The sequence below is a fragment of the Chlamydia gallinacea 08-1274/3 genome (genome assembly GCF_000471025.2).
Classification (GTDB): domain Bacteria; phylum Chlamydiota; class Chlamydiia; order Chlamydiales; family Chlamydiaceae; genus Chlamydia; species Chlamydia gallinacea.
Genome location: NZ_CP015840.1, coordinates 173,014 through 230,684, shown reverse-complemented (window position 1 = coordinate 230,684; position 57,671 = coordinate 173,014). Strand labels below are relative to the sequence as shown.

Genomic DNA, 57,671 nt, shown 5'->3' with positions numbered 1-57,671 from the left:
TGTAGGATAGTGTTGACCTAAATAGCGATGAGCAATTTGCTTCAAAATAGAACGTATAGAGGGATCTGAATTTTCCATGCAGATATGAAAATAGAAAAGATATTTATGATTCACTATAGATGTAGATAGTTTATTCATCTAGGCTCTTTCTTTTTGGACCTAGAATTTGTGCTTTTAGAAGCTCAGAGCCGTCCATCCAGTAATGAAGAGAAATATTTAAGGGGATTTTATGAAACGAATACTACAAGGAAGTTTAATTGTACTTTGCTTGTCATTTACTCTACCATGTTTAGGGGCAAAAAAACGTTCCCAAACATTAGTACAAAACCATTTAGTAAAAGCTGTAAGTCTTAAATGGGAAACATATCAAGAAGCTATGGAACAATCTAAAAAAGATAAAAAGATAATAGCATTGTTTTTTACCGGCTCTGATTGGTGTATTTGGTGTAAAAAAATGGACGAACAAATTTTGCGGTCTCCTGAATTTATTCAGTTTGCTCATCAGAATTTACATATGGTAGAGTTAGATTTCCCACAATCAGGTGGTCAATCAGAGACTACGAAACAAGAAAATCAATTTTTAAAAAATAAATATCAAGTTAGTGGATTCCCCACACTAATATGTATTGATAGTCAAGGGAAAGAGCAACTCCGCATGGGATTCGAATATGGAGGTGGTGAGAACTTCGTCAATAAAATGAAGATGAAATTAAATAAAAAGTCGTCATAGTTTTCTTGATAATTTTTAGAGAGGAAAAATTCCTCTCTAAAATGTATTTTCTTGTAATTAAACATTCATCTTTTTTGTTCTTTCTGAGAAAATCTTACTTCATTGCCATGGAATGAATTTTTTGTGAAAATACTCCCTGCCTTAGAAATAGAATTTTTAAGTCATTTAGAGTGCTTAAAATTGAAATATGCATAAGCAAAAAGGATAAATACAAAATATGTCAGATGTTGAATACCTACGAAATGAAGATTTTCTTTATAGACGGAATAAACTCCAGGAAATAATAGCTTTAGGTATTCCACCCTATCCTTATGAATTTCCAGGAACGACAAGTGTTAAGGAAATTAAAGAGCAATTTGTTTCCCAGCCTCTAGGTAATAGTGAGGATGCAACAAATAAACAAACTCCTAGAGTGACAATTTCAGGAAGGATGGTACTTTTTCGTTCCATGGGAAAAAATGCTTTTGCTCAAATTTTGGATAATGATCAAAAAATTCAAGTGATGTTTAATCGGGACTTTTCTTCTGTTGTTGGGCTCCCCGAGAACGCAGAGATTTCTCATATTAAGTTTATCGAAAAGAAATTAGATTTGGGTGATATTTTGGGTATTTCCGGCTATTTGTTTTTCACCCACTCAGGAGAATTGACTATTCTTGTAGAAACCGTGACTCTATTATGTAAGTCATTACTCTCTCTTCCGGATAAACATTCAGGATTAAGTGATAAGGAAATACGCTATAGAAAACGGTGGTTAGATTTAATTTCTTCAGAAGAGGTACGCCAAACCTTTTTAAAGAGAAGTCGAATCCTTAAATTAATCCGTGAGTATATGGATGCTCAGGATTTTATAGAAGTTGAGACCCCGATATTGCAAAACATTTATGGCGGAGCTGAAGCTACGCCATTTACCACAGAGCTTAAAGCATTGCACTCAAAAGTGTTTTTACGAATTTCTTTAGAAATTGCTTTAAAGAAGATTCTTGTAGGAGGCACCCCGCGAATATATGAAATAGGTAAGGTATTTAGAAACGAAGGCATTGATAGGACACATAATCCTGAATTTACGATGCTTGAAGCCTATGCTATGAATATTGATTATCATAGCGTCATGGTATTTGTAGAAAATCTCGTTGAATATCTAGTGAAAAAAGTCAATCACGGTAGTACAGTTCTTACTTATTCTCATTTAAAACAAGGACCTCAAACTGTAGATTTTAAAGTTCCATGGATTCGCATGACAATGAAAGATAGCTTAAAGATATATGGAAATCTAGATGTGGATCTTCATGGAGATCATGAATTACGTGCAATATTAAAAGAACGGACATCATTACCCGAATCCTCCTATGCTACGGCTCCACGAGGCTTGTTAATATCTGCTTTGTTTGATGAATTAGTCTGTGATCAATTAATTGCGCCTCATCACATTATGGATCACCCTGTAGAAACGACACCTTTATGTAAGTATCTACGCTCTGGTGATACAGGGTATGTAGAACGTTTTGAGAGCTTTTGTTTAGGGAAAGAACTATGCAATGCATATTCTGAGTTAAATGATCCTTTCCTTCAACGTAAGCTGCTAGAGGAGCAAATGGAGAAAAAGGCTTTAAATCCTGATAGTGAGTATCATCCTATTGATGAAGAGTTTTTAGAGGCTTTATGTCAGGGAGTAGGGCCTGTAGGAGGATTTGGAATCGGTATTGATCGTTTGGTTATGATTTTGACTGACTCAGCTTCTATTCGGGATGTACTCTATTTTCCTGTTATGCGTCGTTTAGAAGTAGATCGCGGGGAGTAGCGGATAAGAGACTAGAGTTTTTTTAGTTGAGGTCCCGATTTTGCGTCCTCAATCGAGTAACCAAGAGCGGCTATTTGCTGACGTAGGTTATCAGCTTTTTCCCAATTTTTCTTTTGTCTAGCGCTCTCTCTCTCTTTCACAAGATGTAGAATATGCTCGGGAACGTCTAGATGAGTAGAACTGGGAAGGATTCCTAGAACATGGTTAATTTTATTTATAATATCCAGGATGTAGTGAGCATCCGTTTTTGTAAAATTTCCTGCATCAATTAACGAATTAATTTGATGAACAAAATCAAAAAGTGCTGCTAGTGCGGACGCAATATTTAAATCATTAGCTAAGCTTTCTGTAAACGCATGTACAAATTCTTCTCCACAGTTTGTTGCCTTAGGTGAGACAAAGTCTCCTAGAGGGTAGGGGTATTCTAAACGAGAAATAAAATCTCGCAGACGTTTTAAGGACTGACGACAAGCGAATAAACCGTCTTTAGTAAAGTTAAATTGTGTTCGATAATGGCTTTGTAAAAGCATATAACGCAATTCATAGCCAGAAAATCCCTGGTCTAATAATTGGCGTAATGTAAAAAAATTTCCTAAACTTTTGGACATTTTTTTTCCATCAATGAGAAGATGTTCTGAATGTAGCCAATACCGAGAAAAAGGTTGGTTAGATAAAGATTCTGATTGAGCAATTTCATTTTCATGATGAGGGAAAATATTATCGACACCCCCTGCATGAATATCCAAGGAATCGCCAAGGAGCTCCATAGCCATTACTGAACATTCTAAATGCCATCCAGGTCGTCCTTTGCCAAAAGGGCTTTCCCAATACACATCACCATCACGATGGGTATTATATGCCTTCCATAGGACGAAGTCTGAGAGATTTTCTTTGTCATATTCATCATCTGCGATGCGGGAACAGCAATGCAAATCCTGTAATGTTAATCGTGATAATTTCCCGTAGGTGGAGAACTTCTGTATAGAAAAATAAATAGAATTATCCTGACCCACATAAGCAATATGAATATCTAGGAGTCGTTGGATTGCGTGGATCATTTGAGGGATGTATTGTGTAGCGCGGGGATAGATATCCGCAGGAAGAATATTTAATGTTTTAAGGTCTTCAAAGAATGCTTGGATATAAGGAGCCGTGTATTCATCAAGAGAAATTTGTTTTTTCTTTGCTCCGGTTAGAGTTTTATCATCAACATCAGTAATGTTCATTACGTGTTTGACCGAGTAACCAAAAAACAGTAAAGTTCGTTTTAATATATCCTCAAACACATAAGTACGAAAGTTCCCGATGTGGGCATAGTCATATACTGTAGGTCCACATGTGTACAATCTAACGGGATCATGAAGAGGGGAAAAGATTTCTTTGGTACGCGATGCTGTATTGTACAAATACAATGTGCTTGATTTTTCAAGTACGTGTTTCATAGGGCGAAGTCTCGTATTACATATACTAGAAAGCTTACAGGCACACGAAATTGCAATAAATTTTTCATAGTGGGCGTGTGATCTCAATTCTATCGAGAATGTTAGCATAAGATTGTTTCATGATCTAGTTTTTCTCATTCGTGAGTTTTAGCCATTTTTTAGTTGTTGTTAGGAATACCATGAATAGGAAATCCACTTTTTTGCCTAGGGAATTCCATTGATACCGAGAGCATTTTACTGCAGCTAAAGATGTAAATTTTAAGTAATGTTTTTATTTTGTTTTAATAAAAAAAATACTATACAACAAGAAGCGAATAGCAGAATGCTCCCAGAGGCGTTTGTCATGCCTAAATAAACGATTTGCATTCTGAGAAAAAGAGAGGGAACCATGATCGTATCGCAGATTGTGAAGAAATGTTCTTTAAAACAACTGAAGATATGTACAACGCTTCTGCTCGGAATAAGTTCTTTGCATTTGCAAAGTGCAGCGCATGATCAAACTTCTCCTGCTCAGCTAGTTTGGCACGTAGATTATAAGGAAGCTGTGAAAAAAAGTCGTGATTCTGAGCTTCCCCTGCTAATCTTTTTCTCAGGTTCTGATTGGAATGGTTCTTGCATGAAAATACGGAAGGAAGTTCTCACTTCCTTAGAATTTGCACAAAAAATTCTTGGGAAGTTCATTTGTTTGGAAGTAGATTTTCCCAGGCATTTTGAGCAAAGTAAAGCGCTACGTTTACAGAATAATGAACTGAAGGTTAAATATAAGGTAGACGAGTTTCCTTCTCTTTTGGTTATTTCTCATGATGGGCGAGAAATTTATAGAATGGGATCTTTTGGCAATGAGACAGGAAGAAATTTAGGGGAAAGTCTTTGCCATGTGGTAGATAGTGACTTTTTTATTAATAGTGTTAGTCCTAAGATCCATACATTATCTATGGAAGATCTACAAAAATATTATCGCCTTGCAGAAGAAATTGCACGTAGGGATTTCATGGAAAAGGCATTGGAATTAGGTGTGCACAATGATGATTACTTTTTCTTATCAGAAAAGTACCGTCTCCTTGTTGAAAGTGGTCGAATGGAATCCGAAGATTGTCAGAAGATTAAACATAAATTGTTAAGTAAAGATCCTGAAAACAAGCAACATACGCATTTTACTGTAGCTTTGATTGAGTTTCAGGAATTAGCTAAGAGGTCAAAAGCAGGTGTTCGTCAAGATACTCACCAAGTTATTGCTCCTTTAGAAGCTTATCTCGCTACGTTTGGTCAACAGGATAAGGATAACGTTTGGAGAATTGAGATGATGATAGCTCAATTCTATTTAGATTTCGATCAATGGAACAATGCTTTACAACATGCAGAGATTGCTTTTGAAACTGCTCCTAAAGAGGTACAATCCCACATTTCTCGTTCTTTGGACTACATTCGTTACCAGTCATAGACTCTTTCTTTTCTAGCTTGTTTTTCAGGGCCTCGGGAATGGAATGAATTAAATCTTGGAGTAGGCCGTGAAACTTGGGAGTGTATTTCTTTTTTGGCATTATAACAACTTGACATATAGGTAATTGATGTCGTTGTTGCCGAAAAGCTTCGCGTACAATTCGCTTAAAATAATTTCTTTCGTGAGCCTTACCGAACTTCTTTGATACAGTAATCCCTAACTTACAGCATCGAGAATTTCTAGATGGAGACACTAAAAAATCCACTTGCCTTCCAGGAAAAAATGACCCAAACCGTGAAACATAAAGGAACTGTTTTCTCTTTAAGATGCGGGCGCTTTTAGGTAAAGTTGAACGACACACAAGATAAAGTTATACTATAAATCGACTAAATTATGTCTACCGTGACGTCGGCGACGGTTCAATAAATTTCTTCCACTCTTTGTAGCCATACGAGCTCGGAAACCTACAGAATTTCTACGTTTTCTCTTGCTAGGTTGATAAGTACGCTTCACGACACTTCCTTAATTACTATTAAATAAAGTTAAGTTTTTTCGATTGAAGGTAAATCAAGAAATTGAATTAGAAAAACCTAGAACCAGTGTATAAAATTAGATGAATAAGTTCAAGATAACTCAAGATTTCCTTGTTTTTGGGTTAGTACTTTTTTAAAAAGTCTATTGTTGTCAAAAAGTATCAAACAGATTAAATTAGTGCCTTAATCGGCATTCCGTCAGTTTTTAGGAATCTCTCTAATCCAAAATTTAGGGAGCTCATCAAGGTAGTTTTTCATGAAAGTAAGTTCATCTATCAAAGCAGATCCATCTAAGGGAGATAAGCTTGTCCGACGCAAGGGTCGTCTTTATGTTATTAATAAAAAGGATCCAAACCGTAAGCAGCGCCAAGCAGGACCTGCTCGTAAAAAATAATTTTAAATTTAGGTAAGAACGCATGGCGAAGAAGTCAGCAATAGCAAGAGAAAATAAGCGTCGTCTCTTAGTAGCAAGGAATTATAAGAAACGAGAAGAGCTTCGCAAAATTGCCAAAGACTTAACTGTAAGTGAAGAAGAACGAGAAAGAGCGCGTGAAGCATTAAATAAAATGAAAAGAGATACTTCTCCTTCACGTCTGCATAATCGCTGTTTATTGACGGGGCGTCCTCGGGGATATTTAAGAAAATTTGCTATTTCTAGAATTTGCTTTAGACAAATGGCCTCTATGGGAGAAATTCCTGGAGTTATTAAAGCAAGTTGGTAAAAATTCATTTCTTCATTTTGATTCTGAAAGCTTTTTATCTGACTTTTAGTTGAAAGCTTTCAGAGCATTATTGATTTCTGGCACATTCTTTACTTTTTCCCAATTCTGCATTCCCTTTTTCCATACCCAAATATTTTGGGGTGTCACATCTTCTTCTGTCCGTTCTGCTTTAGCATGTAGAAAAAGAAGCAAATCTTCAAAAGATAATGGGCCAACGGCTTGTTTATCTTTATTAAGATAAAACCACTTTTCTGTACTGATCTCTACTCTATCTATAGAAGATGAGGCTTCTGTTGGGGATGTATTCTCTAGAAAAGAATTTAAGGCGTTATTAGAGAGATTGTTTTCATCCGGTAGGTTGAGATGTGTATCTTTGTGAGATAGAGGGGGAAGAGTAAGGAGGATAATGATTCCAAAAACTCCAAAGAACATCCCTGCAAAAAACCACCCAATAGGATTACGGTTTTTCTTGCTAGCCATATAGGCTGTTAAGAACCCAAGAAGAATATAGATTAAGAAAAAGGTAGTAGGCTGCATAGAGGTTAAAATATTAAACATTATTGACTTCATTCTCGTGATAAGGGGCGAACTTTATAAATATATTATAACACACTGTATGCTGGAGTGACGGAAGAATAAGGAGGACACTGATTCCAAAAACTCCAAAGAACATCCCTGCTAAAAACTATCTAATAGGATTACGTTTTTTCTTTCTAGCTATGTGAGCCATTAGGATACCGAAAGATAATATCGATTAAAAGAGAGATTATCAATTCCATAGAAGTTAAAATATTTAATTTTATTGATTTCATTCTCATAATGAGAGTCTAGCTTTGTATACTTATAGGGAATAGGGAAAACAATGAACCCAAGAGGTTGCTCCAGAGGAAAACTATCTAAAAAGACCACGATTTTTTCTATCTATCGCAGATAGTTAGGAGTCCAAAAAAAAGCTAAAGGATTGCATTGAGTGTGGTATATTAACTGCAGGATCACTAGACTAATCATCTAGAGCTTATTACTTCTATATATTATTTCTATAGAGGACATTTCTTGTTAGTAAAATAGGCAGATAGGAGGGATATGGATAAGCAGAACTTAAAGCTTGATGTTAAAGAAATCGAATTTCCTGAAACTATATTTAGTCGGGATATAGAGACACGTGTTATTCAAGTAATTATTTTACATTGTTTAGCTAAGATTCACGGAGTTTCTCTCTTAGGAGGAAATTTAATTGATACCCTATTTGGTAGAGATATCGAAAGAATGAAGGGAATCTATGTAGAACAAGACTCCAAAAACCATTTAGTTAAAGTTCGAGTTGAGGTCAATGTAGATTATGGAGTCTCGATTCCAGAAAAAACAGAAGAAATTCAGGGGTGCATTGTTTCAGAAATCTCTGAATACACAGGGTTACATGTAGCTGCTGTTCACGTGATTGTTAAAGGATTAACGCAACCTAAAGATCGTACTGAATCTGAAGAGGAAATTGAAGAATTCTGTGCCGCAGATCTACCCTCCACGGAAGATTTTCTTGAAGAAATAAAAGAAATAGATAATTAGAGTACCCTACTTATCACCCTGAGTTTTATTTTGCGTTTGTTTATTTAGTAGTTGTTGAATATCTTTTTTTGTTAGTCCAGGGATAGTTTCTAACTCTCCCTGGGAAGCTTCCATGACTCTTTTCCAGCTCTTAAATTTTTGTAGAAGTCGTTTTCTTTTGATTTCTCCAATACCGGGAATTTTTTCTTGAGGAAGTAGAGCACTCTTATCGCGTTTCTTAATATGCTTGCTGATGGCAAAGCGATGCGCTTCGTCGCGTAATCTTTGAAAAAATTGGAGTAATTTTGAGGTAGGGGGTAGGTGAACTCCCTGAGGAAAGTTATCACAAAAGATTTTTTCTCTTCGCATAGATTTACTGTGGTTACCCGCTTCTTTAGCAATAGAGACGACTTGAATGCCTGTGATGTTGAGTTCTTTTAGTGTTGTTTTTGCTTGGAGATATTGTGCTTTTCCTCCATCGATAACGATGAGATCAGGAAGCATAGAAAGAGAAGAGAAGCGACGCGAAAGTACTTCATGAAAAGAGGCGAGATCATTTTTGGAAGAAGCAAGTGAGAATACACGGTATTGCTTAGGATCTAGGGCATCATTTTCATAAACGATGCAAACGCCAATATTATAAGAACCTTGTAAGTGAGCGTTATCATAACACTCTATACGGCAGGGATAATCCGGAGATTGTAGAACAGTTTTCATTTCTTCATAGGGAAGAGATGCAGATAGTGGTGTTATTTGCATCTGCAATTCAGCATTGTGTTGAGCTAGATGTAGTAATTCTTTGCCATATCCTGTTTTGGGAGAACGTATTTGAGGAGCGGTATCTTTATTTAATAATTGCGAAAAGTGCGGAATCTTGATAGGAATAGGGACCAAAATTTCTTTGGGAAGATAAGGTTGATTAGAATAATATTGCAAAATAAATGAAGAGAGAACGTCAGGATCTTCTTGAGCATTTTCAGAAAAGAGAAAATGACGAGCTCCCAAGAGTTTTCCAGATCGTACTGTGAGAACAGTAATAACAATTTCTTGGTGTTCCCTATACAGACCAATAGCATCGATATTTTGAAAGTGAAAGTTTTCCACGTTCTGTTTGGTCATTGCTTGTTGAATAAGTTTCAGGGTACGATAATACATACCTGCTTGTTCGAATTGTTGCTTTTCAGAAGCCTTTTGAATAGAGATTTCTAAATCTTGAATGATAGTAGTGATTTTCCCTTTCAAAAATAGTACAGCCTTTTGTAAAGTCTCCTCATATTCTTCATGAGAGCATAAGTTCAGGCAGGGAGCTAGGCAACGTTTCATTTCATAAAGAATACAAGGACGTTTTCTAGAAGAAAATTCACGATTAGAACACGTGCGGATAGGAAACCATTGGCTAATAACTTCGAGGAGTGTTCGGCACGCTTCTGCACTTACATAGGGACCGAAAATTAACTGCTTTTTAGAGGAAACTACTGCTTTAGTTCGAATAGCGTCAATTTTTGGCCAAGGATGAGCAAGAGATATTGACAGACAGAAGAAAGTTTTATCATCTTTTAAAAGAACATTGTATTTGGGATGATATTTTTTTATTAAATTATTTTCTAAAAGCAAAGCTTCAGTTTCATTAGAAACAACAATGGTTTCGATGTCTGTTGTTTTCTTCATTAGAAAAGGAATTCTTTCTCGGGAATCTCCTTGTTTTTGAAAATATGTAATAATCCGATTACGTAGATTTTTTGCTTTGCCAATATACAGGACTTCTCCAGAGGCATCTTTCATAAGATATACACCTGGATCTGTAGGAATGCGCTTAGGAGAAAAGTTCTTAACCTGCATGGTTAAAATAACATTAATTGCTGCATTTTTTCTTGTTCTTGCTGCGTAGAAGTTGCTTCAGGCCCTTCTAGCTGACGCAGGATGTGTTGAGCTCTTGATACTACACAAAGAGGGAAACCCGCAAGTTTCGCAACATGTATACCAAAACTTTTCTGAGAATGTCCTTTGAGAATTTCATATAAGAAAATAGGTTGGCCTCCGTTTTCTTTTACACCCGCATGGTAGTTTTCGACATGAGGGCAATGGCTCTCTAATTCTGTCAATTCTTTGTAATGAGTAGCAAATAATGTTTTTGCTTGCTTCCCTTGTGTGAATAAAAGGTATTCAATAACAGCTTGAGCAATAGCCAAGCCATCATACGTACTTGTTCCTCGTCCTACTTCATCGAGAATGACTAGAGAGTGATTGGTAACATTATGTAGGATATTTGCTGTTTCGGCCATTTCTACCATGAATGTAGACATCCCTTTAGAAAGGTTATCTCCTGCACCAATGCGTGTAAAAATTTTATCGATCATGCCAATGTGTGCAGATTTTGCAGGGATAAAGGAACCCATTTGGGCCATAATGACAAGTAAGGCAATTTGACGAATGTAGGTAGATTTCCCTGCCATATTAGGGCCTGTAATTAAAAGTATTCGTGTTGAGGCATTGTCCATAGAAATATCATTGGGAATAAATGTTCCCTTACTTAGTAGAGTTTGAACAACAGGATGTAATCCCTGAACTATAGATAGGGTAGAGCTAGAATCTACTACAGGACGGCAGTAGTTATATTCTTGAGCTAGATCTGCAAGAGCAGCAATATAGTCAAGGTCAGCAATGACTTGAGATAAATAAAGAATACTTTCTCGTTGTTGAAGGATTTGTACACATAAATCTTTGAATAATGTAGTTTCTAGGTTTTGTAATTTTTCAGAGACATTGAGCATGTCATCTTGAAATTGTTGTAATTCTTCTGTAGTAAACCTTTCTGCATGAAGACGTGATTGTCTACGAATAAATTCTTTGGGTAGTAGAGGAGAGGACTTACTATCGACTTCTATGTAGTACCCCAAAATTTGTGAGTAACATACTTTAAGCTTTTTTACTCCAGTTTGTTGACGAATAGTTTCTTGGTATTGCCACAGCCATTCCTTGGAATTTTCCTTCATATGGCGTAAACGTTTTAAATCGGAATGATAGTTATCTGAAAAAATGTTTCCATCTGAAATTCTTAGTGGAAGGTCTTCTAATAAAGCATTAGAGAGCAATTGAATCAAAGAAGTTATTTCTATAGGTAAACTACATCTTCCTGTAAAGAATTTGGGTAAATGTTCTAGGGACAGGAGTTTGGAGATTTCTTCAATAGCCACTAGAGAGTCCCGAAGCATACCTAGGTCTTTAGGACCAGCAAGTGTAGTAGTAATTTTTGTCATTAAACGCTCTAAATCTCGTACTAGCATCAATAAAGTACAGAGATTTTTTCTTAATTTTTGTTTATTAAGAAGAAACTCGACAGCATCTTGACGTACAAGGATTTCCTGTAGATCATAAAAAGGATTCACTAAAATATGGCGAAGCAACCTACCTCCCATAGGGGTATGCGTACGGTCCATAACGTGTAGAAGAGAACTTTTCCCTTGAGGATCGTTTAGGGGGGATAAAAGTTCAAGATTGGTTTGTGAAGACGAATCTATCAGTAAGTGTTTGTGTTTCCCATAGGTTTTAGGAATCGAAATATGTTCTATAGGAAGTAAAAGCTTATCTTGTAAATAAGAAAGCAAAGCTCCTGCTGCATTAATTGCAGGGACGAAACCTTTTAGACCAAAGCCATCTAAAGAAGATACTTTAAAATGGGAGGAAAGCTTTTGTGTAGCAAACTGGTGTTCAAAAGCCCAATCTATGTAGGTAGATATTGATATTTTTAGGTGTTGTTGGATTTGTTGTAAGATATCGCTATGCTTTTTGTAGAATTTGTCATAGCTAACAATTTCTTTGGGAGATAGACGACAAATTTCATCAATAAGAAACTTAGCATTATCACATTCGTGCAGAACAAAAGCTCCTGTAGAAAAATCTAAGCAAGCAAAGCCAAAAAGTGTACCAATACGTGTTAAAGATAGAATATAGTTATTTGTTTTTTCTAAGAGTAAAGACGACGAAAGTAATGTTCCTGGGGTAACAATTCTGTGAAGTTCTCTGGGTAAGGGTTCCGTTTTTCCCTTGCCAGGCTCAGACTCTTCAAATTGTTCTGCGACTGCAACTTTTAATCCCTTGCTTATCAAACGATCAATGTAGTTATTAATCGTAGCTACGGGAACACCGCTCATGGGAATGCCTTGCCTTTGCGTTAGGGTAAGGTCAAGATGCTGAGAGATAAGAACTGCATCATCATAAAATGCTTCATAAAAGTCTCCCATGCGGAAGAAAAGAAGAGAGTCTCCTGCTTGCTCTTTACATTGATGCCATTGTTTCATCATTGGAGTTATTTTTTTTGATGTCATGATGTTTCTGTGCAAATACGGTGGTGTTCTAGAAGTTAAATCAATCAGAATATCTTTGTATTGTCGTAGATCAATAACTTATTAGGTTAGCAAACTTTAGCAAAAGACCCTAGAATTTTTACTGAATTTTCCTGAGGTAGATGGGTGGGTGCCCTTAAGGATTTTTTTGGAATTTTCTTGTGTAATTGAGTCGGCTTTTTTTTTACTAGAAAGTATGGCATAACCAAAAGCAGTATATAGTTGTTCAGTAATGTATACAGAAGAAAGTTTAGATCATCTTAGGCATAGTATTGATATTGTTGAAGTGCTTTCCGAACATCTCTCTTTAAGGAGAAGTGGGTCGACTTATAAGGCATGCTGTCCTTTCCATGTGGAGAAAACACCTTCGTTTATTGTCAATGTTCCAGGCGCATATTATCATTGTTTTGGATGTGGAGAACACGGGGATGCTATTCGTTTTCTGATGCAGTACTTAGGCTATTCCTTTACTGAAGCTGTACTGACCTTATCAAAAAAGTTTCATGTGGATTTGGTCATTAAACCTAGAGACACACATTCTGCAGTTTCTATAAGTGCTAAAGAGGAGTTAAGGCAAATCAATAGTGAAGCTGAGAAATTCTTTCGCTTTTGCCTATATTTTCTAGCTGAGGGTAGAGAGGCAATGCAGTATTTGTATCGTCGAGGATTTTCTCCGGATACTATAGAACGTTTTCATTTAGGTTATGCACCGGAACAATCTTTGTTTATTCAATCTATGCAGGAAAAGAATATCTCAGAAAAACAACTGGAAAATGCAGGTTTTATTGGAAATAAGTGGTTTTTATTTTCACGTAGAATCACATTTCCGATTCATGATGCTTTAGGGCATACCATAGGATTTTCCTCAAGGAAGATGGTAGAAACTACACGAGGAAGTAAGTATGTCAATACTCCGGAAACATTAGTGTTTAAAAAATCACGAGCTTTGTTTGGTTTACACTTATCACGAAGAAGAATTGCTAAAGAAAAACGAGTGATTTTAGTTGAAGGACAAGTGGATTGTCTGCAAATGATTGATGCGGGATTTAATTGCACTCTAGCAGCTCAAGGAACGGCATTCACTGAAGATCACGTGAAGGAATTGACTAAATTAGGCGTGATAAAAGTTTATGTACTTTTTGATGGTGATACTGCTGGTATTCAGGCTGCAATACGTGTAGGAGATATTTGTCAGAAAGCGGGAATCGCTGTATTTATTTGTCGTTTGCCTAAAGGTCAGGATCCTGATATTTTCTTATTACATAAGGGAGCAAGATGCTTAGGAGAACTTCTTGATCAAAGTGAGGATTATCTTACTTTTCTTATTGGTGAAAAAGTACGTGCGTATCCAAATTTTTCTCCTAGAGAAAAAGCCAGTGTTATCGAAGAGTTAATTACACAAATTAAACGGTGGGGGAATCCTATTGTTGTTCATGAGAATTTAAAACAATTAGCATCTGTAATGATGATTCCTGAAAGCATGGTATTTTCGTTAGCAAAATTAGAAACAGGAGGCTCTCCTCTAAGAATGTCCACAACTCAAAGAAAGGTAGAGAAAATCCCTTCTGATGTCATTATTGAAACGGATATTTTGCGCTGCATGTTATTTTGTAAGCCGAATAACTTAAGTATTCCTTATACTGCAAAAAGTTATTTTACCCCCGATGATTTTAAGCATCCTGAGTGTCGGAAGCTCTTTTCTTCACTTATTCAGCACTATGAGCAGCACAAGATCAATCTCCCCCTAGACGAAGCATTGGCTCTGCTTAATGACCAGATGATTGTTGATTTATTAATTAAACGTCTTGTAAATACGAATTCCTTAGAGCAGGTGTTTGTACAATCTTTACAAAAGCTAGCAGATCGTCAGTGGAGAGAGAAGCGCCGCTCGCTTTCCTCATTCGTAAAACAGGAGGATCGATCTAATACCTCTTTGTTACAAGACTATCTTCGCTTGCGCAATGGCAGGCTAATCATCTCTCTTCTTGATCCTCAAGATTGTTAATTATTTTTAATTAAATTTCTCCCATTTATTAATTAAAATTATTGAGATTTAATGATTTTTAATATAAAATGTTTTCTTAATTTTTAAATTAAAATTTAGTTCTTATGAAACTCTATAAATTGTTTCTACCAGTACTTGCTTGGGTTTTATGTTGTAGCCACATGATGACTATGGCATCTACCAATCGTTCTAGGGGGATTGTTGCTGCTGAGGCTGCGGGATTATCCTTCATAGGTTCAGCTTCTTCAATTGCGAGTGTTAGTGATGTTGTAAAGGCCGCTGGCATTGGTTATGGAGCCACTTGGGTGCTTAATGAATTGCAAAACCAGCGGGTTGGGGAATTAGACTCTTTACTATCTCGCTGTGATTCCGTATGATTCTTTTAATTGAATTCTTATTGTGGATTCTTAGGGCATGAACTATATGCTTACCGCTTCTCTCTAATATAGACCTAGGAATGCTTTGAGTGTGATTGTCTTTGTATAAGATGTTTTTCCGGTATTGGGTAGTTTTTTTACGAGTATCTATTGTTGCTTTTGGCAAGGAGAAAGTTGTGCTTCTCTAGAGAGGGTTGTACGAACAAAACCTCCGCAATATTGTGTTTTGGACAACGGCATTAAGGTATATTATTCTTATTTTGCAGCATTAGAGGATGCAATAGATCATCATAAGCTTGGGATTTGTGTTTTTTTTAATCCTTCTTACAGCAGCGACTGGGAAGAACTTGTGAAGAGAGATCTTTGTTTGACCAGAAATGTATCTTTTGTATGTAATTTTGTCATTCTACAGCCCGGCTTAATTAATTCCATGGAATTTTATCCCAAGATGGACCCCATGATTCATTATATGGCAGAATTTCTGGAACACTTCCCCGATAGAAATATGAATGAGCCCTGTATCATCTTTATTGCTATTGATTCTAAAGGACAAGATTATATTCTGTATGTCCTTCCTCAAAAATTCTTTGTTTAGGACACAGTTTTTGTTTCCCTAAAAAGAGCAACCACGAATTCTTGTTTATTTTGAGAGGATATCCGTACTCAAGTTGCAAATGCGAGTTTATTTAATTAGGTATATTTTAAATTCATGACTCTGTTAAAGTTTCGGTCTATTTTTTAGATATGATTAATTGAGCTCACCTTATGCGTATATTACTCGTAATACTTTCTTTATTATTTATTTTGCCTGTAGGAACAAAGTTGCCTCGTTGCATAGCAAATGAAGAGAATCAAAACCAGGATTGTATTTTTTATCGTTATTTAGATTGTATTGAGGCTACGAGACAAAGTGGAAAAAGTACGGTTCTCGTTTTATATAGCGATCCGCATACTTCAGAGTTTAAAGATCTACAGGATATAGCCCATTCTATGGGGGAGTCCGTATTGTGTAAATATGCAAATTTTCTTGTTCTTAGTCCTCAAGGGGTTAATATTTTAATTTACCCGCCCATGCCTGATCCGATGCTCAAGGAAATCGCTATATTTCAACAGTATTTTCCTGAGGTTACGCCACTACAAGGTACCTTCCTTATCACACTTTCTGTTTCTCAAGATACTGTAGAGCTTGTAGATATTGCACCTATTGATTTTCCCAGCTAATGCGGGTTGGGTGCATTTCATTATTATCTAGAGATTTTCTGTAGTAATCCAAGTGTTTTCTTAAGAATGTAAAAATCATAATATCTTTTTTTTGAGTATTGTGCTAGGCTAGCTTGCATTTTAATTCTTAAGAGTAATTTTTAATGCGAATTCTATTAACTTTATTTTTATGTTTATTACTACCATGTCAATCTATTTTCGGTAAAGATGCCTCAATTTCTACTGCTATAGCTGTAGAAAACACTGACAATATTTTTGAGAGTTTCGAAGAAGCTTTAGCCCACGTAAAAGATTGTGACATACCTATACTCATGGTATTACTAAGTCTTTCTCCCTCCCCTGTATTGGATGAAGTTGTAAAAAATGGTTTCATTGAGGAGGATCCGCTTTTTTTTCAATCCTTAAAAGATTTTGCAGCATTTGCTGTGCTGCGTCCTACGGAAACAGGCGATGCATGTGTTACGAGTTTCTTACAAACTTTTCCTGGAGTTTGTGATGAACAAGGAGGAATTTATCTTATAACGTTTTTATGTAGTGAAGATGAAGTTTGTATATTAAACGCCTCCCCAATTTCAGATCTTTCAAATCTTTATTAAAGATAAAGAAACAATTGTATAAAGAATATGGCCCTAGATAGCCCATCTAGGAGCCTATTTTCCAGTGTATTATATTTTTAATTCTTCCCATTCATAGAAAGAAAATTTCTCCATAGCAGTTACTAATAAATGTATGCGTATATTTTTTAATTCTTCATTTCCACTAGTGATATGAACTTCATTTAAAAATGTATTAATACTATCCGTAAGTTCACCTAGAGCAAAGAAATACTCTTTTTTTAATGTGCGTGTATTTGTGTTGTTTTCAAAATTACTTAGAGCCATTTGTAAATGTGCTTCTTGGGTATTTGGCTGTATTTCTTGAGGCGTAGTAATAGAAAATTTCAAGGAAGCTAGCATTTTTTTAAGACGATTATATGTTGTAGTGATTTTCCTCAGGACAGCACTTTGAGTATTTTTCATTTCGTGAAGAAGGTTTGCCGATCGGATGATTTCTACAGGATTTTTCGGTGCAATACTCGAAAGAACTGTAGAAATAATGTCTTTGCTGAAATTTAAAGAAAATAAAAATGTTTTTAATCGTCCCCAAATAAATACAAGGATTTCGTAAACTACCTCAGACTTATCCCAAGAATGTTGTTGAATTGTGTTGGGAAAATGTTGTGCGAGTTGATTTAGTAGAGTTTCCAAATTCAAAGAAGCATTCGCAGCATGTAATAAATTAAGAATTTCTAGAGATTGTCGGCGTAAAGCATAGGGATCATGAGAAGATGTTGGCCGAAGATTTAAAATAAAGCAGGAAAGTAAGTTATCCAAACGATCAATTAAACTTAAAAGAATCCCTGTAGTTGATATAGTTTGGCCATCAGTAATGTGACTTAAGTGTTCTCTAATAGCTACTGCCACTGCTGTAGATAATCCAGCATGTTTTGCATAGTAGGATCCCATGATTCCTTGGAGCTCAGCAAATTCATTAACAACAGAAGAAACTAAATCTGCTTTGCAATATGTAATAGCTGTAGTGATGTCTTCTTGGGAAGATAGAGGTAAAAGAGGGTAGAGGACTTCCTTATGAGCTTGTAATCTTTCGATTTTATCGTAAAGAGAACCAAGAGCATCAAAATATGTTACTGTTTTTAATTTATCAACAAAACTTGCTAAAGGTGTTTTTAGGTCTTGAGAAAATAAAAAATCACCATCTGTAAGGCGAGGAGTGAGGGCTTTTTCATTACCTTGAATAATCGTGTCATTGGGACTATTATCACATACCAAAATAAATTTATTTGTGATCTCTCCATAGGCATTTTGTGTGGGAAAGTATTTTTGATGATTGACCATTTCAGCAATTAGTAGTTCTTTGGGTAAAGCACAGAACTTAGGCTGAAATTCGGCACAAGTAATAAATGGATGCTCTGTTAAAAAAACAGTTTCTTCAAGTAAACGAGGATTAGCAATGGGGAAAATATTTTCTGAGCTATGAAGTTGCAGTCCCTGGGAAATAATTTCTTTACGTTCTTGATGAGAAACAATTACGCAAGCATTACGTAGGGTATCTCTATAGTATTGACAAGAAGGAATAGGAATTTCTCTAGGATCTAATTGTCGATGGCCGTAAGAGATATTAGAGGCTGTGACTTTGCCAAAAGTAAAGGGTAGAATTTGTGTTCCGTATAAAGAAACTAGCCAACGAATAGGGCGAGCATACTCTACACCACTATTATCATAGACCATTTTCTTAGGGAATTTCATAGAATGAATTAATTTAGGTAACTCATTTTGTAGAATAGTTGCCGTATCTTGATGTTCCTCTGCATATGATATGAATAGGTAGGGGACAGAGTTCACTTGACGAACAGTAAATTGTGAATATTGGGAAAGTTCATTATAGTGATTTATCTGTATATTGTGAGACGCAAAGAATTGTTGTCCCTGTGGTGTTATATCTTCTTCTGTAAATAATGAAGATAAGGGAGGGCCTTTCTTTTCTATAGCTGGCTGGATTACTATAGGCTCAAGTTTGTAAATGCATAAAGCCAAGCGCCGTGGAGAACCAAATACTTCTAAGCGTTCGTAATGTATGTTATGATCTGCTAGAAGTTTTTTAGATAAAGATTCTAGCTGTTGTATGCCAATGGGAACAAAAGCAGCAGGTAATTCTTCCGAGCCTATTTCTAAAAGAAAATCTTCGGGAGTATCGATTTTAGGAAGACAACTAGAAGGAGTTTCTACTTCTAGAGAATCTGTAGGTACGTTAGGCATTAAAGGATAGTTTAGAGAAGCACGCCAATGAATATACCCATCAGCAACAGCACGAGCTAATTGACGGATTTTTGCAATATAACGTGTACGTTCTGTAACAGAAATCACGCCTCGTGCATCTAAAATATTAAAAGCATGGGATGCTTTAATAACAAAATCATAGGCTGGGACAGGTAATCCTTGTTCTAATGCAGATTCAACTTCTTGAGCAAAATCTTCAAAATGTTTTAACCACATATGTGTGTTTGCAACATCAAAATTGTATTCGCTCCACACTTTTTCAGAGGGCTGAATAATATCTCCATAGGTTAATTCGTCATTCCAAAGAACACGAAAGATCGAGTTTTGGCCTTGTAGATACATCGCGATTCTTTCAATGCCGTAAGTAATTTCTCCACTAATAATATCAAGAGGCTTGCTTCCTATAGCCTGAAAATAGGTTAATTGGGTAATTTCCATGCCATTTAACCAAACTTCCCAACCTAAGCCCCAGGCACCAATAGTGGGGTTTTCCCAATCATCATGAACAAAACGAATGTCGTGATTTTTTAAATTTAAACCAATAATTTGTAACGATTGCTCATACAACGAGAGGAAATTTTCAGGAACAGGCTTAAGAAGAACTTGCAATTGATGGTAGTTTTGTAGGCGATTGGGATGCATACCATAACGGCCATCTTGAGGACGACGAGAAGGCTCAACGTAAGCAGTTTTATAGGGTTCTGGACCCAAGGCACGCAGGAATGTCGCAGGATTAAATGTTCCTGCTCCCACCTCTAAATCATACCCTTGATGGATCACACATCCTTGTTCACTCCAAAATTGTAGAATTTTAGCAATCATTGCTTGTAAAGTGAGCGGATGTGACATTGTAAGGACTCCATTCTAATTTAGGCATTCTAATGTTTCAATGCAATAACATGCCACTTGAGAAACAAAGGAAAGATTACCATTACAAATAAAAACAGACAATACGAAGAGAGAAAATTAAAGAAACTCCTTCAAAAAAATGGTTTTTTGATTACAATCTCCTGAAACTTGAACTAATTTTCACCTACTTATTTTTATTTGTTTTTGAAGTATAGGGTTGAATTTCTAGTTTACGTTGGTTTTTATTCTGAGTGTATCATGGGGCTACCTAACTATTTAACTTTTTCCCGGCTATTTATAACGCCAATTTTTATGCTACTTTATTTGAAGGGGAAGTGGCTAGGTATTACTCCCGTGGTTCTTCCATGTATATTGTTAGCTTTACTCGGCCTTTCTGAACTAACGGATGCTATTGACGGTTATATAGCTAGAAAGTTTTCTCAAGTTACTGATTTAGGGAAATTGCTTGATCCCATGGCAGATAGTATTTATAGGATTTCCATTTATCTTACATTTACTCAACCACCAGTAAATTTTCCTCTGATTCTTGTGTTTGTTTTTCTCGCTAGAGATTCTGTGATTAGCACTTTGCGTACTGTATGTGCGTTTCGTGGTGTTGTTGTTGCTGCCCGAGTTAGTGGGAAAATCAAAGCGATTTTGCAAGGAATTAGCTTTTCCTTGATTCTCTTAGCCATGATCCCTCATTCATTGGGAATGCTTTCTGATAGAGGTTTGGAGGTTTTTGCTTCCATCATTGGCTGCATAGTTGCTATTTACTCAGTATATTCTGGAGTAGAATACTTTTGGGTAAATAAAAATTATTTATTGCAAAGAAGTAAGGGAAAACCGGACGACAATTTATAATAAAGACAAATAAATTTTTTCATACTGAGATGCCATGGTGTTTAAACCAGAGGATCGTTGCATACCTTCTTCAATCATATGAAACCAAGTATCGGGTTCATGGCGATATATAGAGACGGCTAGAGAGAGCATGCGATAAAAATCACGGAAGTTTTCTGTCTGGGAAAAGGTTAGGCCATGAATATGGGGAAGCACTGTATCGGCAAGTCCACCCGTTGATCGTACTAAGGGCACTGTTCCATAACGCATGCTAATCAGTTGTGTAAGTCCGCAAGGCTCAAAATGTGAAGGGATACAAATCATATCAGCTGCGCCATAAACGAGTCGAGCTAAAGAATCATTGTAGTCTAGGATAATGCGTATATTAGGAGAATAAGTTAAAGAATCTTGTAAATGAGTAAATTGTCTTTGTAATTCTTGATTATAGCATTGACCAATGATGACCAGAGAATAGGCATTCTCCATAGCATGGAGAATAGCTGCTTTCATAAATTCAGGACCTTTCTGTTCCACAATCCGAGAAATAATGCACATTAATGGGGTATACTCATGGGACAAGCCTAATTTTTCATATAAAACAGATTTATTTTCTTCCTTTTTTGTGAAAAAGACATCAGGTTCTTCTAATAATTTTACATTATAATTTGCAGCTAAGCAGGGATCGGTTTCTGGATTCCATAGGTTCTCATCAATTCCATTTAAGATTCCGCAAAAAACGTCACTCCGTGCAACAAGGGCATCATACATTTCATGGTCAGAATAATCTTGCAGAATGTCTCGGGCATAAGTAGGAGAAACTGTGGTCACATAATCGGAACAGTATAAGGCGCCTTTAAGGAGAGCGGAAGTGTGAGGGTCACGAAATAATTGATAATTACTTAGGCCAAAATTACTAATTCTTGAGGTGGCTAGTACTTGTGAACTGCAATAACCTCGGTAATTGAAATTATGGATAGTAAAGATTCTTTTTGGATAGTATTTGTGGCCGGGATCTTTTAATAATCCTGCTAAAAGCCCTAAATGCCAGTCATGCATATGAACAATGTCTACTTTATCAGAAATGTGCAAATAAGCAGAAACAGCGGAAGAAAATGCCATAAAGCGTAAGGCATCGGTTTCCGTGTCTGTGTAGATTGTTGACGTAGAGAATAGATCTAATTGAGAATCTAATCGAAGAAGTGTAAGAAGCATATTTTCATAAGAATAGGAGAGCGCTGTTGCTGTTTGTCTTCCTAAGAATTCATAAGAGAAGGTCTGTTCATTGTTGCGTGGAGTAGAGGGAAGAGAACAGAGCTGGGGATACAGAGGGAGAACAACTTCAACATGATGATTTTCAGCCAATGCTTTGGATAGGCCGTACACTGCATCTCCTAAGCCACCTGACTTGATAAGGGGGGCAAATTCTACTGCAGTCTGTAAGATTCTCATGATTTTCTTGCCTCATGAATGAATTATTTGCGTCATAGCAGGCCAAGAATAAAAATCACAAGGTGAAAAGTACTATTTTAAATGGTTTGGTATGAAAATTATAGCAGAATTAAATTTTCCTATTTGTAAAAACAGGAGTTTAGCTAAACTATAGCTTTAGGTTTTAGTGCTGGGGTGTGGCCAAGCGGTAAGGCAGCGGTTTTTGGTACCGTGTATCGGAGGTTCGAATCCTTTCACCCCAAGTTTTCTGTTATTTCTTTTTTTATTTCACTATAGCATCATCTTTTTAGTTTGGTTACTAGAAGTAGTATTGTTTGGGAAAAGATTGACTTTTTCCTAGGTAGAGTTATAATTTTGCCTCGAAAACTGTTTGGATGCATGTCTAGACATGGCAGTCAGCGGTCCCTAGAAAAAACAACTTCCCGAGTAGGTTTGCCGAGGGTTCTTTAGCTCAAGATTAGGGAGAAAGCACATTATGGAGCTTGTAGTTACAAGTCGTGAGACTGATAAAAAATCTTTTCTTAAAAAAATTCGTCAACAGGGCGGTATTCCTGCTGTTATTTATTCTGGAGGAAAAAGTTTAGCCAATATTGTTGTTGATGCGCATGTGTTTAAGAAATTTTTATCTAGTTTAGAGAGTGGTTCGTTATCTTCTACCATTTTTTCTTTATCTTATGAGGGTCGTATAATTAAGGCTCTAGTTAAAGATATTCAATATCAAGTGACTACGTATGATGTTATTCATTTAGATTTTGAAGAACTTGTAGAAGAACGCGATGTAAAATTAAATATTCCAATTCGCTGCATTAATACGGTGGATTGTATTGGCGTGAAATTAGGGGGATCTTTAAGGCAAGTTATCCGTTATTTACGTGTTGTATGTAAGCCCAAGGATATTGTTCCATTTTTAGAATTAGATGTTCGTTCTTTAGGATTAGCACAGACTAAGAAATTGTCTGATATCGTGATTCCTCAGGGAATTCGTCCTATTACTTCTCTTAAGGAAGTTGTAGTAACAGTATCTAGAAGATAGTTTATGACGCGACTCGTTGTTGGCATAGGGAATCCTGGACGTCAGTATGCTTGGACCCGGCATAATCTGGGTTTTCTTTGTGTAGACAAATTAGTTCAGGAGTTTTCTGGTAGTCAATTTAGAGAAGCCCCAAATGTTTTTTCTGATGTTGCTCAAGTAGAATCTTCTTATGGGTCTATAATATTTATTAAACCCAGGACTTATGTAAATTTAAGTGGTCGAGCGGTTCGAGCAACTAAAGAATATTATAATATTGAAATGGACCACATTATTGTCCTAGCCGATGATGTAAACCTACCTTTTGGTGGCATTCGTTTACGACGAGATGCGGGTAGTGGAGGACATAATGGGATTAAAAGCATCACCCAAAACCTTGGATCAAATCATTATTGGCAATTACGTTTGGGGGTGGGACGTCCTAAAGAAGGAAATATGCTGTCAGACTTTGTACTCGGGCAGTTTTCTATGGAGGAGCAATTAGGAGTGCAATCTCTCTTAACTGAGATCACTACGCTATTTGTTCAATGGTGTTCTGGGGAAGAGGATCCCCAGAAAAGTAAACTACTCTAGCTATGTTTAGGAGTTTTTAATGAAAGAAAAAGCAACCCGACTTTACGAAGGGGCCTATGTATTCAGCGTTACTCTTAGTGAAGAAGCTAGGCGCAAGGCTCTAGAGAAAGTAACTTCCGGTATTATTAATTATGGTGGAGAAATTCTAAAAATTCACGATCAAGGGCGCAAGAAATTGGCGTATACTATTCGTGGAGCTCGTGAGGGTTATTATTATTTTATTTATTTTTCTGTGATTCCCGAAGCAATTGCAGAATTATGGAAGGAATATCATTTAAATGAAGATCTGTTAAGATTTATGACTCTGAAAGCAGATTCTGTGCAAGAAGTTTTGGAATTCGCATCATTACCAGAATAAGTTATTAAGGAGAAAATATGAGTAAGCCTGTTCATAATAATGAACACAGAAGGAAACGCTTTAATAAAAAATGTCCTTTTGTTTCCGCAGGTTGGAAAACCATTGATTACAAAGATACAGAAACTTTAAAAAAGTTTATTACAGAAAGAGGTAAGATTTTACCACGAAGAATTACAGGTGTCTCTTCCCGCTTCCAAGGTATGCTTACTCTAGCAATAAAAAGAGCGCGTCATATGGGGTTACTACCTTTCGTAGGAGAAGATTAATTTAGAGGAAGAAGAGCAAAATGAAACAACAACTACTTTTATTAGAGGATGTTGATGGTTTAGGCCGTAGTGGTGATATTGTCACAGCACGTCCAGGATATTTCCGCAACTATCTGATACCACAAAAAAAAGCCATTATTGCAGGAGCAGGAACTTTGCGCCTACAAGCAAAGTTAAAAGAAGAACGTATGCGCCGCGCTGCTGCAGATAGGGAAGAATCGGAAAAATTAGCAGAGACTTTAAAAAGTATTGTTCTTGAGTTCCAAGTTCGAGTAGATCCAGATAACAATATGTACGGCTCTGTTACTATTGCTGATATGATTCAAGCTGCGGCGGAAAAAGGTATTATTCTTACGCGTAAAAACTTTCCGCACTCCCACTATGCGATTAAAAATCTTGGGAAAAAAAATGTGGCTTTAAAATTAAAAGAAGATGTCTCTGCAACTTTAGTTGTTGAGGTAACTTCGGAAAGCTTTTATGCTTCTGTTCTTGATGATCAGCACCCCTCTTCAGAAGAACAAACCACAGAAGATACTCCCAGATAGATGAGGAGCAGCTTTAGAGAGGGAAATGATTTTCCCTCATCCTTTTAGTTTCGTATGCATTATTTTTCTCCTGCTAAGCTAAATCTTTTTTTAAAACTTCATGGTAAGTATAAGAATGGCTTGCATGAAATGACTTCTCGATATCAAACAATTGATTTTGGGGATGAGATTTTCTTGGAAGAGGGAGAAAAGGATGTTCTTATTTGCAATATTCCAGAGTTAAGCACACCTGAGAATATTCTTTGGAAAAGCCTTCGACTATTTCGTGAGCACACTAAGATTTCCCTTCCAGTTGTTTGGAATCTATATAAGCGCATACCCATAGGATCTGGTTTAGGAGGAGGAAGTAGCAATGCAGCTACAGCCTTATATGCGTTAAATGAGTATTTCCAAACCCAGCTTCCCCTTTCTACCTTACAGGAAATGGCAAAGACTTTAGGCATGGATGTGCCCTTGTTTTTCTCCTCAGGATCTTCCATAGGCTTAGGTTGTGGTGAAGAGATTATCCACTGGGAAGAGGAAGGGAGTTCTCCCCAACGATATGTTCTTTATTTCTCAGAACGAGGTATCTTAACAAAAGAAGCTTTTTCTTACGTGGATCCCAAAGATTTTGTAACAAGAAAACCACAAATCACAGATTATAAACATTGTAAAGATAATGATTTAGAAAAAGCAGTATTTCGCTTTCGTGTAGATTTATTGGAGAAAAAACACATGCTAGAAAGGATATGGAGTCCTTTTCCGAATCATGTGCGTATGTCTGGATCTGGAGCTACTCTATTTGTAAGCTACCCTAAAGAAATAGAAACAAATCCTCAAGTAGCCGCTGCTATCCATAAATTAATTCATGAGAGTCAGGGTATTCGTGCTGATTCCATTTATAAAACTCATGGATGGTATTTAAAGAAAGCATGATTATTTGTAAGAGCAAGAAAATAAAGTATATTCCGCAATAGAAGCAATTTTATTTGCCTCTACGGAGAGAGTGCTTTCTGCTTGAAAAACTTCATAGGGTTTTTTATTTTTTGCTTCGCACTTGCTTTTCAATACTTCTGAAGAAGCTAGAGTAATCTTTTGAAGTTTTTCTTGTACTTTTTCCGTATCGTGTTCTTTAGGTAGTGTAATTGTGTGTGGCATGACGTAACTCCCATCTTCTTCTCTTACTTAATAGAAATAAAATTTTTTTTACAATTTCTTTTCTAAATACAGAATGTGGAAATCTTGTCTTACCTAGTGCTTTGGGACAGATTTTTGTATCTTTCTTTTTACTCGATCTTTATTGCTAGGTATACATATGGGATTCATTTAGGTTATAGCATGCTTTTGCCTCAGTATTCTTCATCATTACGAACTGGAGCTACCGTACTTTTTTTCTTTTCAATAGTGCACACGTTTCTCACGCCTTGGTTTTATCAATGTTTTCGGGTGTGTAAGCATAAAAAAATGATATTTCCTGAGAAGTGGAAGAAATATTTGTGGTTGAGTGAATGTTATCGTTTGCTTAGTCGGGTGGAGACTGTCTTCATTTTATGGGCAGTCCCTCTATTTTTATGGTTTCTCTATACTGAGGGTTACAAAATGACCATCAGTTATTTTAATAGTAGGAATTACATATTTTCTTTGTTTATTATTATTATGCTGCTTCTCTTAGAGTCGCAGCCTATAGTGTATTTATCAGAATGCATTTTTTCGAGTATCGCAAAAATAGGGAAACAATCACCCCGATGTTGGTGGTGGACGCTTATGATAGCTGCTCCCCTATCTTCTGTTCTTCTTAAAGAAACGGGGGCAATGATTATAGCAACTGCATTACTTTCTAGAAGTTTTTATAGATTTGCACCTTCCACACGCTTTGCTTACGCGACTATGGGATTACTATTTTCAAATATTTCTCTCGGAGGATTAACAACAGGACTGTCTTCTCGGGCCTTGTTTATTATTCTCCCTTCAGTCAAATGGGGCAATAGCTTTATTTTAAAATACTTTTGTTGGAAAGCACTTATTGCCATGTTGATTTCTACAACTGTGTATTATTTAATTTTTAGAAAAGAATTCGCGAGATTTCCTAAAGTAGTTAACGTTCTTTCTAATGTGAAGGAGTGCATACCTAAATGGATTATTTGTATACACATTCTTCTTATAGGCGCAGTTATACTCGCGCGTTTTGTCCCCTTACTCATGGTGGCTATTCTCATATTTTATTTGGGATTTCAAAGATTTACTATTTTTTATCAACGTCCCGTGCGTATCGGGAAAGCCTGTTTCGTCGGGTTATTTTATGCAGGATTAGTGATTTTTGGTGAGCTACAAGAATGGTGGGTGCTAGAGCTCATGCATAGAATGCCAGATTTCGGTTATATGATGACTTCCTATGTTTTATCCATATTTTTAGATAATGCCTTAGTCAATTACCTTGTTCATAACCTACCCGTGGCCACAGATTGTTTTCTTTATCTTGTGATTGCGGGATGTATGTCGGCTGGAGGGCTGACACTTATTTCAAATATTCCTAATGTTGTCGGATATCTAGCTCTCCAATCATTTTTTTCCTCCTCAACATTTTCTTTAGGATGGTTATTTTTATTTGCCCTAGGCCCTTCAATCATTGCTTTAATGACATTCTGGATCCTCAAGGATGTGCCTACTTTTGTCTATTGCTTCTTTAGATGAACGTGGGGATGTAGAAGGTGTTCCGTAAACATGTACGAGAATTTGTTTGCCTAATTTTTTGTGCAAAAATTCTTGGCAATATGTTTTAAACGTCTCGTAACCCATAGTTTGTGCAGCAGAGATTTTCTCATTGTTATGAGAGAGTTGTACAGAAGGTCTTTCAAAAGCTAAGGAGAATAACATGGAACTAAGTGTTTCTAAAGACTCTGAAGGATGTGTAAGACTTTTGATATATGTAGAACGTAGATCAGAAAAATATTCGGGAGACATGCCAAATGTTTCTGGAGAATCTGCTACCTGCTGTAGAAATGCTTGGGTTTTTTCTATAAGTTCTTCTGGAGAATAGGCATCAGAACGAATATAGAATATTCCTGCAGGGCATAATAACGCTTCATGAGAACAAGCTCCTACAATATAGCCAAGTTGTTGTTCCGTACGCAAGTGAGTAAAGACTATATGGTGTAACCAAGAAAACATCATTTCGATCATTGCACGATGTTCCATGGAGGAGGAAAGTTCATCTTGAAATGCTAGTAGTACGGCATTTCCTGCTAGGGGATAGTGCATTTGAATATTTTCATAGTTCTTTTTTCTTTGGTGGTAAAAAGGCGGTGCTTCATAGGAAGAGTGAGAAGAAATAAAATCTTTAAGAGAGTCTGTAAGTTTTTGTTTATATTTTTCTACGGAAGAACCAAGAATCATGCCTTCAATGGACACTTGGTTGAACAGATTTTCTGCAAAGTCTTGAACTTCTTCAAAGTTTATTGTTTGTAGGATAGCTATCTTTTCATCATAAGCATAAACATCTTGAAGTACCTGTGTCATTAGGGTATGGATACCCGCCCGTACAGGACAGCTAGTAATTTTTTTTTGGTAGTTTTCTAACAGTTGCTGCTTATAAATCAGGAATTGTTCTTGGTTTAGCGTGGGTTGTAAAGAAGAAAGAATGGAGTTTAATAGAGCGGATATAGTTACGTTGTAACCAGAAATGCTGAGACCCAACCCCTCACCACGTAAAAATGTAGAAAAAGACAGGCCGGCTTGTGTGGCTAAATAATATTTATGCGTTAAATTTTCATTGATTGCTAGGGAATATATATCCGTCATGACTAATGAGCGGAGGTTTTTTTGGGAAATCTCCGGGGAGCGAATGCAGAGATTAATAGCAAGTTTAGGAAGAGTATAAAATTGATCTTCGCAATAATATAAGGTCATCCCAGGTTCTGTATAGGCTGGTTGAGGGGAGAAAGGAAATTGTTGGTGTGTAGGTTTTGCTGATTTCACAATCTCAACGTTTTTAGGGATATAGATATTTTCTTGAGGTAGAGATAGAGAAGAGGGGGGCGCTTGTTTATAGGCTTCTAGATGGGGAAGAAACTGCTCGTAGTATGTCATATCAAAAATCGTGTCGTAATGTTGAAGGGCTGAGGGAAAAAGTTCGAGATGTTTTGTTGATAAGATATAGCGCGCACGATAGGGGTCAGAGAGAGTATCTACGATTGTTTTCTCTTCCTCAGGAGAATATTGCGGATATACTAATGTCCGATAGGGGTAGGTCGTCAGGTCCTCATATATGAGACCAGTAATTTGGTCATATAGAGTTTTGAAGAGTTCTGTTTTGGAGCTAAAACTGTAATCTAAAGCATTTATAGCTGAGATATCCTGAAGACAATAGCTGGGTATGCCTTGCTTTTGAATTTGGTGTAGATAAGCAAAAGTTTTCTTTAGGACCTCGGAGTAATTTTTTTCACCATCGTCTGTAAGTTGGTACTCAATAATAAACTCTCCTGTTTCCCTTGAGGTTTGATAAAAATAAGATTCTGCTTTGGTAATGAGCTTTTCTTTTTTTAATAAGGAAACTAGGCTGTTAGGGCCTTCATAATTAAGAATATATGCTAGAGAGGAAAAACATCCTAAGAAGGATGGCTGGGTAGTATGAAAAGTCCAGTACATATGTAGATTTGCTGCAGGTTCTACGGCAGAATTAATATAGAGTTTCCCTGTAGAATGATTGTCCTCGATTCTACTTAGAAGAGAGGAGAGGGGGAGGGTATGTTTTTGCGAAGGAATCTGCGTAAAGAGCTTTGAGAGGAATTTTATCGCTTGGTTCAAGGGGTCTGCTGTATGAACAATAGCAATCATATTTTCTGCATAGTAGTGTCTTTGAAACCAGGCTTGCATATCTTTGGAAGAGACTTTTTCTAATGTTGTTGCGTTACCACAACCAAAGCGATTTATAGGATTTCCTTGAGGGGCAATAAGCTGTTGGATACGAAAGATGCGACGGCTATCTTTAGTTGGGTGCATAGCAAATTCTTGGTGTACAGCATGTTTTTCCTTGTCTAAAGATTCTTGAAGAAACAGAGGATGAATAAACATATGCACAAATTGGTCCATAGCTTCATGAAATGCAGAGTTGTCTATAGAAAAAAGATAGCTCGTGCTGTGGGAATTTGTAAAAGCGTTGTGCATTCCATTATTATTACTTAAAAAATGTGAAAAGCTATTGGGGGAGGGATATTTTTTATTGCCTAAGAATACGCAGTGTTCTGTTAGGTGCGCAAGTCCAGGAAATTCCTTGGGGTCAGAAGAATTACCTGTTTTTACTGCTAAAGCAGCGCCAGAAGTAGGGGATGTGGGATCAGAGATAATAAGTAATTGTAATCCATTGGGGCAGAGAATTTTAGCTATTTTTTGGTTTTCTAAGGAAGGAGAGAGAATTTTTAAAGGACATTGATCAGGAATTGTCTTTATTTTTGAATAGCAAGAAGATAGGCATAAGGAAAGCATTAGGATGCCTGTAGACCATGTTTTCCATTTCATGTCTGTAATTCCTCATATAATTGAGATAAAATTGCGAATGCTTTGTTAGATCTCAGTACGCGTTGGCTGTGCTTATCATAATTTTTTAGCTCTTCTTCAGAACATAATTCATCTAAGAAAATTTCTTCCCCAAATTTAAAACGTATGGGTGCATAGAAAATTGCTCGGTATTCTCCAATAGTATTTTCTATGGTTGGGGGAGGGGGAAGAATATCGTATGTTTTTAGAGCCAGGGGGTAGAAATGCACAGGTCTCTCAGAAGCTTTAGTTAAAATACGGAACATTTCTACGCTTTCTGGTTGAAACTCTGCAGGATATAGTAGGTCTTTTGTTGTTTTCCTATCTCTTCCTCCTGCCGGGGCCACATAAATGAACTTCCCCCCTTCATGGAGTAGGGATTTAAGAATTTTCATGCTTTTTTGATTATGATGTAGCTTTTCTTCTTTTTGTTCGGGAGGAGTATGAATATGACGTTTTGAATAGATGCACAATAAATCACATCCCATACTAAATGGCCGCGCTAGGGGATCCGAAGTTACGCGATCACCGGCAACAAAAATCATATTTTCTAGTAATTCAGGATGCGTTTTTCCTAGGGCATAGTACATTAATTGAGGATCGCACTCTGTTTGATGATTTGCTAGGAGAATGACATTGTCTTTGCGTAGGATTGCTTTTTCAATATGATCGAGTTGTTGAAGATTTTCTACTCGAGAATTCTCATCATCGATCAAAACAGAGAAAAATTCTTTTCCAAATGTAAATAAATCGATCGGATGACGAATTTTTTTGTGGTATGGAGGGAAGATAAAAGGATTTTTTAAGTCTTCAATGACGATCTTAAGCCATTGTAAGCAGAGAGCTTCTGCTTTTTCTAGAGAACATTTTTTGGTGGCTGCTTCAACATAGTTTTGATGATAAATCTGAAATTTTTGATACAAAGGCTCTGGTAATGATTGATTCCCAAAAGCCTGGGTCAAGTATGTAGAAAAATGCATAGTTATGCCTTTATAGTTCTACGCTCTCTCCCGTAACTAGCGAGAAGAATTGGTAATGGTTGAGATGAAGAGAGTCTGAAGTATTAATTTGTAATTTAGCTTTTAATTGTTTAGCTAAATTGATAAGTTCATCATCATTTTTTTCTTGTTTCATATAGCTAGCAATTTCCGGATGAACAACGAGACAGAGATGTTTGTGTTCCTTATGGTTGATAACTTTTTTCATAGCTCTTTCAATTTCAATAACTACGCTTTCTGGAGTTTTGATAATTGCATTGCCGCTGCAATAGGGGCAGGTGGTGAATAGTGTTTGCATTAAAGATTCTCGGTTTCTTTGGCGTGTCATTTCTACCAGACCAAATTCGCTCATACTTAAAATTGTGCAGCGTGCGGCATCGTATTTCATATGTTCTTTTAGACGTTCTAAAACACGACGTTGATTTTTTCGTGATTTCATATCAATGAAATCAATGATCACTAGCCCACCAATATTACGTAGACGCAACTGTCGAGCAATTTCTTCTGCAGCTTCTAGATTAATTTGTACAAGAGTTTCCTCAACACCGCTCTCTAATTGCGTGCTTCTTCCTGAGTTCACATCAATTGTGTGCATGGCTTCGGTTTTATCGAAAAAAAGATATCCACCACTAGAAAGCCAGATTTTACGTTTTGTAGCTTTATCAATCTCTTTTTCAATATTAAAGCGTTCAAACATGGGGATGGAATCGCGATAATATTCTATTTTTACCGAAGAGTCGGGGGAATATTTTTTTACCATGCGCTTACATTTTTGGTAGGTAGTATAATCATCCACTAACAGACGTTTATAGTTCTTATCAATGCAGGTAATTACCGCTTTTTTTAAAATATCCGTCTCTTCATAGAGTAAACAGGGCTGATCCGTTGCGTAGAATTTTTCTAGGATGCCTTTCCAGGTAGAAAGTAGATCATGAGCTTCATTAATTAGGGCTTCCGTGGAAGCCAAAACGCTTGCTGTGCGACAAATAAGTCCCATATCTTGAGGCATTTCAAAAGAGCGGATCAACTGTTTTAGTTGGTCTCTCATATGGGGATCTTCAATTTTTCTTGATACACCTCGATGAGGGGAGTTGGGCAATAAAACGAGATAGCGGCCGGGAATCGAGATATTGGAAGTTAATCGTGCTCCTTTTGTTCCTATGGGTTCTTTGACAACTTGCACTAGCACAGGGCTATCTAATTTAAGTAATTCTTCTATAGGGGCTTCTGCTTGCTCTTCGGAGGCTTTTGGGAGGACATCAAAGTCCATATCAAACATTTGTTCAAATTTTTTAGAATTTTCTAAAACATCAGAAATGTGGATAAAACCATTTTCTCTTTCATCAATATTGATGAAGGCAGACTGAATATTTCGCAGAATGTTTGTTACGCGTCCACGGTAAATATTTCCCTTGAGTTGCCTGACTTTTTTTCTTTCAATAATGAGGTCAAAAAGTTGGCCGTTTTTCAAATGTGCATAGCGAATTTCTTTAGATTCTATGTTTAATAAGATATCGTTTTCCATGATTATCCTTGTGCCCGTGGATTCGGCTATTGCTTGTCCAGATAGATTTTATTCAACGAGGCCTAGTCCTTATTATTAGATATTTACCGATGGGCTGCGAGGCAAATTATAGGAAAAATAGGTAAAAAATTCTACAGAAATGGCTTTTTGATGTTTTTAAATTAAAAATGATAATTTTGTTATTGTCACATAGTAGATTTAAACTATCTCTTTGTTTTCTATAATTATCTTGTTTGGTAAACTCTTGTTTTCAAATCGATAAAAGAGCAGGAGTTTGAGAATTTTTCTTATGGGATGCAAAGATGATTTAAAATTATATATTTATCGGCTAAAACTTCCTGGAGAAAAAGAAGAAATTCGCTACTCTTTAAGTCCGGACATGATTTGTGAACCTGGAGAAGAAGAACTTTTCCCTAAGGACATTCTAGTGTCGGGTAGCTTAGAAAGAATCGATCATGAACAATGGTTCCTTTTTTTAGGTGTGTCAACACAGTTAAGCTTACGTTGTTGTGTTTGCGAAAAAAAATTTTTACATCCAATCCAGTCTATAGAGATTTCTCACTTAATTTATTTTAATGATGCTAAGTCGGGAATTTTCGATTGTAAAGATTTAATTAGACAAGAGCTTCTGTTGGAAAGCGATAATTTTCAAGAGTGTGATAAAAATGGCTGTCCAGAAAGAGGGAATATCATACAGTTTTTAAAGGATAGACAGAAAGACAAAGGGAATAGTCCTTTTGATCAGTTATAATATAAAAGGTTGAAGATATGGCAGTACCACGTAATCGACATAGTAATGCACGTAAGAATATTCGCAGAAGTCATCATGCAAAAAAAGCTCAGTACACAGCTGCTTGTACTAATTGTGGACAAGCATTTCTTCCCCACACTGTGTGCGCTGCTTGTGGCTTTTATAACGGTAAAGCTGTTATGACCATAGAAAAGAAATAATAAGTACATTTGTGTTGTATGAAAGTATGCATTGGCATAGATCTCATGGGAGGAGACCGGTCTCCTCTCGTTATTTGGGAAGAGCTAATTAACGTACTACAGGCAAGAGATGCCGAACAAATTGCTTTCACAGCTTTTGCTACAAAGGAAGTGAAGGAACACATTCTTTCTTGTGGCACAAGGGAAGGTTGTCCAGAAATAGTTGAATCACAGGATTTTATTACTATGGAGGATTCCCCTTTAACTGCGATTCGTAAAAAGTCTTCTTCTATGGCTCTAGGCCTGGATTACCTGAAAGAAGGGAAAGTAGATGGGTTTATTTCTACAGGAAATACAGCAGCATTAGTTACTTTGTCTCGAAGGAAAATTCCTGTATTTCCTAAAGTACGTCGTCCAGCCTTACTTGTTCGTGTCCCTACAATGCGAGGGTGTGCAATTATATTAGATGTTGGAGCCAATGTTTCTGTGAAACCAGAGGAGATGGTGGGTTTTGCTCGTATGGGTTTAGCCTACAGACAATGTTTGGGACAGGTGAAGGAGCTACCTACTATAGGTTTATTAAACATTGGTTCTGAAGAGGGTAAGGGTACAGAAGCTCATAGACAAACATTTCGTATTCTTAGAGAAACCTTTGGAGAAGCCTTTCTTGGGAATATTGAAAGTGGTGATGTTTTTAGTGGTCGTATTGATATTGTTGTTGCCGATGGTTTTACGGGGAATATTTTCTTAAAAACTGCAGAGGGGGTTTTTGATTTTCTACGCCAAATCTTAGGAGATAAGTTGGAAACTGATGTGAAACAGCAGTTAGACCACACAATTTATCCCGGCTCCCTAGTGTGTGGATTGTCTAAATTAGTCATTAAATGCCATGGAAAAGCTTCCGGGCAATCTTTATTTAATGGAATTGCTGGATCTATAGATTTAGCTCAGGCACGCGTGTGTCAGCGTATTTTATCCAGTCTATCTTAATCCTGGAGTTACCTAGGACTATCTTTCTTTGTTGACGGTATCCTGTTGATAGTGATAAATCTGTTGAAAAGTGAATACTGCAACATCTCTGAATTAGGTTTATGATGGTCGCAAACAAGGTATCAAGATTTCAATCAGCATTTTCGCATTCTATCGTAGTTACTCTACTGGCTTCTACACATGGGCTATATGGTCATGAATTAGATTCGCAACACATAATATCTGAATTGTGTTCTTGGAGGCAAACACAATTAGAATCTGCTTCTGCAGGTATTGTAAAGAAAGATAAGCCCTCTGATTCTAAACAGGAGAGTCATGTATTTGAAGAGAAGTCTGTGTTGGAGAACTTATCTTCATGTGCTGTTCATAATTTATCTTTTTCTGAGGTGTCTCAAGGGCAATATTGGACGAAACAAAGCACATGTTTCCGTGTAGGGGAACTTTTCTCATGGACGAATATTCATGCGACTTTGCCTTCCTCTTCGACTGTTGTTGTCCCATTACAGCAAGATGAGGGGGAGAAATCAGCTCACAATTATGCGTTCAAGGATGCGAGTCATGGGTTAGCTTTTTGTTATACATACTCCTCCCAAGAAACTGAGCAAGAAATAGGAAAGTTAGGGTGTATAGGCCTTGCGTTTTTAGGAGATGGAGAGAAATCGGGTTTCTCTTTTTCTTTACTAAAATCCTATAGCGGGGGAGCAGCGATTTATTCTGATAAAGATGTTGTTTTTGAAAATTTTAAAGAAAAGCTTGTTTTTGATGGATGTGAGTCTCAAATGAGTGGGGGAGGTGTTGCAGCACAAAGTGTCGTTGTCAATAATTGCTGTGATGTATCTTTGGTCCATTGTAAGTCGCAAGTCGATCTGCTTTCTTCTGGTCAAGAAACAGATTTATCACAAGGTGGTGGGGCTTATTGTGCAGGTTATTCTCAAAAAGCGTCCCCGAAGTCTTGTTTTCCGAGTGGTTCTCTTATTTTTGTAGGTAATTATGGAGCTCTTTTAGTCGAGGGCAACCAGGCAGATAAAGCAAATGGAGGAGCTTTAGCTTGTAGTCATTTTACTTACTCGGAGAATCTTGGAAATACTCTTTATACAAAAAATCAAGCTCTTTCTGGGGGGGCTATCGCATCATCTCAGGCCATTCATGTCTATGGAAATACAGGGGCCCTAGAGTTTATAGAGAATGCAGCGTTAATTTCTACATCAAGTGCTTCTATATTAGGTGGGGGCGCTTTAGCCTCAGGAGAAGAGATCCATTTCTTTAATAACAATCGGGTATATTGTTACAAAAATTCTTCTCAATCTCATGGAGGGGGCTTTGTTTCTAAACATATCAAGCTCACAGAGAATGTGGGGGATTCAATATTCAAGTTAAATTCTGCGAATCTATCAGGAGGAGCTATTAGTTCCAGAAATACTGTAGAGATAAAGAACAATTTTGGGTCCCTAATTTTTGAACAAAACAAGGCACGCTATGGTGGAGGAGCCATTCACTGTTATTCTTCAGAAGAATCACAGGCATATGGTGAGATTAAAATTCTAGATAATTCTGGAGATATATGTTTTGTGTCGAATATAAATACGTTAGATTCTGATTCTATACACAATTCTATAGGTGGGGGCGCTCTTTACGGAAATAGTGTCATTCTTTCTGGTAATCAGGGGGCGGTTTCTTTTTCTAAGAATTCTATTACTCAGTGTACATCCCCGAGTACCTATCTTGGTGGAGGGGCCATTTTTGCACATCACGATGTCGTGATTTCCAATAATTCTGGTTCCGTAGGATTTTTTTATAATCAGGGCAAAACCCAAACTCCTTCCCAATCACCTGCATCTGAGGTTGCAGAAGCGTCTCCAATTCAAATGGATGCAAAAATTTCAGGTGTTTCTTTAGTTTCAGCTTATGCAGGTCCTTTAGAATGTGCAAGAGTTATGGATGCTAAGAAGGGAGAACCTTCTGAATCAAGTAAGGAAGCTTTGCAACCCCTAGATTTGGTGGTTCGAGGTGGTGGAGCCATTTTTGCAAAGAAAATCGTTATCCAAAATAACTCTAAAGAAGTTACGTTTTCTGACAACAGTATGTACGTTCAAGACAACGACATACAAAAATTCCGTACTTTAGGTGGAGGAGCTTTATTCGGTATGGATGAAGTTCACATTGGGAATAATGTGAATCTCATCTTTTCCAATAATTATGTATGTGGAGAAACAGGAAGTGGTGGAGCCATTTTATCTCAATCTGTAGATCTCTCTAAAAACCAGGGAATAGAATTTCTACGTAATACTTCTCTGGATTTAGGTGGAGCTGTGTGTGCCTTACACGGTGCATTAAATGTAAGTGATAATGCACGCGATGTGTCCTTTATTTCTAACAAAACCAAGGTTGCTGGAGGAGCTCTTGCCAGTGCTGGGGGACATGTTTTTCTACGTAAGAATCATGGGATTATAGAATTTAAAAATAATGGGATGTTACGACCTTCTGAAAATACAGAAAACTACAGTGGTGGTGGAGCCATTTTTGCTAAACAGGGAGTAGATATTCGAGAAAATATCCAGTCTATTTCTTTTTCAGGAAATAGTGCAGGAAATTTTGGAGGGGCGATTTTAACTGGATGGATGGAAGCACATCAAGAAGAGCAAGGACAGGTTGTTACAGTTTCAGGGAATAATTCCAAAGTAGTCATTGAAGAAAATTTAGGTGATGTTATTTTTTCTGGAAATAGCATTTTGGACCAGAATGATTCTGTTTCTAGGTATGGTGGAGGTGCTATTTGCACGCAAGATTTAATTATTCAGAAGAACTCAGGTTTAGTTGCTTTTTATAGTAACTGTGCCCCCACAGGTGGTGCTGTTCGAATTTGTGAAAAGGGGAAGGTAACTTTAGAAGCCTATGGAGGGGATATTCTTTTCCAAGGCAATATCAATTCAATAGGTCTTTCCGATGGTTTATATTTTGAAGGAAAAGAATCTTCTTTGTTAGAAATATCTGCCTCTAAGGATCGTTGTATAGAGTTTTCTGATGCGATTATTTTTGAAGATCTCACTTTGAGAAGGGCCCATGTAGACTATACGGATTTCTTAAAAGATCCTACCTTGAGATTCAATAAGAAAACACCCGAAGGTTCTACAGAGCACACAGGAATTGTACGTTTTTCGTCTTCTACATCGAAAATTCCTCAAGTAGCTGTATTAGAGTCGGGTACGTTAGCTTTGTCAAATCAAGCCCAATTATGGCTATGTGGATTAAAGCAAGAGGGAGGAAGTAAAATTTTGCTAGCTTCAGGTACTGTATTAGGGGTTTTCCATCCTTATGGGAAAAGCGAAAATTTACATGAAGAGAGGAAGGTCAATTCCTCAATACAATCTTGCTATTCTATGGATATTGCTGATGAAAACACCCCACTTCCTAAAGAAAAGCTATTGCTGGATGTCCGTTCTTTTGATGTTGACCTCGCCTCTTTTGCTTCAGAACCTGGCATCACGCCCATACCTCCACAAATTGTTATTCCTGAGGGAACGACACTAGACTCTAATGTTTTAGACCTAACTCTTATAGATACAGAAGGCAAAGGTTATGAGAACCATGCATTACTCAATAGAGAAACAAATATTGCTTTAATTACTTTTAAGACATCTTTAGAAGACTCTAAAGATGCGAATCACATTTTAGATTCTTTAAAAATTCATGTTTCTGTTCCTGTGATTACGGAATCTACGTATGGGCATACAGGACACTGGTCAGATCCTCAAGTAGTCGATGGGAAGTTAATGATCAATTGGAAACCTACAGGATATAAATTAAATCCAGAGAAAGGGGGAGCTATTGTTTTAAACACCTTATGGGGGCAGTATGAGATTTTACGTGCTTTGAAACAACAGCAAATCTCGCATAACATTACTTTACAAAGAATGGAGATGGACTACTCAACGAATATATGGGGAGCTGCCTTGGGAACCTTCTTGAACTGTGCAACAATAGCGCAAATTGATGGTTTTAACCATTGCTCGGGTGGTTATGCGTTAGGGTTGGATACGCAACTCATCGAAGATTTCTTAATTGGAGGAAGTTTTGCTCAATTTTTTGGTTATACGGATAGTCAGTCTTATGTATCTCGGAGTGAGCAAAGCGGTTATTTAGGGTCTGCTTATATGAGTATTTTTGCGGGTTCTTGGTTGTTTAAGGGAATGTTTGTTTATAGCAATATGCATAATCATTTAACAACTACATATTCTGCAGATTTAGGCAAATCCCAAGGATCATGGAATAGTCGAGGGATATTAGCAGATACTCAGGTGAATTATCGCTATATTCTTAACCCCCGTAGGTTATTTTCGTCTTTAGTATCTGCTTTTATTCCTTTTACAGGAGCTGAATATTCTTATTTAGAATTACCAGCATTTACTGAAGTAGGTAGCGAGGCCAGAGTATTCTCTGAGGGGAATTTACAAAATGTTTCCATCCCTATAGGAATATCTTTGGAACATAATTATTCCAAAGGACAACGTTCTGAGGTAAATAGTTTGCGCTTTTCCTATGCTTTGGATGTGTATCGTAAACAATCACACATTTTGATTAATTTGCCTGCGGCTTCCTATTCTTGGGAGGGGGGCGGATCCAATTTATCTAGAAAGTCTATGAAGGCGCAATTTAATAATGATACGGAATGGAATTCTTATTTCAGTACATTTTTAGGGATGTCTTATGAGTGGAGAGAACACACCGTGGCTTATGGCATAAATGGAGGGGCACGTTTAATTTTCTAGAAATTTTTCTTCTAGATAACATACAGGTAGTTTACGTGATCGTGAAAACTACCTGTATATAATCTACATAAGTGGTACTTTCTCTCTAATGCTCTACTAAGAGGGTTTCTTTATTAATTTATAGTTTCAAGAACACCTTCGCGTATGAGTAAGTAAATGATAGCCATCCGGCATGGCTTATAGTCATTTTCTTCTGGGAAGAATGCTTCCATGACATCAGCTACATGATGTGTAGATAGCCTGCGTTCTAAGTCTAATAGTATTAATTGCATTAAAGTGTTTTGTTGCTCTTGAGAAGCTTGTAGCGCTTGATCAAGAATATAGTCTACCATGGCGTTCGCACATTCAGAATACTGTGTTACGAATTTATAATAAGCGTCTGCTAATTGGCTGCGGTATTCTGATAACCTTTGTGTATAGGGGTCAATAAATCCTGGTTCTAAACCAAGTTGAGACTGATAAACAAGCTTAAAGGCTGTCTCTATGTGCCATTGTGGTTCTGTGTGATATAGTTCGTGAACTAGGTGATGTTTGAATTGTTGTACCCAGGTGAGAATAAGTTCTCTTCCTTGAGTGCTTGAGTTCATATGGAGTTCTAACTGGGCATTTGTTTCTGTAATCCAGGTTGGGGCACAGCGATCACTATAAGAGGCAATATTGCTTAGAACAAGTTGTTTATGTTCATTGGATATATCGTTTCTTAACATAAATTCATATAGTAAGTGCATACTGGCACGAGCTGATGCTTCAGCTTCAGCACTCTGAATTAAAGAGTCTGCTCTACTAGATAAACGATTGAGTATGTGCTGCATGCTCCACGTAGTTTTATTTGTGTGTCCACAAAGATTTTGAATTAAAGTTACAAGTCTAGGTTTAAAATCACTCCAGGGGGGGTGGGGTTGTGCCAAGGCCTGTAATAATGCATTTGTTGAGGGAGTGAGATGGATGTTATCTAGTCTTGTTATTAATGGCTGTGCAAATTTCTGCCGTAATAAAGAAATATAACCTCGGACTTCACTAGAATTGGCGTCTGAAGAAAGCGGAGGAAGCAAATGGTGTATCATAAGTCCAGAACACGCTAGCTCTTCTTCTGGAGAGGAAATAGCATACTCTCTTTCAAGGAAAGATAAAGCAAGCATTTCATCATATATTATAGGAAGTAAGCATTCGGGTATTTGTTCACAATTGGGTAGGTGTTGGTAAATATTGTTCAGCATCTCTATTTTTAGGCGTGAGGGGAGAGATGCTTTTGTAAGCAGTGATAATAGGCCACCTAAGTAGGCTCGAGCTGTTTGTTGTGTCTCAGGGTCTAATAGGGATGAACCCGCTTCAGGATCAGCTATTTTCGCAATAAACGTTTTTAATTTTTGTGCTTGCTGCTCTCCTAACATTAAGACGGCGTATTGATGTAACGTAGTTAAGAAGTCCCAATCCTCTGGGGCAGAGGAAAGGAGTTGATCGGTAAATTGTTTCTGCCAAATAGAGGGATCCTCGTTTAAAGCAGCTTCCACAGTTTTTTGTGAGGAAGTTGGAGCAGAAGAGGGTGGGTACGCAGGAGACTGACCTTCCTCTTCTTCGGAGGAGGTGGCCTCTAATGATTGTTCTTCATCACTTGCCAATAGGGGAATGTGAATTATGTCATCCATAGATGGTGGAACTGGATAGAAAAGAGAGGCAGGTAGATTGAATAGGGCTTCTTCAGAGAAATTTGGATCTTGTAATTCTTCTACGTGGCTACCTAGAGCTATAGCTTTTACATCGATACGATCTAGGGGGAAATTGTGAAAGTAAAGCTCAAAGAAATCCTTAAGAGTCAGTTCTACACTAGATTCTCTAACTACTTCCTGAGGAGGTTGAATAAGGGATTCTTGGTAAGGAGGGGGGAGTGAGTCGGAAGGAGTCTCGATCTTAAGTAGTGGAGATGGCTGAATTTGGTGCGGCTTACAGAGGCAGAGTCCAAAAAGCATGACTAGTTTAACAGGAAGTAGAAGAATCGAGATAGCAACAGAAAGAAGAGCCGACACGATAGATATAGTAGCTACCCAACCTGGATGTGTAGTAGAGGGCGTCTGGAGACAGCAACAAGAGCTCAGGATACCTCTAATTTTATTGTGTAAGGAAGTGAAAGAAGTGACGCGATAGAACCCTATCAAAGGATGTTGTGCTCTCAGGGAAAGCTGTGCACCAGGATTATAATCGAGTGACATTTAAAAAATTAACTATAGGATTTATAAATTAAAATACTATTATTTTATACTGTGATTTATTAAAAATCAAATTATCCAAAATCGGATCACATCAAAAGGTTGTTGCAAATTCTTTATAAGATAAAAATCTCCCATTTATAAATGTTTGTAAGATCTTATAAAGAAAAAGCTTCTTTCGTCTTTTGGTAAAGTAGTCTTTTAAGTGAACCGGTACGGCACCCTCTTTTTGCCTTTGGTTATTTATTTCCCTAGGCTATCGGTTTGGGTTCACTTCGCTTACTCATTTTGCGCCTATGTCTATGGTTTAGAAGGCATTGCGGCTAATTCAAGTGATGGGTCAAATCTTAAATTTTTTGTTGCTTTTTCTTCAAGAGAGTCTGGTTTGTAACACAAATAAATTACTTGTATTTTAAATCTTCCAGTAGCTTACTTTTCCTAAGTTAATTGTTTTAAAGTGAATGACATATGACAACAAGTATCAATCCCCCCCCCCCCCAGAAGTATTTCATAGTTCACCTTGTACTGTAATGGCGAGGGCACAACTTATTGCTTTAACTATTACATGTTTATTAGGAACAGTGCTGTTCTCTTTGTTATTGACTGCTTATTTTGCATTTTCTACATCTGGGCCGCTCTCTTGCATTCTTATTTTTTCTATGGTGGTTAGTGTAGTTTTATTGGGCATTGCATTGATTTCAATTTGTAGGAAGAATGTAGGTGCAGAACGACTGGTAGAAGAAAATCGAAAATTACAGGGAGCTCTTAGAAAAGAGAGCATGATGTTAAAAGAAACGCAAGCAGCACTTGTAGACAAGGAAGCGTGTATTCATGAATTAGCAGAGATGCTTGAAAGGAATCAGAAAAAACTGCAGGAAGTGGAAGAGAAACATGAAAAAGATAGACAACAATCTGGGGAACTTCGTCGACTTTACCAAGATTCTCGAGTCTTAGCATCTGAGCTGGAAACTCAATGTGCTCTGATGTCACAAACAGGATTAAACCTTGCAGAACAACTGCAAGACCTTCAAATTCAGCAGGCAGTAACTTTAATGGAAAGAGGAGTAGCAGAAAAAGAGTGTGGTAATCTTAAAAGTAAACTTGATTTCCTTCAAGAAAAGTTAGAAGCACTTGTTTGCCAGAAGAGCTTGTTAGAGAACACAATACAGGAGCAGGAAGATCTGCACGAGGGTGCCAGTACACCTGAAGGTGAGACGGTAGAGGTTGCTCAGGGAGAACAGGGGGAGGTAGCGGAATCTCAAGAAGGAAATAACGATTTGGGCTAGTAAAAAGCTTTCTAATGAAGTGGGGTAAATAACGAGATTTTACAAGAAATTAAAAGTATTTGTATTTGCTTTTAGTCATCCGAGTGTTTATAAGTACTTGAATACCGGTGGTAGGATAGCGTTAGTTTGTCTATTTCATTAGAGGTCTCCTGATTTTCAAGTTTATTTACAGGAGACCAAGTTTCTAATGCTTCTTTTTTTCTTAGGCTGTGACTTTTGTTGTGGTTTAGGAATATTTTCTACATGTATCCAGTTTAATGAAAATAAAAGTGATTATTTTATTCTTTTTCTAAGATGTTTTTATTTATTCTTAGACTTTTTAAGTTCACGCTCTTTTAATTTCAAGAGAATGGTTTGAGGACAAGAGTTCTTTAATAGGAGTTGTTATTTTCCCAAGCTATTCTTTAGTGTCTAATTATCACCCGACGCTAATGTAGTTGGATAGTCACATCCAATTAATTGAATGCAATATTCTTTTGCAATTTTAATTCTAACATCTATTGTCGTAAAACTATTTAGGGTACCCCAATTGGTTAGGACCATATTTTTCTTATAAACAAATTATCTCCATATGGCCAGAATTAAAGAAATCCAGTTTTCCTTGGGTACTCTAGATGATAACGAAAGAGTAAGAACTTTGTCTGTCAAAACAGAAAGTGGGGATTTTAAACGAGATGTATAGCAGTTCTCAAAGTTGTTTATAATTATAAAGAGTGGATGAAAAATGATCTTAATTCAATGTTCTAAGAAAAAAAGAATTTTTTTAATTTTTTTCTAGGAGATAACTAATCGTTTTTAAAAAGTCATTTAAAATTAAAGGTAAGTGGATTATTTTATTGTGTCTTTGGACTTACTTTTATTTTGAGTCGATACCATGGCTTCTCCTACTTTAGAGAGTGTAAATAGAATACAACTAGTACCGGAGTCGCATGTAAGTGCAAAGAAAATTAAGGTTGTGTTGATCACTTCTGTCATTGGGCTGACTCTTGGCCTTTCGGTATTAGCCATTGGCATTTCTTTGGTAGTGGTTTTCGGTTCTCAATTTTCCTCGGCATTTTATGTGCTGATGGGATTTGTGCTATTTAGTATTGCCTTGCTTTTAGTTCTTAACAGTACTTACAGTCGGCTTCTTTATAAATTGCTGCGGTTACAACTTCGAGAATCTACTTCGGCCTCCCATTTGCAACAAATGCTTCTTGAAAAAGAGCAAGAGCTAAATAATTTGCATACACATTGTGCTCAAGAAGTAAAGAAATTACGAGACGTTTTAGAAGAAAAGAGCGATGAGTTAGAAAAGATCCTCGCTTTAAGCCAAGTCGCTACTGATGAGAAAATGCAGATGGAGGTAGCAGTAAATAAGTTACGTGCTGAAGTTATAAACTATAAGAAGGAATATTCGCATCAAATAGCAGCTTTAAATGTTGTTCTTAAGAGTTCGCAAGAAAGTTACGAACTTTTATTTTCCGATGCTATGGTACTTAAACAATCTCTGGATTTGGAAAAAGGAACAACGAGCAGTTTACAGTCGCAATTGCACATAGTGATGGATGAATTAGAACTTACAAAGGGAGTGGTAAAATCTCAAGAAGAAGAGCTTGTTAAGCTCACAGAGAAAAAACAGGAATTAGAGAAAGAAATTTCTAGTTTGCAAAAATTTATCAGTGACAAGGTAACAAGTAAAGATAGTACAAGTTAGGAATATTAATAGTTTAGACTTTGTATGAAGATTTTTCCTTTGTGTTTTGAAAAAACAACATCACATTCTCCGGTAAAAAATAGAATTCTTCAATGCATTACTGCTATCGTTGCAATTATTGTGCCGATATTTGTTTTAATTATTAGTATTATAGGTTGTTTTGTTTCTTCTCAATTTTTTTTAAGTAATTTGATATTGAATACAGTTATGTCTCTTGTGCTGTTCATATTGGGGCTTAATTATTTAATTGATCAGCATAGGTTTTCAGATGATGGTAAGCGATTTTCTCGAGAGATAGCCTCACGGGATCGGGAGATTGTCATTCGGAATCAGGAGATAGAATCTCTAAAAGAACACGCTCTTAGATATCAAGCTCAGATAGTTGACTTAGAGACAGAGACTACTCGTTTAAACAAATATGTGAGTGTTCTGGAGAAAGAGAACACCATTTATGCTCAAAAGTATTTCGCAGAATTGGAGTCTCGAGAGCAATATGAGAAGCATGTTTGCCTCTTGTCTAAGAGATTGCAAGACACTATTCGTTTCTATAATCGAAGAAGAACTTAAATGGTTCTGTCTTCTTCTTTTGCTCTTTTTAGGGAAAGATGGAACCCGTCTTTAGATTTTGAGAGCATTTAGTTTGGACATCGCTTTTTGTTAGTTTTTATGATTTGTTGCTGTTGATTCTATTGATTATTGGATTTGCCTAGAAATTTCATTCATGTTTAGATTTTTTGTTTTTGATTTTTCTTTGGAGTTAAAGATGTTATTGACGAATTGTTTGAGTTGTGGAGTTAAGGGTTCGCCTTCTGGTGTGGAGGAATTGCGACCGTTGAGGGTTGCGAGTATATTGAGTGTGGTGTTGGGGATTCTCGCTCTAGTCGGGGGGGGGGGGGTTAGTTGCCTCCTGTTTGTTTGGGGTTGAGTTGGGTATTTTTACCTCATTGTTAGTTTTATGTGTTACATTGAGTTTGGGGTTACTTTTTCTTTTTGTTGGTTTGAATTGTTTAGTTTGTCGTTCTTTAGTTTTGAAGTCTAGGTCGGTTCCTGTTTTGTGTGATCAGGAAGTTCTTTCTTTGGAGCGTTTAGTGTCGGAGAATCGTGCTTCTGCGGAGGCTGCGGAGAGGGAGGTGTCTTCTGAGTTAGAGAAACTGCTTAATACTCAAAGGAGGTACGAGGATCTTTTACGATCTAGGGAGGGGGAAAGAGAGTATTTTCTTCAAGCTAGAGAAAAGTTATTAGAAGCTCAGAATCGAGTGAAGAGCTGGGGTTCTCAGGAAGAGGGTTGGGGTTCTCAAGGTAAGGGCCTTAGTAAGGTGACTTCATTGTTTAGTAAAGGGACGCAATCTCCTCTTCCTGTATTAGAATCGCGTCTTTCAGAATTTCTTTCTGCTGTGGATAGCTGTGATAGTTTTGTTCAACAGTTGGGTGGGTCTCTTCCTAAAGTTGATGGGTTGAAGTCTGCGTTGAAGAAGCTCTCTGAGTATACGCAGAAATATCTGGAGAGTAGTAAGCGCTTATGTGGGTATTTGAAGAGGCAGGTGGTTGCGGATCAAGATAAGATAAAAAATCTACAGGAGAAGATAGTAGATTTAGAGAGTCAGCTTTCGGATTTGCGTATTGATAAGACTACTAAAGAGGAGACGATAGCAGTTTTACAGAAGCAATTAGAAGATCTTAAGAAAGCTCGGAAGGATTTAGAGGAAGCGCAAGCAAAGAGGTTGTCGGAGGTTGTGAAACAGAAAGAAGAGGTAGTGGCTTATTTGACTAAATCCTTATCTAAGTTGCAGCAAGAGAAAGCGGAGGGAGAGCTGCAGAAGGCATTGACTCAGACTCAGCAGCAGCTTATGCAGGAGCAAGAGGAGGTAGCTAAATTACGAGAATCTCTTTCAGCTGAAGAGGCTAAGGTTCGTGTTTCAGCGCAAGAACAACAGAGTTTAAGAGAGCAGTTAGACAAGGTTTCTGCGGATCTTTCAGCATTGAGTAATAAATTGGCGGGTTATGATTCTCTTGCCTTGCAGAAGACGAACCTTGAGAGTAGTTTACAGGCGGAGAAGCGTGCTTTGGAATTAGAGAAGACTCGCCGAGAGCAGCTTATGCGTCAATATGAGTCCTTTAAGGAGAGCAAAGATACGGAATTAAGCTTACAGGCGCAGAAGTTAGGGGAGTTGCAGACGCAATTAAATGCTTCGAAAGAAGATAATGGGAAGTTGCGACGAACGCTAGAGCTATACGAACGTTTGTTACGTAGTTTTGAAAGTAAGTTGGAGAAGAAGAAGCATAAAGATTTAGAAGAGTTTAAGACGACGAAAGAGCGTTTGACGAGCTATCAGGTTTATACGAGAGAGCAAATATTACAAGGAGCGGATCAGGAACTCTTTGACAAGCTGGAGAGCCAGAGACGGGAATTGGAGACTCGAGCTGCCCAACTTCGTGATTTGAGCTTGAGTAATGATGCGCTTCAGGCTCGTGTAAGGAATTTAGAGTCGCAAGTAGGGAACATGACGCAGGCGTTACGGACTCAACAAGAGCAATTGAGTGAGAAAGAATCGAAGATAGCGGAATTACAAGAGAAGCTCCTTGAGGAATCGAAGAAATCCTCGTCAGCGAATGCTTTGGTGCAAGCGATGACGATGAGTATGTCAGCGGAAGGAAGGCAAAGAGTGTTAGCGATAACATCTCCAGGAACACCTTCTACTGAAACTAAATCTGAAGAAGAAGATGAAATAGATTAAGGATTAGTTTTGGACGATATCTGCTTTCATTAATAATGAAAGCAGATAATGTATAATATATTTTTGGTAGATTTTTAGTTTTGTTTTGCGGAGGTATTTCTATAAAGCATCTTTATAAGATGAATTGCTACGTTTTAGTTGTATAGAGAGAGAACTAAACATTTTTTCTTATTGCAAGGAGTATTTTTACATTGTTTGCAAAGCTTTTGTATTTATATCTTTAGTAATCCCCATTCTTTTTTTTGAAAACAATGGTTTACAGTAGATATCTTTGTATAAGGGAAAATCTTAAACAGACATGTCCTTCTTGGATTATTATTTTCTCTGGACCATTGCTTTTTGTTTCGCATTAGGTTTTCGTACTATTTTGTTTGTGTTATTACTCTGTGGAGAGCGTGTTGTTAGTATGAATATTACATGGAGACTATAGGGAAATGTGAAAATTAATTCTATTGAGATAGGTTAGGGTAATACAGCTTTTCTTTTAAGTTAGAGAAGCCATTATGAGTTAGGTATTTTATTTGAGTAGGATTGGGAGTATATCGTTTTTAGGCATTCTTGAGGTGTAACAACATTTGTTGTCATAATGTCGAAGAAATGTTTGCAAGCGCGTTTTTGTTTTTCTTTGATTTCTGGATTTGAAAGAATATCCATGGCTACAGCTATTTCTTCATGAGAAAAGTCATGTTTTCCCCCAATAAATTCTGGGAAGATGATGGAATTAGTAATAATATTGGGAAGAGAATATGCTGGAAGAAAAATTTTAAATATATATTTTGCTAGAAAATTATCAAAAGAGCTTAGCAAACATGTGACAATCGTAGGAGTTTGATGTAGAGCTGTTTCAAGGACGATAGTTCCACATTTAGCTAATGCGAAGTCGCAAGAGTGCATTAATTGATAGCGTAGAGCCGATGGTATGATGTGGCTATTTTCGCATCCTTCTTTTTTAAGAAGGTTGGAAAGAAGATCATCATATTTGTCATGAGATGAAGAGACAAGGAGTTGGTGAGTACCGGCTAAAGATGAGGATAGGAAGGCTCGTACTTGAACAGTTAAATTTCTTATAACATCGCCTGGACGACTGCCTGGGAAAGCAGCAACAATGGGCTTATTAGGAATTGCTAGTTTTTCTTTCCATTCTTTACAAGGGCGGAATTGTTTTGCAGTTTCTACTAAGGGGTGTCCTAGGTAGATAGTTTTGAGTGGAGAATGTAGAAAAAGATCTTTTTCAAAAGGCAAGATTAACAAGAGGACGTCAAGATTTTTTTCTAAAACTTTTTTTCTATTTTGCCTCCAAGCCCAGATACTGGGGCAAACATAATGAATAATTTTTCCTCGATACCCCGATTTTCTTAATTTTTTGATGAGAAATAGATGAAAATCAGGGAAATCAATGCAAAAAACCATTTCGGGATTTTCTTTAAGAATGGCTTTATATAATTTCCGATATTTAGTGAATAATCCAAATAGGGAAACGAAGATTTCTAAGAATCCCGATATTTGGAATTGTTCCATAGTCATGAGGGCATCTAGCCCTTCTTTACGCATTAAGGGGCCACCAACTCCAAAATATTTTCTATGAGGATAGAGAGCTTTCATATGACGGAGAATATGGCTCCCTAAGATGTCACCACTTGTTTCTCCTGCAGATAAAAAGCAGCTGTGATTGTGATGGCTAGGGAGATGACGGTGTTTTTTATAGATAATGCGGAGGTTAGCTAATGCAGGTAATAAACCACATCCATAACTGATCATGTTTACGGGATCTCCCGTATGTAGGAAATAGATAAATGCTAGAAATCCTCCTAAAAAGCCTACTAGCCAAAATAACGCAGGTAGAGTGGCGCATTTTTTTATTTCCAAGTAGAACCATTGCACGAAAAATCTGGAAGAGAAAATGAATAATCCCAAACATCCAAAGACATGCCAATACGGGTTTGGAGGGGGTAGAGGAAGAGAAAAGATGTTAGGTGAGGCCATCCATTCCATAGAGGGATAGTAATATGCCTTTATAGTAAAGGGTAGGGTAGTAAGTAGTAGAGAAAGAATAAGGAATCCTAGAGTAGAGGTGAATGATAACTTGTAAGAGGAAGTAACATTCAGATTTCTAAAGTAAATAACAAGATTTGCACTATGTAGAAGGGAAATAGGAAACTGACTCTGTATGAAGCCATGAACCATCATAAGCAGTGCTCCTATGGAGGATAAAATCCAAAAAATCTTAGGGACGTGGGCTTGGTTTTTTTTGAAGCTAGAAAACCATTGTATAGTAAATGCACAGCCAAAAAACAAATTAGCCAACAATCCTATGGGATAGAGTATAAGAGCAAGAGATGGGGAAAACACGGGACGCTATCTTATGATGATTCCTTTTTAGATTGTGAAGTTTGGTAATGTCGCATCCAAGCAACATAGATTTTATCAAGTTTAGGATACACTAAGCTACGAATTTCTAGTAAAGAAAGAGCTTCAGAAAAACGTACATGATTTAGAATTTTACGGTTGAACACATGTTTTTTTTTTATAGGGACTAAGGGTGTCAGGCGATATTGCATTTGTAAAATCAAACCCGTGAGAATAAAATTCTTTTTTGAATATTTGGTAAATGAGTCTGAAAAAAAATTCCCTAAAAAATTTTTAATATAATCAAAAAGAGCGTTGAGAGAGAGAGTAGGATGCTGTCGATGTTTATATCGCACATTAAAATTTACAAGAGGGAATAGAAAGATTGCCATGAGTTGGTGTCGTTCGTAGTGCCGTTTTTTCCCTAAAATATGGTGATCTAGTTTATCCAAGTAGGAAAAAGTTTGCTCTTGTAATTTCGAATTTAAATGAAAGGCCTTAGCCATATAGGGAAAAAGAATCTCTAAGATTTGGTATTTTGCTGTTAATTTAAAAAATTCAGAGGATACACCTGACCCTAACATTTTAACTAACTCTTCAAAAACACGCGCCTGAGAACTTTTAATTAATTCATAACGACATTGCTGCAAGGCTTCTAATGTTTTAGGATCAACAGTAAATTCTGTTCTGGATAAAATTTTCAGTAACCGCAGCATCCTTACGGGATCCTGCTTAAAACGAACGAAAGGATCTCCAATAGTTTGTAAATAGCGATTTTGTAGATCGTTGACCCCACCAGTATAGTCAATAATGGTTTCTTCTGCAGGATCATAAAATAGACCATTAATCGTAAAGTCTCTTCTTAACACATCTTCTTCTGCCGTCCCCCAGAGGTTATCTTTTGTAATTAGGCAGTCTTCATCAGGACTTCCGGAACGAAATGTCGATACTTCAATGATTTGATTAGCAAAGCGGACATGCGCTAAGCGGAAGCGTTTTCCTACGAGGATACAATTTTTGAATAATGTTTTAATTTCTTCAGGTTTCGCTGAGGTAGAAATATCAAAGTCTTTTGGGGTTGTATTCAGTAGTAAGTCACGGATACAGCCTCCAACAACATAGGCTTGATGTCCAGCTTTTCTTAAAGTTTTAATAACGGAAAGCGCATGAGAAGAAAAGTCTTGGGGGCGTATGTTGTAATTGGCTGCAGAATAAATAATAGGGGTAAGGGTGGATTTAGAACTTTTTCTAAACAATGCTAAGCCTCTATGCAAAAGAGTTTTGTTGTCGCAGACCATGTGCTTATAAGTATGAGTCCAAAAGTCTTAGAAGAAAAGGGTTTATAGTTAAGTGCTCTTTTCTAGGGGAATTTCACCATAGCAGAATTTTTAAAGTTTGCAAGTAGAAAATACCTAGGTAAAAGACATTCTTTAATATCTTATGTTGAGTTGTATCTTATCATTTATTGAAAGAATTTTCATTTTTATTTTGCGTAGTTGCGTGCTTAATTTAAGGGATTCCATGATAGGAAACCAGAGATATCCCACATTTAAGAGGATTTACAGTGTGTTTATGGTAAGATGGGCGTAAGGATTTCTCTAATCACAATTTGAGTTTTATGTTAGAACTTCATATGGAAAATTAAGAACTATTTTTCTTTATAGTAATCAGATGTGTTTATCTTCTTATTCTGTCTGAAAAAGAGTGCCCGAACAAAAACATCTTTAAGGAAATCATGATGCAAGAAATAAAACAACTGTTTGGTACTGATGGCATTCGTGGGAGAGCAAATTATGAGCCCATGACTGTGGAAATTTCTGTTTTACTTGGGAAAGCCGTGGCAGGTGTTTTGCAGGAAAATCGGCCAGGGAAACATCGTGTGGTTTTAGGTAAAGACACGCGTTTGTCTGGCTATATGTTTGAAACTGCCCTAGTTGCTGGGCTAACATCGATGGGAATTGAAACTTTAGTTTTAGGACCAATTCCTACTCCAGGAGTTGCATTTATCACGCGCGCGTATCGCGCTGATGCTGGAATTATGATTTCTGCTTCACATAATCCTTACTGGGACAATGGGATTAAAATTTTTTCTTCAGAAGGTTTTAAAATTTGTGATGCTATAGAACGTCGGATCGAAGAAATGGTTGCACATACTGATTTTGGTAAGTTTCCAGAGGATTATGCTGTAGGAAAGAATAAACGTGTTGTGGATGCCATGGGGCGTTATATTGAATTTGCTAAAGCCACTTTCCCTAAGGGGCGTACACTAAAAGGTTTAAAGATCGTCCTGGATTGTGCTCATGGAGCTGCTTATAAAGTAGCACCCTCGGTATTTGAGGAGTTAGATGCAGAAGTAATTTGTTATGGGTGCGAACCTACGGGAACGAATATTAATGATAATTGCGGAGCTCTTTTTCCTTCGGTTATTCAAAAAGCTGTAATCGAACACAAAGCAGATATCGGAATTGCTTTGGATGGTGATGGTGATCGCGTGATTATGGTAAATGAAAAAGGACAGATTGTTGATGGAGACATGATATTGGGTATCTGTGCTAATGATTTAAAAAATAAAGATCTTTTAAATCATAATTGTGTAGTGGCAACAGTCATGACCAATTTTGGCGTATTAAAGTATCTTGAAAGTGTGGGGATTTCTCCTTTAATTTCTTCTGTAGGGGATCGTCATGTTTTACAAGCGATGTTGGAAAATGAAGCGAATTTAGGAGGAGAACAGAGTGGGCATATGATCTTTTTGGATTATAATACTACAGGAGATGGTATTGTTTCTGCTTTACAGGTGCTGCGTATTATGATCGAAAGTGAATCTACCTTGTCTGATTTAACATCCCCTATTGTTAAGAGTCCCCAAGCATTAATTAATGTTTTTGTAAGAAAAAAAATACCTTTAGATACCCTGCCTTTGGTGCAAGAAGCTTTAAGAGATGTTCAGGCTACTTTGGGGAATTCTGGACGCGTTTTATTAAGATATTCTGGAACAGAAAATATTTGCAGGGTTATGGTGGAGGGATTGAAAAAACATCAAGTGGATTGCCTAGCGAAAACAATAGCGGATATTGTGGATTCTGAACTTGGAGCGGGCGCTGTAGATTAAGGTTAAGATATTATGTGCGGAATATTTGGATATCTAGGTTCTAAGTCGGCAGTTCCCTTAGTTATTGAAGGACTGGAAAAGTTAGAATATCGTGGTTATGATTCCGTAGGGCTGGCTACTATTCATGACAGACAGTTGTTTATAAAGAAGACTCTAGGGCGTGTAAATGAGTTAAAACATTGTTTACAATGTACGAATATTTTTTCCTCTTTAGCTATAGGACACACGCGTTGGGCGACTCATGGGGTCCCCACAGTAAGTAATGCTCATCCTCATAAAGATTTTAGGAATAGTTGTGCTCTTGTGCATAATGGAATTATTGAGAATTTTAAAGAGTTAAAATCTCAACTTCTTGATCAAGGAATTCTCTTTTCTTCGGATACGGATTCTGAAGTTATTGTTCAGTTGTTCGCGTTTCGTTACCAAAGAACGCAAGATCTTCTCCATAGTTTTTCATGGACCCTTTCCCAACTGAAAGGTAGTTTTGCTTGCGGCCTGATTCATAAAGATCATCCGGATGTTTTGCTTTGTGCTGCGCAAGATAGTCCTCTTCTCATTGGCTTGGGGAAGGAAGAGTGTTTTATTGCTTCGGATGCACGAGCATTCTTAAAATATACGAAGGATGTACAATCTTTAGCTTCTGGAGAGTTAGCTGTTTTACGACCAGGAATAGTAGAGACATATAGTTTTGCATTAAAGTGTATACACAAGGAAATTCGTCAGATAGCTTATCGGGAAGTTGATTTGAATAAGCAAGGGTACAGTTACTATATGCTTAAGGAAATTTATGAGCAACCCGAAGTATTAGAGCAGTTAATTAACAAGTATCTTGATGATCGGGGGCATTTACGTTCTCAGTTTTTAGAGGGTTTTTCTTTAAAAAGTTTTAATGCAATTTCTATTGTAGCCTGTGGTTCTTCTTATCATGCAGGTTTGCTAGCTAAGTATATTATTGAGTCATTGGTTTCAATCCCTGTATCTATAGAGGTTGCTTCGGAGTTTCGCTATCGCCAAGCGTACATAGGAGAAAATACACTGGCAATTTTGATTAGTCAATCTGGAGAGACTGCAGATACTCTGGCTGCTTTAAAGGAATTTCGTCGAAGGAAAGTTTCTTGTATATTAGGCATATGTAATGTAGAAGAATCCGCACTTGCTACGGGAGTTGATTATTGTTTATTTTTAGAAGCAGGTATTGAAGTAAGTGTGGCATCTACAAAGGCTTTTACTGCGCAGCTTCTTCTATTTATTTTGTTTGGGTTGAAACTGGCTGGTGATAAAGATGCTTTAAAGTTAGAGGAGCATCTTGCTTATGGAAAAGGGATCTTGGAGCTTCCTGAGCTATGTCGTCGTCTATTAAACAATGAATATCTTCATTCCTGGGCGCGTCAGTATGCTCATGAGGACCGTTTTATATTTTTAGGTCGCCGTTTTATGTATCCCGTGTGCATGGAAGCGGCTTTAAAATTGAAAGAAATAGCTTATGTGGAAGCAAATTGTTATCCTGCAGGTGAAATGAAGCACGGGCCTATTGCTTTAATTAGCACAGGTTCCCCGGTAATTACTTTTTGTGGTGATCCTATTGTTTATGACAAAATGGTGGGATGTATCATGGAGGTTAAAGCAAGGAGAGCGCATGTTATTGCTTTGGCTTCAGAGACACAGCAGGATATAGCGGCTGTTTCTGATGCTCAAATCTATATTCCAGATGGCCATCCTCTTGTTACTCCTATTCTTTATACTGTGGCAGGGCAGATTATGGCATATACTATGGCATTGCAAAAAGGAAATGAAATAGATTGTCCCAGAAATCTTGCAAAATCTGTAACAGTAGAATAGTGATAATTTATTAACACGTCTCAAGTTTGTAATTTTTAAAACATATTGATGAAGAAAGGTTTCTCATGTCTAGTAAGATTTTAGGAGGTTCTTTAATTATTGCTGGCACAGCTATAGGTGCTGGTATACTAGCTATGCCTGTACTCACAGCATGTTCTGGATTTTTCCCAACAGTTTTTTTATACGGTCTTTCTTGGTTGTTTTCCGTGTTATCAGGGCTTTGTTTATTGGAAATTATGACCTGGTTTAAGGAAAAGCAACAAATTAATATGTTATCTATGGCTCAATATACTCTTGGAGATATAGGTAAAATTTGCCTGTGGTTAGTATATTTGTTCTTATTTTATTCCTTATTAATTGCTTACTTTTGTGAAGGAGGGAACATTTTATTTCGGGTTTTTGGATGTCAGGGATTTTCTTCAACTTGGGTGCGCCACTTAGCGCCTTTAGGATTTGCGCTCATTATTTGCCCTGCATTACTTTTAGGAACTCAAATTATAGATTATTGTAACCGTTTTTTTGTCTTTGGTTTGGTTGCTGCGTTTTCTGTGTTCTGCATTTTAGGTTTTGTCAAATTACAACCGGAATTCCTTTTACATGCTTCCTGGAGAAATTCGCTACATAATCTACCTATATTGTTTTTGTCTTTTGGTTTTCATAACGTTATCCCTTCTCTGTATTATTATTTAGATAGGAAAGTTGCTGATGTTAAAAAATCGATCCTTATTGGGAGTTTGCTACCCTTAATTCTGTATATCATTTGGGAAGGTCTTGTTTTAGGAGTGGTCCCTATACATTTTTTAGTTAACTCTCATGCACATGGACATACTGCTGTAGAAGCGATGAAAAATGCTCTACAATGTTCCTTATTTTATGTTGCGGGGGAATTTTTCGGTTTTTTTGCTTTAATTTCCTCTTTATTAGGTGTTGCTTTGGGATTAATGGATTTTTTGGCCGATGCCTTGCGTTGGAATAAAAAGACACATAATTTTTCTATATTCTGTGTAACAATCATTCTCCCTCTGGCTTGGGCAATGTGTTATCCCGAGATTGTATTAAAATGTTTACATTACGCAGGGGGCGTGGGGGCAGCTTTGATTATTGGATTTTTCCCTTTGTTGATGGTATGGAAAGGTCGTTATGGTAAGCATAGTTATAAAGGAAAGCATTTAGTTCCTGGCGGGAAGATTGTTTTATTATTAATGTTTTTGGTAATAGTAATTAATTTTGGTAGTCTTTACTATGGATTTAATAAATAAAGTAAGTTTTTAATTTATGTGAGTATAGGAGGTTCTATGGGACTATACGATCGTGATTATGCACAAGAATCCCGTATGTCGGGTACATTTGTATCTCGAGTATATGGTTGGATGACTGCGGGCCTTGCAATAACGACTTTTGTAGCGTTGGGATTGTATTTTTCTGGATTATACCGGAGCTTATTTTCCCTTTGGTGGATTTGGTGTCTTGCGACTTTAGGTGTATCATTCTACATCAATGCTAAGATTCATAAGCTTTCTGTTCCTGCAGTTGCAGGGTTATTTGTCACTTATTCTGTGTTAGAAGGATTATTTTTTGGGACCCTTGTCCCCGTATATGCCCTACATTATGGTGGAAATGTCGTATGGGCAGCTTTTGGCTCTGCAGGATTGATTTTTGGTATAGCAGCTGCTTATGGAGCATTTACAAAAACAGACTTAACTCAAGTAAGTAAAATTTTAACTTTAGGATTAGTAGGGTTCGTTCTAGTATCAGGAATATTTGCTATAGTTTCTCTGTTTATTTATATGCCCGTGTTCTATTTATTCATCTGCTACATAGGACTACTTATGTTTGTAGGATTAACAGTAGTGGATGCACAAACGATTCGCAAAGTTTCCCAAACTGTAGGAAATGATGGAGATTTGAGCTATAAGCTTTCTTTGATCTTAGCATTAAAGATGTATTGTAATGTAATTATGGTATTTTGGTACCTTTTGCAAATTTTTTCTTCTTCAGGAAGAAGAAATTAAGCTGATTCTTCAATCATTTTAAGTAGGAAATAGTTTTTCTAAGAATCGTTCAAGATGAAATTCTTCAAGGTCCCCCATGGATTCGCCATAGCCAACGAATTTAGTGGGGATTTTTAGTTGTTTCGCAATACGAAATAGCGTTCCCCCCTTAGCGGAGCCATCAACTTTAGTAAGGATAATTCCTGATAGGGGAATCATCTCATGGAAAGTGCGGACTTGATCTACAGTATTTCCTCCTAAAGTCGCATCCACAGTCATAAATTTTTCGTGGGGAGAACCCGCAAGTACTTTATTGCATACAGATACAAGTTTAGATAATTCATGAAGAAGATGAGTATGTGTATGGAGGCGGCCTGAAGTATCAATAAGGACACGATCATAGCCTCGAGAAAGAGCAGAAGTAATTCCGTCATAAGCGATAGCTGCAGCATCGCCTCCGGGTTTCCCTGAAACAAAACCGCAATGCAATTTCTCTGCCCAGTAGCGCATTTGCGTCATCCCCGCAGCACGAAAAGTATCCGTGGCAATGATCATGACCTTTTCTAAACGAGATTGGTAATAATGCGCCAGTTTCGCCACTGTTGTAGTTTTCCCTGATCCATTGGTACCAAGTATGAGAGATACCCGAGGAAAAGATTGGTCAGGACTCTGCTCTACAGGAAGACTTTCTAATGTGTCTCTGAGAAGGGAAGTCACTTGCTCTTTGAGAGTTTCTTCGCTAGGCTTGCGGCACTTGTGCATCCGAGAACATAACTCTTCGGTGAGTTCCGAACCAAAGTCTGCTTCATAGAATAAACTTTCTGTTAATTCTAAGAGG

The 57,671-nt window shown here is 37.1% G+C and carries 48 protein-coding genes and 1 tRNA gene (2 of these 49 only partly in view); 32 read left to right on the top strand and 17 right to left on the bottom strand.

Annotated elements, in window-relative coordinates:
* A protein-coding gene (locus M787_RS01025; protein ID WP_034734918.1) for a hypothetical protein crosses the window boundary here: on the bottom strand, positions 1-78 show its start. The gene continues 639 nt to the left of window position 1, outside the view; only the first 78 of its 717 coding nucleotides appear in the window; its start codon is at positions 76-78; the stop codon falls past the left edge of the window.
* Between the two features lie 151 nt (positions 79-229).
* On the opposite strand from M787_RS01025, the gene dsbH reads away from it, so the two are divergent.
* A complete protein-coding gene (gene dsbH / locus M787_RS01020) occupies positions 230-730 on the top strand; it encodes a disulfide reductase DsbH (protein WP_021828608.1) in 501 nt (166 codons plus the stop codon).
* A gap of 217 nt (positions 731-947) precedes the next feature.
* Entirely contained in the window at positions 948-2,528 is a 1,581-nt protein-coding gene (gene lysS / locus M787_RS01015) for a lysine--tRNA ligase (RefSeq protein WP_021828607.1), read from the top strand.
* Positions 2,529-2,539: 11 nt separating this feature from the next.
* Here lysS and cysS read toward each other — a convergent pair whose 3' ends face one another.
* Entirely contained in the window at positions 2,540-3,970 is a 1,431-nt protein-coding gene (cysS, locus tag M787_RS01010) for a cysteine--tRNA ligase (RefSeq protein ID WP_021828606.1), read from the bottom strand.
* Positions 3,971-4,358: 388 nt separating this feature from the next.
* On the opposite strand from cysS, the gene M787_RS01005 reads away from it, so the two are divergent.
* Positions 4,359-5,411: a thioredoxin family protein gene (locus M787_RS01005; protein WP_021828605.1), complete on the top strand. Its 1,053-nt coding sequence runs from the start codon at positions 4,359-4,361 to the stop codon at positions 5,409-5,411.
* On the opposite strand, the gene rnpA is transcribed toward M787_RS01005, so the two are convergent.
* Both rnpA and rpmH read right to left on the bottom strand, forming a co-directional pair.
* On the bottom strand, positions 5,353-5,772 hold the full coding sequence (gene rnpA / locus M787_RS04795) for a ribonuclease P protein component (protein ID WP_077974829.1): 420 nt from the start codon (positions 5,770-5,772) through the stop codon (positions 5,353-5,355). The genes M787_RS01005 and rnpA overlap by 59 nt on opposite strands.
* 14 nt (positions 5,773-5,786) lie before the next feature.
* Positions 5,787-5,924 (bottom strand): 50S ribosomal protein L34, encoded by a 138-nt coding sequence (gene rpmH, locus M787_RS04790; protein WP_077974830.1) that lies wholly within the window; start codon positions 5,922-5,924, stop codon positions 5,787-5,789.
* A gap of 276 nt (positions 5,925-6,200) precedes the next feature.
* On the opposite strand from rpmH, the gene rpmJ reads away from it, so the two are divergent.
* Positions 6,201-6,338, top strand: coding sequence for a 50S ribosomal protein L36 (gene rpmJ, locus M787_RS01000; RefSeq protein ID WP_011006789.1), 138 nt, complete (start codon positions 6,201-6,203; stop codon positions 6,336-6,338).
* A 22-nt stretch (positions 6,339-6,360) separates the two neighbouring features.
* A complete protein-coding gene (gene rpsN, locus M787_RS00995; protein WP_021828604.1) occupies positions 6,361-6,666 on the top strand; it encodes a 30S ribosomal protein S14 in 306 nt (101 codons plus the stop codon).
* Between the two features lie 45 nt (positions 6,667-6,711).
* Here rpsN and M787_RS00990 read toward each other — a convergent pair whose 3' ends face one another.
* The gene (locus M787_RS00990) at positions 6,712-7,215 is read right to left on the bottom strand and encodes a DUF4339 domain-containing protein (RefSeq protein WP_034734922.1); all 504 of its coding nucleotides are present in this window, start codon (positions 7,213-7,215) and stop codon (positions 6,712-6,714) included.
* 534 nt (positions 7,216-7,749) lie between these two features.
* Here M787_RS00990 and M787_RS00980 point away from each other — a divergent pair.
* Complete coding sequence (locus tag M787_RS00980) at positions 7,750-8,229, top strand: Asp23/Gls24 family envelope stress response protein (RefSeq protein ID WP_021828602.1); 480 nt, start codon at positions 7,750-7,752, stop codon at positions 8,227-8,229.
* Positions 8,230-8,235: 6 nt separating this feature from the next.
* Here M787_RS00980 and uvrC read toward each other — a convergent pair whose 3' ends face one another.
* Both uvrC and mutS read right to left on the bottom strand, forming a co-directional pair.
* Positions 8,236-10,047, bottom strand: a complete 1,812-nt coding sequence (gene uvrC / locus M787_RS00975) for an excinuclease ABC subunit UvrC (RefSeq protein WP_021828601.1) — start codon at positions 10,045-10,047, stop codon at positions 8,236-8,238.
* Between the two features lie 2 nt (positions 10,048-10,049).
* The gene (mutS, locus tag M787_RS00970; RefSeq protein ID WP_021828600.1) at positions 10,050-12,533 is read right to left on the bottom strand and encodes a DNA mismatch repair protein MutS; all 2,484 of its coding nucleotides are present in this window, start codon (positions 12,531-12,533) and stop codon (positions 10,050-10,052) included.
* Positions 12,534-12,783: 250 nt separating this feature from the next.
* Here mutS and dnaG point away from each other — a divergent pair, with 250 nt between their 5' ends.
* From dnaG to M787_RS00945, 5 genes are all read left to right on the top strand, one after another.
* On the top strand, positions 12,784-14,556 hold the full coding sequence (gene dnaG, locus M787_RS00965; protein WP_021828599.1) for a DNA primase: 1,773 nt from the start codon (positions 12,784-12,786) through the stop codon (positions 14,554-14,556).
* A gap of 104 nt (positions 14,557-14,660) precedes the next feature.
* Positions 14,661-14,933 (top strand): hypothetical protein, encoded by a 273-nt coding sequence (locus M787_RS00960; RefSeq protein ID WP_021828598.1) that lies wholly within the window; start codon positions 14,661-14,663, stop codon positions 14,931-14,933.
* 367 nt (positions 14,934-15,300) lie between these two features.
* Positions 15,301-15,528, top strand: a complete 228-nt coding sequence (locus M787_RS04915) for a hypothetical protein (RefSeq protein WP_223200923.1) — start codon at positions 15,301-15,303, stop codon at positions 15,526-15,528.
* A gap of 170 nt (positions 15,529-15,698) precedes the next feature.
* Positions 15,699-16,154 carry a CT795 family Sec-dependent secreted effector gene (locus M787_RS00950; protein WP_021828597.1) on the top strand — a complete coding sequence of 152 codons (456 nt, stop codon included), beginning with the start codon at positions 15,699-15,701 and terminating at the stop codon, positions 16,152-16,154.
* A gap of 143 nt (positions 16,155-16,297) precedes the next feature.
* Positions 16,298-16,750, top strand: a complete 453-nt coding sequence (locus M787_RS00945) for a CT795 family Sec-dependent secreted effector (RefSeq protein ID WP_021828596.1) — start codon at positions 16,298-16,300, stop codon at positions 16,748-16,750.
* Positions 16,751-16,819: 69 nt separating this feature from the next.
* On the opposite strand, the gene M787_RS00940 is transcribed toward M787_RS00945, so the two are convergent.
* Positions 16,820-19,840 (bottom strand): glycine--tRNA ligase, encoded by a 3,021-nt coding sequence (locus M787_RS00940; RefSeq protein WP_021828595.1) that lies wholly within the window; start codon positions 19,838-19,840, stop codon positions 16,820-16,822.
* Between the two features lie 258 nt (positions 19,841-20,098).
* Here M787_RS00940 and pgsA point away from each other — a divergent pair, with 258 nt between their 5' ends.
* Positions 20,099-20,704, top strand: coding sequence for a CDP-diacylglycerol--glycerol-3-phosphate 3-phosphatidyltransferase (pgsA, locus tag M787_RS00935; protein ID WP_021828594.1), 606 nt, complete (start codon positions 20,099-20,101; stop codon positions 20,702-20,704).
* On the opposite strand, the gene glgA is transcribed toward pgsA, so the two are convergent.
* Positions 20,699-22,132 (bottom strand): glycogen synthase GlgA, encoded by a 1,434-nt coding sequence (glgA, locus tag M787_RS00930; protein ID WP_021828593.1) that lies wholly within the window; start codon positions 22,130-22,132, stop codon positions 20,699-20,701. The genes pgsA and glgA overlap by 6 nt on opposite strands.
* Before the next feature lie 170 nt (positions 22,133-22,302).
* Between glgA and M787_RS00925 the strand changes: the two genes are divergently transcribed.
* The 7 genes from M787_RS00925 to ispE all read left to right on the top strand — a co-directional run bounded on the left by M787_RS00925 (position 22,303) and on the right by ispE (position 25,819).
* A tRNA-Gln gene (locus M787_RS00925) sits at positions 22,303-22,374 on the top strand.
* A gap of 233 nt (positions 22,375-22,607) precedes the next feature.
* Positions 22,608-23,165, top strand: coding sequence for a 50S ribosomal protein L25/general stress protein Ctc (locus tag M787_RS00920; protein ID WP_021828592.1), 558 nt, complete (start codon positions 22,608-22,610; stop codon positions 23,163-23,165).
* A 3-nt stretch (positions 23,166-23,168) separates the two neighbouring features.
* Positions 23,169-23,735 carry an aminoacyl-tRNA hydrolase gene (pth, locus tag M787_RS00915; RefSeq protein ID WP_021828591.1) on the top strand — a complete coding sequence of 189 codons (567 nt, stop codon included), beginning with the start codon at positions 23,169-23,171 and terminating at the stop codon, positions 23,733-23,735.
* Positions 23,736-23,754: 19 nt separating this feature from the next.
* Positions 23,755-24,093 carry a 30S ribosomal protein S6 gene (gene rpsF / locus M787_RS00910; protein ID WP_021828590.1) on the top strand — a complete coding sequence of 113 codons (339 nt, stop codon included), beginning with the start codon at positions 23,755-23,757 and terminating at the stop codon, positions 24,091-24,093.
* A 17-nt stretch (positions 24,094-24,110) separates the two neighbouring features.
* The gene (rpsR, locus tag M787_RS00905; RefSeq protein ID WP_020356504.1) at positions 24,111-24,359 is read left to right on the top strand and encodes a 30S ribosomal protein S18; all 249 of its coding nucleotides are present in this window, start codon (positions 24,111-24,113) and stop codon (positions 24,357-24,359) included.
* A gap of 20 nt (positions 24,360-24,379) precedes the next feature.
* Positions 24,380-24,904: a 50S ribosomal protein L9 gene (gene rplI / locus M787_RS00900; RefSeq protein ID WP_021828589.1), complete on the top strand. Its 525-nt coding sequence runs from the start codon at positions 24,380-24,382 to the stop codon at positions 24,902-24,904.
* A gap of 54 nt (positions 24,905-24,958) precedes the next feature.
* Complete coding sequence (gene ispE, locus M787_RS00895) at positions 24,959-25,819, top strand: 4-(cytidine 5'-diphospho)-2-C-methyl-D-erythritol kinase (RefSeq protein WP_021828588.1); 861 nt, start codon at positions 24,959-24,961, stop codon at positions 25,817-25,819.
* Here ispE and rbp7 read toward each other — a convergent pair whose 3' ends face one another.
* The gene (rbp7, locus tag M787_RS00890) at positions 25,820-26,041 is read right to left on the bottom strand and encodes a reticulate body protein Rbp-7 (RefSeq protein WP_021828587.1); all 222 of its coding nucleotides are present in this window, start codon (positions 26,039-26,041) and stop codon (positions 25,820-25,822) included.
* 180 nt (positions 26,042-26,221) lie between these two features.
* Here rbp7 and M787_RS00885 point away from each other — a divergent pair, with 180 nt between their 5' ends.
* A complete protein-coding gene (locus M787_RS00885; protein ID WP_021828586.1) occupies positions 26,222-27,574 on the top strand; it encodes a putative Na+/H+ antiporter in 1,353 nt (450 codons plus the stop codon).
* Here M787_RS00885 and M787_RS00880 read toward each other — a convergent pair.
* Genes M787_RS00880 through M787_RS00870 form a run of 3 tightly spaced genes read right to left on the bottom strand, consistent with a single transcriptional unit; the run spans position 27,515 to position 32,938 of the window.
* On the bottom strand, positions 27,515-30,397 hold the full coding sequence (locus M787_RS00880) for an insulinase family protein (RefSeq protein ID WP_021828585.1): 2,883 nt from the start codon (positions 30,395-30,397) through the stop codon (positions 27,515-27,517). The genes M787_RS00885 and M787_RS00880 overlap by 60 nt on opposite strands.
* A complete protein-coding gene (locus M787_RS00875; RefSeq protein ID WP_021828584.1) occupies positions 30,394-31,395 on the bottom strand; it encodes a 1-acyl-sn-glycerol-3-phosphate acyltransferase in 1,002 nt (333 codons plus the stop codon). The genes M787_RS00880 and M787_RS00875 overlap by 4 nt, the downstream gene beginning before the upstream one ends.
* A 10-nt stretch (positions 31,396-31,405) precedes the next feature.
* Positions 31,406-32,938 (bottom strand): Rne/Rng family ribonuclease, encoded by a 1,533-nt coding sequence (locus M787_RS00870; protein WP_021828583.1) that lies wholly within the window; start codon positions 32,936-32,938, stop codon positions 31,406-31,408.
* Positions 32,939-33,227: 289 nt separating this feature from the next.
* Between M787_RS00870 and M787_RS00865 the strand changes: the two genes are divergently transcribed.
* The 4 genes from M787_RS00865 (at position 33,228) to M787_RS00850 (ending at position 39,624) form a co-directional block, all read left to right on the top strand.
* Positions 33,228-33,689 (top strand): DUF177 domain-containing protein, encoded by a 462-nt coding sequence (locus M787_RS00865; protein WP_021828582.1) that lies wholly within the window; start codon positions 33,228-33,230, stop codon positions 33,687-33,689.
* A 17-nt stretch (positions 33,690-33,706) separates the two neighbouring features.
* On the top strand, positions 33,707-33,889 hold the full coding sequence (gene rpmF, locus M787_RS00860; protein ID WP_021828581.1) for a 50S ribosomal protein L32: 183 nt from the start codon (positions 33,707-33,709) through the stop codon (positions 33,887-33,889).
* A gap of 18 nt (positions 33,890-33,907) precedes the next feature.
* The gene (plsX, locus tag M787_RS00855; protein ID WP_021828580.1) at positions 33,908-34,858 is read left to right on the top strand and encodes a phosphate acyltransferase PlsX; all 951 of its coding nucleotides are present in this window, start codon (positions 33,908-33,910) and stop codon (positions 34,856-34,858) included.
* 104 nt (positions 34,859-34,962) lie between these two features.
* On the top strand, positions 34,963-39,624 hold the full coding sequence (locus M787_RS00850; protein ID WP_021828579.1) for an autotransporter domain-containing protein: 4,662 nt from the start codon (positions 34,963-34,965) through the stop codon (positions 39,622-39,624).
* A 113-nt stretch (positions 39,625-39,737) separates the two neighbouring features.
* Here M787_RS00850 and M787_RS00845 read toward each other — a convergent pair whose 3' ends face one another.
* Positions 39,738-41,831: a DUF1539 domain-containing protein gene (locus M787_RS00845; RefSeq protein ID WP_021828578.1), complete on the bottom strand. Its 2,094-nt coding sequence runs from the start codon at positions 41,829-41,831 to the stop codon at positions 39,738-39,740.
* A gap of 458 nt (positions 41,832-42,289) precedes the next feature.
* On the opposite strand from M787_RS00845, the gene M787_RS00840 reads away from it, so the two are divergent.
* From M787_RS00840 to M787_RS00820, 4 genes are all read left to right on the top strand, one after another.
* The gene (locus M787_RS00840) at positions 42,290-43,114 is read left to right on the top strand and encodes a hypothetical protein (RefSeq protein ID WP_021828577.1); all 825 of its coding nucleotides are present in this window, start codon (positions 42,290-42,292) and stop codon (positions 43,112-43,114) included.
* Between the two features lie 874 nt (positions 43,115-43,988).
* Entirely contained in the window at positions 43,989-44,810 is an 822-nt protein-coding gene (locus tag M787_RS00835; RefSeq protein ID WP_021828576.1) for a hypothetical protein, read from the top strand.
* Positions 44,811-44,834: 24 nt separating this feature from the next.
* Positions 44,835-45,377, top strand: a complete 543-nt coding sequence (locus M787_RS00830) for a hypothetical protein (protein ID WP_021828575.1) — start codon at positions 44,835-44,837, stop codon at positions 45,375-45,377.
* A gap of 344 nt (positions 45,378-45,721) precedes the next feature.
* Entirely contained in the window at positions 45,722-47,545 is a 1,824-nt protein-coding gene (locus M787_RS00820) for a coiled-coil domain-containing protein (RefSeq protein WP_021828573.1), read from the top strand.
* Positions 47,546-48,046: 501 nt separating this feature from the next.
* On the opposite strand, the gene lpxB is transcribed toward M787_RS00820, so the two are convergent.
* Positions 48,047-49,894, bottom strand: a complete 1,848-nt coding sequence (gene lpxB / locus M787_RS00815) for a lipid-A-disaccharide synthase (protein ID WP_034734749.1) — start codon at positions 49,892-49,894, stop codon at positions 48,047-48,049.
* 11 nt (positions 49,895-49,905) lie between these two features.
* Positions 49,906-51,189: a polynucleotide adenylyltransferase PcnB gene (pcnB, locus tag M787_RS00810; protein WP_021828571.1), complete on the bottom strand. Its 1,284-nt coding sequence runs from the start codon at positions 51,187-51,189 to the stop codon at positions 49,906-49,908.
* A 437-nt stretch (positions 51,190-51,626) separates the two neighbouring features.
* On the opposite strand from pcnB, the gene glmM reads away from it, so the two are divergent.
* The 4 genes from glmM to M787_RS00790 all read left to right on the top strand — a co-directional run bounded on the left by glmM (position 51,627) and on the right by M787_RS00790 (position 56,854).
* Positions 51,627-53,003, top strand: coding sequence for a phosphoglucosamine mutase (glmM, locus tag M787_RS00805; protein ID WP_034734751.1), 1,377 nt, complete (start codon positions 51,627-51,629; stop codon positions 53,001-53,003).
* Between the two features lie 12 nt (positions 53,004-53,015).
* Positions 53,016-54,842 carry a glutamine--fructose-6-phosphate transaminase (isomerizing) gene (glmS, locus tag M787_RS00800; protein ID WP_021828569.1) on the top strand — a complete coding sequence of 609 codons (1,827 nt, stop codon included), beginning with the start codon at positions 53,016-53,018 and terminating at the stop codon, positions 54,840-54,842.
* A gap of 65 nt (positions 54,843-54,907) precedes the next feature.
* Complete coding sequence (locus M787_RS00795; RefSeq protein ID WP_021828568.1) at positions 54,908-56,101, top strand: aromatic amino acid transport family protein; 1,194 nt, start codon at positions 54,908-54,910, stop codon at positions 56,099-56,101.
* Positions 56,102-56,137: 36 nt separating this feature from the next.
* The gene (locus M787_RS00790) at positions 56,138-56,854 is read left to right on the top strand and encodes a Bax inhibitor-1/YccA family protein (protein WP_021828567.1); all 717 of its coding nucleotides are present in this window, start codon (positions 56,138-56,140) and stop codon (positions 56,852-56,854) included.
* 18 nt (positions 56,855-56,872) lie between these two features.
* Here the strand turns inward: M787_RS00790 and ftsY are convergent, their stop codons facing one another.
* Positions 56,873-57,671, bottom strand: the 3' portion of a protein-coding gene (ftsY, locus tag M787_RS00785; protein WP_021828566.1) for a signal recognition particle-docking protein FtsY. 59 nt of this gene lie beyond the right edge of the window; only the last 799 of its 858 coding nucleotides appear in the window; its start codon lies off the right edge, out of view; it ends in the stop codon at positions 56,873-56,875.

Bases quoted from the DNA above. Each gene is read 5' to 3' on its own strand.
- dsbH (WP_021828608.1), top strand. From the start codon at position 230: ATGAAACGAATACTACAAGGAAGTTTAATTGTACTTTGCTTGTCATTT.
- lysS (WP_021828607.1), top strand. From the start codon at position 948: ATGTCAGATGTTGAATACCTACGAAATGAAGATTTTCTTTATAGACGG.
- cysS (WP_021828606.1), bottom strand. From the start codon at position 3,970: ATGAAACACGTACTTGAAAAATCAAGCACATTGTATTTGTACAATACA.
- M787_RS01005 (WP_021828605.1), top strand. From the start codon at position 4,359: ATGATCGTATCGCAGATTGTGAAGAAATGTTCTTTAAAACAACTGAAG.
- rpmJ (WP_011006789.1), top strand. From the start codon at position 6,201: ATGAAAGTAAGTTCATCTATCAAAGCAGATCCATCTAAGGGAGATAAG.
- rpsN (WP_021828604.1), top strand. From the start codon at position 6,361: ATGGCGAAGAAGTCAGCAATAGCAAGAGAAAATAAGCGTCGTCTCTTA.
- M787_RS00980 (WP_021828602.1), top strand. From the start codon at position 7,750: ATGGATAAGCAGAACTTAAAGCTTGATGTTAAAGAAATCGAATTTCCT.
- uvrC (WP_021828601.1), bottom strand. From the start codon at position 10,047: ATGCAGGTTAAGAACTTTTCTCCTAAGCGCATTCCTACAGATCCAGGT.
- mutS (WP_021828600.1), bottom strand. From the start codon at position 12,533: ATGACATCAAAAAAAATAACTCCAATGATGAAACAATGGCATCAATGT.
- dnaG (WP_021828599.1), top strand. From the start codon at position 12,784: ATGTATACAGAAGAAAGTTTAGATCATCTTAGGCATAGTATTGATATT.
- M787_RS00960 (WP_021828598.1), top strand. From the start codon at position 14,661: ATGAAACTCTATAAATTGTTTCTACCAGTACTTGCTTGGGTTTTATGT.
- M787_RS00950 (WP_021828597.1), top strand. From the start codon at position 15,699: ATGCGTATATTACTCGTAATACTTTCTTTATTATTTATTTTGCCTGTA.
- M787_RS00945 (WP_021828596.1), top strand. From the start codon at position 16,298: ATGCGAATTCTATTAACTTTATTTTTATGTTTATTACTACCATGTCAA.
- M787_RS00940 (WP_021828595.1), bottom strand. From the start codon at position 19,840: ATGTCACATCCGCTCACTTTACAAGCAATGATTGCTAAAATTCTACAA.
- pgsA (WP_021828594.1), top strand. From the start codon at position 20,099: ATGGGGCTACCTAACTATTTAACTTTTTCCCGGCTATTTATAACGCCA.
- glgA (WP_021828593.1), bottom strand. From the start codon at position 22,132: ATGAGAATCTTACAGACTGCAGTAGAATTTGCCCCCCTTATCAAGTCA.
- M787_RS00920 (WP_021828592.1), top strand. From the start codon at position 22,608: ATGGAGCTTGTAGTTACAAGTCGTGAGACTGATAAAAAATCTTTTCTT.
- pth (WP_021828591.1), top strand. From the start codon at position 23,169: ATGACGCGACTCGTTGTTGGCATAGGGAATCCTGGACGTCAGTATGCT.
- rpsF (WP_021828590.1), top strand. From the start codon at position 23,755: ATGAAAGAAAAAGCAACCCGACTTTACGAAGGGGCCTATGTATTCAGC.
- rpsR (WP_020356504.1), top strand. From the start codon at position 24,111: ATGAGTAAGCCTGTTCATAATAATGAACACAGAAGGAAACGCTTTAAT.
- rplI (WP_021828589.1), top strand. From the start codon at position 24,380: ATGAAACAACAACTACTTTTATTAGAGGATGTTGATGGTTTAGGCCGT.
- ispE (WP_021828588.1), top strand. From the start codon at position 24,959: ATGCATTATTTTTCTCCTGCTAAGCTAAATCTTTTTTTAAAACTTCAT.
- rbp7 (WP_021828587.1), bottom strand. From the start codon at position 26,041: ATGCCACACACAATTACACTACCTAAAGAACACGATACGGAAAAAGTA.
- M787_RS00885 (WP_021828586.1), top strand. From the start codon at position 26,222: ATGCTTTTGCCTCAGTATTCTTCATCATTACGAACTGGAGCTACCGTA.
- M787_RS00880 (WP_021828585.1), bottom strand. From the start codon at position 30,397: ATGAAATGGAAAACATGGTCTACAGGCATCCTAATGCTTTCCTTATGC.
- M787_RS00875 (WP_021828584.1), bottom strand. From the start codon at position 31,395: ATGCATTTTTCTACATACTTGACCCAGGCTTTTGGGAATCAATCATTA.
- M787_RS00870 (WP_021828583.1), bottom strand. From the start codon at position 32,938: ATGGAAAACGATATCTTATTAAACATAGAATCTAAAGAAATTCGCTAT.
- M787_RS00865 (WP_021828582.1), top strand. From the start codon at position 33,228: ATGGGATGCAAAGATGATTTAAAATTATATATTTATCGGCTAAAACTT.
- rpmF (WP_021828581.1), top strand. From the start codon at position 33,707: ATGGCAGTACCACGTAATCGACATAGTAATGCACGTAAGAATATTCGC.
- plsX (WP_021828580.1), top strand. From the start codon at position 33,908: ATGAAAGTATGCATTGGCATAGATCTCATGGGAGGAGACCGGTCTCCT.
- M787_RS00850 (WP_021828579.1), top strand. From the start codon at position 34,963: ATGGTCGCAAACAAGGTATCAAGATTTCAATCAGCATTTTCGCATTCT.
- M787_RS00845 (WP_021828578.1), bottom strand. From the start codon at position 41,831: ATGTCACTCGATTATAATCCTGGTGCACAGCTTTCCCTGAGAGCACAA.
- M787_RS00840 (WP_021828577.1), top strand. From the start codon at position 42,290: ATGACATATGACAACAAGTATCAATCCCCCCCCCCCCCAGAAGTATTT.
- M787_RS00835 (WP_021828576.1), top strand. From the start codon at position 43,989: ATGGCTTCTCCTACTTTAGAGAGTGTAAATAGAATACAACTAGTACCG.
- M787_RS00830 (WP_021828575.1), top strand. From the start codon at position 44,835: ATGAAGATTTTTCCTTTGTGTTTTGAAAAAACAACATCACATTCTCCG.
- pcnB (WP_021828571.1), bottom strand. From the start codon at position 51,189: ATGGTCTGCGACAACAAAACTCTTTTGCATAGAGGCTTAGCATTGTTT.
- glmM (WP_034734751.1), top strand. From the start codon at position 51,627: ATGATGCAAGAAATAAAACAACTGTTTGGTACTGATGGCATTCGTGGG.
- glmS (WP_021828569.1), top strand. From the start codon at position 53,016: ATGTGCGGAATATTTGGATATCTAGGTTCTAAGTCGGCAGTTCCCTTA.
- M787_RS00795 (WP_021828568.1), top strand. From the start codon at position 54,908: ATGTCTAGTAAGATTTTAGGAGGTTCTTTAATTATTGCTGGCACAGCT.
- M787_RS00790 (WP_021828567.1), top strand. From the start codon at position 56,138: ATGGGACTATACGATCGTGATTATGCACAAGAATCCCGTATGTCGGGT.